Source organism: Bacillus sp. Medicinal_06, from assembly GCF_056711665.1.
In genome coordinates this window covers 1-53,424 of record NZ_JBWYHD010000020.1, presented here as the reverse complement: position 1 = coordinate 53,424, position 53,424 = coordinate 1, and the positions used below count along the sequence as shown (strand labels likewise).

At 35.6% G+C, this 53,424-nt stretch carries 82 protein-coding genes; 13 read left to right on the top strand and 69 right to left on the bottom strand.

The annotated features are described in order from the left end of the window. The 19 genes from AC1M36_RS26170 to AC1M36_RS26080 form a co-directional block, all read right to left on the bottom strand. The coding region (locus AC1M36_RS26170; protein WP_479846400.1) for a hypothetical protein at positions 1-1,459 on the bottom strand (1,459 nt) is incomplete at its 3' end. 15 nt (positions 1,460-1,474) lie between these two features. Then, entirely contained in the window at positions 1,475-2,281 is an 807-nt protein-coding gene (locus tag AC1M36_RS26165) for a distal tail protein Dit (protein WP_479846399.1), read from the bottom strand. After that, complete coding sequence (locus AC1M36_RS26160; protein WP_479846398.1) at positions 2,278-5,511, bottom strand: phage tail protein; 3,234 nt, start codon at positions 5,509-5,511, stop codon at positions 2,278-2,280. The genes AC1M36_RS26165 and AC1M36_RS26160 overlap by 4 nt, the downstream gene beginning before the upstream one ends. A gap of 5 nt (positions 5,512-5,516) precedes the next feature. Further along, positions 5,517-6,164, bottom strand: coding sequence for a Gp15 family bacteriophage protein (locus AC1M36_RS26155; protein WP_431613365.1), 648 nt, complete (start codon positions 6,162-6,164; stop codon positions 5,517-5,519). Further along, a complete protein-coding gene (locus AC1M36_RS26150; RefSeq protein WP_000191450.1) occupies positions 6,164-6,565 on the bottom strand; it encodes a hypothetical protein in 402 nt (133 codons plus the stop codon). The genes AC1M36_RS26155 and AC1M36_RS26150 overlap by 1 nt, the downstream gene beginning before the upstream one ends. A 95-nt stretch (positions 6,566-6,660) precedes the next feature. Then, positions 6,661-7,095, bottom strand: a complete 435-nt coding sequence (locus AC1M36_RS26145) for a phage tail tube protein (RefSeq protein ID WP_074540355.1) — start codon at positions 7,093-7,095, stop codon at positions 6,661-6,663. A gap of 16 nt (positions 7,096-7,111) precedes the next feature. Continuing rightward, positions 7,112-7,534, bottom strand: a complete 423-nt coding sequence (locus tag AC1M36_RS26140; protein WP_479846397.1) for a phage tail terminator protein — start codon at positions 7,532-7,534, stop codon at positions 7,112-7,114. A gap of 10 nt (positions 7,535-7,544) precedes the next feature. Further along, positions 7,545-7,895, bottom strand: a complete 351-nt coding sequence (locus AC1M36_RS26135) for a minor capsid protein (RefSeq protein ID WP_479846396.1) — start codon at positions 7,893-7,895, stop codon at positions 7,545-7,547. Continuing rightward, entirely contained in the window at positions 7,892-8,227 is a 336-nt protein-coding gene (locus AC1M36_RS26130) for a putative minor capsid protein (protein WP_479846395.1), read from the bottom strand. Before AC1M36_RS26130 ends, AC1M36_RS26135 begins: the two co-directional genes overlap by 4 nt. Further along, entirely contained in the window at positions 8,220-8,621 is a 402-nt protein-coding gene (locus tag AC1M36_RS26125; RefSeq protein WP_479846394.1) for a head-tail connector protein, read from the bottom strand. The genes AC1M36_RS26130 and AC1M36_RS26125 overlap by 8 nt, the downstream gene beginning before the upstream one ends. An 8-nt stretch (positions 8,622-8,629) precedes the next feature. Then, positions 8,630-8,923, bottom strand: coding sequence for a hypothetical protein (locus tag AC1M36_RS26120; RefSeq protein ID WP_479846393.1), 294 nt, complete (start codon positions 8,921-8,923; stop codon positions 8,630-8,632). Positions 8,924-8,971: 48 nt separating this feature from the next. After that, positions 8,972-9,871 (bottom strand): capsid protein, encoded by a 900-nt coding sequence (locus AC1M36_RS26115; RefSeq protein ID WP_479846392.1) that lies wholly within the window; start codon positions 9,869-9,871, stop codon positions 8,972-8,974. A 28-nt stretch (positions 9,872-9,899) separates the two neighbouring features. Beyond that, entirely contained in the window at positions 9,900-10,529 is a 630-nt protein-coding gene (locus AC1M36_RS26110; protein ID WP_479846391.1) for a hypothetical protein, read from the bottom strand. Between the two features lie 20 nt (positions 10,530-10,549). Then, positions 10,550-11,695 (bottom strand): phage minor capsid protein, encoded by a 1,146-nt coding sequence (locus AC1M36_RS26105; RefSeq protein WP_479846390.1) that lies wholly within the window; start codon positions 11,693-11,695, stop codon positions 10,550-10,552. Continuing rightward, the gene (locus AC1M36_RS26100) at positions 11,695-13,209 is read right to left on the bottom strand and encodes a phage portal protein (protein ID WP_479846389.1); all 1,515 of its coding nucleotides are present in this window, start codon (positions 13,207-13,209) and stop codon (positions 11,695-11,697) included. The genes AC1M36_RS26105 and AC1M36_RS26100 overlap by 1 nt, the downstream gene beginning before the upstream one ends. A 15-nt stretch (positions 13,210-13,224) precedes the next feature. Then, positions 13,225-14,523 carry a PBSX family phage terminase large subunit gene (locus AC1M36_RS26095; RefSeq protein WP_479846388.1) on the bottom strand — a complete coding sequence of 433 codons (1,299 nt, stop codon included), beginning with the start codon at positions 14,521-14,523 and terminating at the stop codon, positions 13,225-13,227. Continuing rightward, positions 14,507-15,289, bottom strand: a complete 783-nt coding sequence (gene terS / locus AC1M36_RS26090; RefSeq protein WP_479846387.1) for a phage terminase small subunit — start codon at positions 15,287-15,289, stop codon at positions 14,507-14,509. Before terS ends, AC1M36_RS26095 begins: the two co-directional genes overlap by 17 nt. A 237-nt stretch (positions 15,290-15,526) precedes the next feature. Further along, positions 15,527-15,823 carry a hypothetical protein gene (locus AC1M36_RS26085; protein ID WP_479846386.1) on the bottom strand — a complete coding sequence of 99 codons (297 nt, stop codon included), beginning with the start codon at positions 15,821-15,823 and terminating at the stop codon, positions 15,527-15,529. Between the two features lie 268 nt (positions 15,824-16,091). After that, the gene (locus AC1M36_RS26080) at positions 16,092-16,400 is read right to left on the bottom strand and encodes a DUF1653 domain-containing protein (RefSeq protein WP_479846385.1); all 309 of its coding nucleotides are present in this window, start codon (positions 16,398-16,400) and stop codon (positions 16,092-16,094) included. A gap of 147 nt (positions 16,401-16,547) precedes the next feature. On the opposite strand from AC1M36_RS26080, the gene AC1M36_RS26075 reads away from it, so the two are divergent. Then, complete coding sequence (locus AC1M36_RS26075) at positions 16,548-16,685, top strand: DUF3956 family protein (RefSeq protein ID WP_479846384.1); 138 nt, start codon at positions 16,548-16,550, stop codon at positions 16,683-16,685. Between the two features lie 131 nt (positions 16,686-16,816). On the opposite strand, the gene AC1M36_RS26070 is transcribed toward AC1M36_RS26075, so the two are convergent. The 9 genes from AC1M36_RS26070 to AC1M36_RS26030 form a co-directional block, all read right to left on the bottom strand. Beyond that, positions 16,817-17,041, bottom strand: coding sequence for a hypothetical protein (locus AC1M36_RS26070; protein ID WP_479846383.1), 225 nt, complete (start codon positions 17,039-17,041; stop codon positions 16,817-16,819). Between the two features lie 538 nt (positions 17,042-17,579). Further along, complete coding sequence (locus AC1M36_RS26065; RefSeq protein ID WP_479846382.1) at positions 17,580-18,209, bottom strand: CopG family transcriptional regulator; 630 nt, start codon at positions 18,207-18,209, stop codon at positions 17,580-17,582. 1,081 nt (positions 18,210-19,290) lie between these two features. Beyond that, positions 19,291-19,677, bottom strand: coding sequence for an ArpU family phage packaging/lysis transcriptional regulator (locus AC1M36_RS26060; protein ID WP_000441083.1), 387 nt, complete (start codon positions 19,675-19,677; stop codon positions 19,291-19,293). A 139-nt stretch (positions 19,678-19,816) separates the two neighbouring features. Beyond that, positions 19,817-20,446, bottom strand: coding sequence for a Holliday junction resolvase RecU (recU, locus tag AC1M36_RS26055; RefSeq protein ID WP_479846381.1), 630 nt, complete (start codon positions 20,444-20,446; stop codon positions 19,817-19,819). 533 nt (positions 20,447-20,979) lie between these two features. After that, the gene (locus tag AC1M36_RS26050) at positions 20,980-21,216 is read right to left on the bottom strand and encodes a hypothetical protein (RefSeq protein WP_479846380.1); all 237 of its coding nucleotides are present in this window, start codon (positions 21,214-21,216) and stop codon (positions 20,980-20,982) included. Positions 21,217-21,316: 100 nt separating this feature from the next. Then, complete coding sequence (locus tag AC1M36_RS26045) at positions 21,317-21,550, bottom strand: hypothetical protein (protein WP_479846379.1); 234 nt, start codon at positions 21,548-21,550, stop codon at positions 21,317-21,319. A 174-nt stretch (positions 21,551-21,724) separates the two neighbouring features. Next, a complete protein-coding gene (locus AC1M36_RS26040) occupies positions 21,725-21,931 on the bottom strand; it encodes a hypothetical protein (RefSeq protein WP_479846378.1) in 207 nt (68 codons plus the stop codon). A 40-nt stretch (positions 21,932-21,971) separates the two neighbouring features. Continuing rightward, positions 21,972-22,124, bottom strand: coding sequence for a hypothetical protein (locus tag AC1M36_RS26035; protein WP_170955624.1), 153 nt, complete (start codon positions 22,122-22,124; stop codon positions 21,972-21,974). 199 nt (positions 22,125-22,323) lie between these two features. After that, positions 22,324-22,566, bottom strand: coding sequence for a hypothetical protein (locus tag AC1M36_RS26030; RefSeq protein ID WP_479846377.1), 243 nt, complete (start codon positions 22,564-22,566; stop codon positions 22,324-22,326). Positions 22,567-22,798: 232 nt separating this feature from the next. On the opposite strand from AC1M36_RS26030, the gene AC1M36_RS26025 reads away from it, so the two are divergent. Beyond that, on the top strand, positions 22,799-23,398 hold the full coding sequence (locus AC1M36_RS26025; protein WP_479846376.1) for an undecaprenyl-diphosphatase: 600 nt from the start codon (positions 22,799-22,801) through the stop codon (positions 23,396-23,398). Positions 23,399-23,736: 338 nt separating this feature from the next. Here AC1M36_RS26025 and AC1M36_RS26020 read toward each other — a convergent pair whose 3' ends face one another. The 23 genes from AC1M36_RS26020 to AC1M36_RS25910 form a co-directional block, all read right to left on the bottom strand. Next, entirely contained in the window at positions 23,737-24,228 is a 492-nt protein-coding gene (locus AC1M36_RS26020) for a dUTP diphosphatase (RefSeq protein WP_479846375.1), read from the bottom strand. Next, positions 24,191-24,415, bottom strand: coding sequence for a hypothetical protein (locus tag AC1M36_RS26015; RefSeq protein ID WP_479846374.1), 225 nt, complete (start codon positions 24,413-24,415; stop codon positions 24,191-24,193). The genes AC1M36_RS26020 and AC1M36_RS26015 overlap by 38 nt, the downstream gene beginning before the upstream one ends. A gap of 12 nt (positions 24,416-24,427) precedes the next feature. Then, complete coding sequence (locus AC1M36_RS26010; protein WP_479846373.1) at positions 24,428-24,682, bottom strand: glutaredoxin family protein; 255 nt, start codon at positions 24,680-24,682, stop codon at positions 24,428-24,430. A 69-nt stretch (positions 24,683-24,751) separates the two neighbouring features. Beyond that, positions 24,752-24,946 carry a glyoxalase gene (locus AC1M36_RS26005; RefSeq protein WP_479846372.1) on the bottom strand — a complete coding sequence of 65 codons (195 nt, stop codon included), beginning with the start codon at positions 24,944-24,946 and terminating at the stop codon, positions 24,752-24,754. A 41-nt stretch (positions 24,947-24,987) separates the two neighbouring features. Then, positions 24,988-25,734, bottom strand: a complete 747-nt coding sequence (locus AC1M36_RS26000) for a homing endonuclease associated repeat-containing protein (protein WP_479846371.1) — start codon at positions 25,732-25,734, stop codon at positions 24,988-24,990. Then, on the bottom strand, positions 25,727-25,864 hold the full coding sequence (locus AC1M36_RS25995) for a Fur-regulated basic protein FbpA (RefSeq protein ID WP_479846370.1): 138 nt from the start codon (positions 25,862-25,864) through the stop codon (positions 25,727-25,729). Before AC1M36_RS25995 ends, AC1M36_RS26000 begins: the two co-directional genes overlap by 8 nt. Next, entirely contained in the window at positions 25,865-26,062 is a 198-nt protein-coding gene (locus AC1M36_RS25990) for a hypothetical protein (protein ID WP_479846369.1), read from the bottom strand. It abuts the gene before it with no gap. An 11-nt stretch (positions 26,063-26,073) separates the two neighbouring features. Further along, complete coding sequence (locus AC1M36_RS25985; RefSeq protein ID WP_479846368.1) at positions 26,074-26,490, bottom strand: hypothetical protein; 417 nt, start codon at positions 26,488-26,490, stop codon at positions 26,074-26,076. A gap of 19 nt (positions 26,491-26,509) precedes the next feature. Next, the gene (locus AC1M36_RS25980) at positions 26,510-26,779 is read right to left on the bottom strand and encodes a hypothetical protein (protein ID WP_479846367.1); all 270 of its coding nucleotides are present in this window, start codon (positions 26,777-26,779) and stop codon (positions 26,510-26,512) included. Then, positions 26,776-27,063, bottom strand: coding sequence for a helix-turn-helix domain-containing protein (locus AC1M36_RS25975; RefSeq protein WP_479846366.1), 288 nt, complete (start codon positions 27,061-27,063; stop codon positions 26,776-26,778). The genes AC1M36_RS25980 and AC1M36_RS25975 overlap by 4 nt, the downstream gene beginning before the upstream one ends. After that, the gene (locus AC1M36_RS25970) at positions 26,978-27,238 is read right to left on the bottom strand and encodes a hypothetical protein (protein WP_479846365.1); all 261 of its coding nucleotides are present in this window, start codon (positions 27,236-27,238) and stop codon (positions 26,978-26,980) included. The genes AC1M36_RS25975 and AC1M36_RS25970 overlap by 86 nt, the downstream gene beginning before the upstream one ends. A 14-nt stretch (positions 27,239-27,252) precedes the next feature. Then, complete coding sequence (locus AC1M36_RS25965) at positions 27,253-27,516, bottom strand: hypothetical protein (protein ID WP_479846364.1); 264 nt, start codon at positions 27,514-27,516, stop codon at positions 27,253-27,255. A gap of 3 nt (positions 27,517-27,519) precedes the next feature. Then, the gene (locus tag AC1M36_RS25960) at positions 27,520-28,326 is read right to left on the bottom strand and encodes an ATP-binding protein (RefSeq protein ID WP_479846363.1); all 807 of its coding nucleotides are present in this window, start codon (positions 28,324-28,326) and stop codon (positions 27,520-27,522) included. Then, entirely contained in the window at positions 28,262-29,014 is a 753-nt protein-coding gene (locus tag AC1M36_RS25955; protein WP_479846362.1) for a DnaD domain protein, read from the bottom strand. Before AC1M36_RS25955 ends, AC1M36_RS25960 begins: the two co-directional genes overlap by 65 nt. Before the next feature lie 80 nt (positions 29,015-29,094). After that, positions 29,095-29,253: a hypothetical protein gene (locus AC1M36_RS25950; protein ID WP_479846361.1), complete on the bottom strand. Its 159-nt coding sequence runs from the start codon at positions 29,251-29,253 to the stop codon at positions 29,095-29,097. Next, the gene (locus AC1M36_RS25945) at positions 29,253-29,429 is read right to left on the bottom strand and encodes a hypothetical protein (RefSeq protein WP_479846360.1); all 177 of its coding nucleotides are present in this window, start codon (positions 29,427-29,429) and stop codon (positions 29,253-29,255) included. Before AC1M36_RS25945 ends, AC1M36_RS25950 begins: the two co-directional genes overlap by 1 nt. An 11-nt stretch (positions 29,430-29,440) precedes the next feature. Next, positions 29,441-30,232 carry a PD-(D/E)XK nuclease-like domain-containing protein gene (locus tag AC1M36_RS25940; RefSeq protein ID WP_479846359.1) on the bottom strand — a complete coding sequence of 264 codons (792 nt, stop codon included), beginning with the start codon at positions 30,230-30,232 and terminating at the stop codon, positions 29,441-29,443. Then, positions 30,210-31,064, bottom strand: coding sequence for a hypothetical protein (locus tag AC1M36_RS25935; protein ID WP_479846358.1), 855 nt, complete (start codon positions 31,062-31,064; stop codon positions 30,210-30,212). The genes AC1M36_RS25940 and AC1M36_RS25935 overlap by 23 nt, the downstream gene beginning before the upstream one ends. A 17-nt stretch (positions 31,065-31,081) precedes the next feature. Continuing rightward, positions 31,082-31,258 (bottom strand): hypothetical protein, encoded by a 177-nt coding sequence (locus AC1M36_RS25930; RefSeq protein ID WP_479846357.1) that lies wholly within the window; start codon positions 31,256-31,258, stop codon positions 31,082-31,084. A gap of 1 nt (position 31,259) precedes the next feature. Beyond that, complete coding sequence (locus AC1M36_RS25925) at positions 31,260-31,472, bottom strand: YqaI family protein (protein ID WP_479846356.1); 213 nt, start codon at positions 31,470-31,472, stop codon at positions 31,260-31,262. Between the two features lie 440 nt (positions 31,473-31,912). Continuing rightward, complete coding sequence (locus AC1M36_RS25920) at positions 31,913-32,047, bottom strand: hypothetical protein (RefSeq protein ID WP_479846355.1); 135 nt, start codon at positions 32,045-32,047, stop codon at positions 31,913-31,915. Between the two features lie 109 nt (positions 32,048-32,156). Continuing rightward, positions 32,157-32,930, bottom strand: coding sequence for a BRO family protein (locus AC1M36_RS25915; RefSeq protein WP_479846354.1), 774 nt, complete (start codon positions 32,928-32,930; stop codon positions 32,157-32,159). 39 nt (positions 32,931-32,969) lie between these two features. Next, positions 32,970-33,191 (bottom strand): helix-turn-helix transcriptional regulator, encoded by a 222-nt coding sequence (locus AC1M36_RS25910; protein ID WP_479846402.1) that lies wholly within the window; start codon positions 33,189-33,191, stop codon positions 32,970-32,972. 136 nt (positions 33,192-33,327) lie between these two features. Between AC1M36_RS25910 and AC1M36_RS25905 the strand changes: the two genes are divergently transcribed. After that, positions 33,328-33,678, top strand: coding sequence for a helix-turn-helix domain-containing protein (locus AC1M36_RS25905; protein WP_479846353.1), 351 nt, complete (start codon positions 33,328-33,330; stop codon positions 33,676-33,678). A gap of 35 nt (positions 33,679-33,713) precedes the next feature. On the opposite strand, the gene AC1M36_RS25900 is transcribed toward AC1M36_RS25905, so the two are convergent. The 3 genes from AC1M36_RS25900 to AC1M36_RS25890 all read right to left on the bottom strand — a co-directional run bounded on the left by AC1M36_RS25900 (position 33,714) and on the right by AC1M36_RS25890 (position 35,306). Further along, positions 33,714-33,836: a hypothetical protein gene (locus tag AC1M36_RS25900; RefSeq protein WP_479846403.1), complete on the bottom strand. Its 123-nt coding sequence runs from the start codon at positions 33,834-33,836 to the stop codon at positions 33,714-33,716. Positions 33,837-33,986: 150 nt separating this feature from the next. Then, the gene (locus AC1M36_RS25895; RefSeq protein ID WP_479846352.1) at positions 33,987-34,136 is read right to left on the bottom strand and encodes a hypothetical protein; all 150 of its coding nucleotides are present in this window, start codon (positions 34,134-34,136) and stop codon (positions 33,987-33,989) included. A 6-nt stretch (positions 34,137-34,142) separates the two neighbouring features. Continuing rightward, positions 34,143-35,306 (bottom strand): AimR family lysis-lysogeny pheromone receptor, encoded by a 1,164-nt coding sequence (locus AC1M36_RS25890; RefSeq protein ID WP_479846351.1) that lies wholly within the window; start codon positions 35,304-35,306, stop codon positions 34,143-34,145. 514 nt (positions 35,307-35,820) lie between these two features. Between AC1M36_RS25890 and AC1M36_RS25885 the strand changes: the two genes are divergently transcribed. The 4 genes from AC1M36_RS25885 (at position 35,821) to AC1M36_RS25870 (ending at position 39,017) form a co-directional block, all read left to right on the top strand. Beyond that, a complete protein-coding gene (locus AC1M36_RS25885; protein ID WP_479846350.1) occupies positions 35,821-36,138 on the top strand; it encodes a helix-turn-helix domain-containing protein in 318 nt (105 codons plus the stop codon). A gap of 318 nt (positions 36,139-36,456) precedes the next feature. Beyond that, complete coding sequence (locus tag AC1M36_RS25880; protein WP_479846349.1) at positions 36,457-37,155, top strand: DUF4352 domain-containing protein; 699 nt, start codon at positions 36,457-36,459, stop codon at positions 37,153-37,155. 360 nt (positions 37,156-37,515) lie between these two features. Then, a complete protein-coding gene (locus AC1M36_RS25875; RefSeq protein WP_479846348.1) occupies positions 37,516-37,680 on the top strand; it encodes a hypothetical protein in 165 nt (54 codons plus the stop codon). 974 nt (positions 37,681-38,654) lie between these two features. Beyond that, positions 38,655-39,017: a hypothetical protein gene (locus AC1M36_RS25870; protein ID WP_479846347.1), complete on the top strand. Its 363-nt coding sequence runs from the start codon at positions 38,655-38,657 to the stop codon at positions 39,015-39,017. A gap of 317 nt (positions 39,018-39,334) precedes the next feature. Here the strand turns inward: AC1M36_RS25870 and AC1M36_RS25865 are convergent, their stop codons facing one another. Then, entirely contained in the window at positions 39,335-39,730 is a 396-nt protein-coding gene (locus AC1M36_RS25865) for a hypothetical protein (RefSeq protein ID WP_479846346.1), read from the bottom strand. A gap of 1,774 nt (positions 39,731-41,504) precedes the next feature. On the opposite strand from AC1M36_RS25865, the gene AC1M36_RS25860 reads away from it, so the two are divergent. The 3 genes from AC1M36_RS25860 to AC1M36_RS25850 all read left to right on the top strand — a co-directional run bounded on the left by AC1M36_RS25860 (position 41,505) and on the right by AC1M36_RS25850 (position 43,034). Then, entirely contained in the window at positions 41,505-42,332 is an 828-nt protein-coding gene (locus AC1M36_RS25860; protein ID WP_479846345.1) for a ParA family protein, read from the top strand. Beyond that, positions 42,325-42,684 carry a hypothetical protein gene (locus tag AC1M36_RS25855; protein ID WP_000369031.1) on the top strand — a complete coding sequence of 120 codons (360 nt, stop codon included), beginning with the start codon at positions 42,325-42,327 and terminating at the stop codon, positions 42,682-42,684. Before AC1M36_RS25860 ends, AC1M36_RS25855 begins: the two co-directional genes overlap by 8 nt. Before the next feature lie 92 nt (positions 42,685-42,776). Beyond that, complete coding sequence (locus AC1M36_RS25850; protein ID WP_479846344.1) at positions 42,777-43,034, top strand: hypothetical protein; 258 nt, start codon at positions 42,777-42,779, stop codon at positions 43,032-43,034. A gap of 96 nt (positions 43,035-43,130) precedes the next feature. Here the strand turns inward: AC1M36_RS25850 and AC1M36_RS25845 are convergent, their stop codons facing one another. Further along, a complete protein-coding gene (locus tag AC1M36_RS25845) occupies positions 43,131-43,238 on the bottom strand; it encodes a DUF3967 domain-containing protein (RefSeq protein ID WP_479846343.1) in 108 nt (35 codons plus the stop codon). A gap of 140 nt (positions 43,239-43,378) precedes the next feature. Here AC1M36_RS25845 and AC1M36_RS25840 point away from each other — a divergent pair, with 140 nt between their 5' ends. Then, the gene (locus AC1M36_RS25840; RefSeq protein WP_479846342.1) at positions 43,379-43,924 is read left to right on the top strand and encodes a hypothetical protein; all 546 of its coding nucleotides are present in this window, start codon (positions 43,379-43,381) and stop codon (positions 43,922-43,924) included. Positions 43,925-43,981: 57 nt separating this feature from the next. Here the strand turns inward: AC1M36_RS25840 and AC1M36_RS25835 are convergent, their stop codons facing one another. The 5 genes from AC1M36_RS25835 to AC1M36_RS25815 form a co-directional block, all read right to left on the bottom strand. After that, the gene (locus AC1M36_RS25835) at positions 43,982-44,425 is read right to left on the bottom strand and encodes a GNAT family N-acetyltransferase (protein ID WP_479846341.1); all 444 of its coding nucleotides are present in this window, start codon (positions 44,423-44,425) and stop codon (positions 43,982-43,984) included. A gap of 72 nt (positions 44,426-44,497) precedes the next feature. Then, a complete protein-coding gene (locus AC1M36_RS25830; RefSeq protein WP_479846340.1) occupies positions 44,498-45,088 on the bottom strand; it encodes a DUF3967 domain-containing protein in 591 nt (196 codons plus the stop codon). A gap of 81 nt (positions 45,089-45,169) precedes the next feature. Beyond that, the gene (locus AC1M36_RS25825) at positions 45,170-45,658 is read right to left on the bottom strand and encodes a hypothetical protein (RefSeq protein WP_479846339.1); all 489 of its coding nucleotides are present in this window, start codon (positions 45,656-45,658) and stop codon (positions 45,170-45,172) included. Between the two features lie 19 nt (positions 45,659-45,677). Then, complete coding sequence (locus AC1M36_RS25820; RefSeq protein WP_479846401.1) at positions 45,678-46,253, bottom strand: replication-relaxation family protein; 576 nt, start codon at positions 46,251-46,253, stop codon at positions 45,678-45,680. Continuing rightward, entirely contained in the window at positions 46,192-47,490 is a 1,299-nt protein-coding gene (locus AC1M36_RS25815; protein ID WP_479846338.1) for an FtsK/SpoIIIE domain-containing protein, read from the bottom strand. Before AC1M36_RS25815 ends, AC1M36_RS25820 begins: the two co-directional genes overlap by 62 nt. A gap of 299 nt (positions 47,491-47,789) precedes the next feature. Here AC1M36_RS25815 and AC1M36_RS25810 point away from each other — a divergent pair, with 299 nt between their 5' ends. After that, positions 47,790-48,023, top strand: coding sequence for a helix-turn-helix domain-containing protein (locus AC1M36_RS25810; RefSeq protein ID WP_479846337.1), 234 nt, complete (start codon positions 47,790-47,792; stop codon positions 48,021-48,023). Positions 48,024-48,086: 63 nt separating this feature from the next. Here the strand turns inward: AC1M36_RS25810 and AC1M36_RS25805 are convergent, their stop codons facing one another. Further along, positions 48,087-48,512 carry a hypothetical protein gene (locus AC1M36_RS25805; RefSeq protein ID WP_479846336.1) on the bottom strand — a complete coding sequence of 142 codons (426 nt, stop codon included), beginning with the start codon at positions 48,510-48,512 and terminating at the stop codon, positions 48,087-48,089. Positions 48,513-48,765: 253 nt separating this feature from the next. Here AC1M36_RS25805 and AC1M36_RS25800 point away from each other — a divergent pair, with 253 nt between their 5' ends. Then, complete coding sequence (locus AC1M36_RS25800; RefSeq protein ID WP_479846335.1) at positions 48,766-49,113, top strand: YolD-like family protein; 348 nt, start codon at positions 48,766-48,768, stop codon at positions 49,111-49,113. A 34-nt stretch (positions 49,114-49,147) separates the two neighbouring features. On the opposite strand, the gene AC1M36_RS25795 is transcribed toward AC1M36_RS25800, so the two are convergent. From AC1M36_RS25795 to AC1M36_RS25765, 7 genes are all read right to left on the bottom strand, one after another. Beyond that, a complete protein-coding gene (locus AC1M36_RS25795) occupies positions 49,148-50,212 on the bottom strand; it encodes an N-acetylmuramoyl-L-alanine amidase (RefSeq protein WP_479846334.1) in 1,065 nt (354 codons plus the stop codon). Then, positions 50,209-50,448, bottom strand: a complete 240-nt coding sequence (locus tag AC1M36_RS25790) for a holin (RefSeq protein ID WP_479846333.1) — start codon at positions 50,446-50,448, stop codon at positions 50,209-50,211. The genes AC1M36_RS25795 and AC1M36_RS25790 overlap by 4 nt, the downstream gene beginning before the upstream one ends. Continuing rightward, on the bottom strand, positions 50,448-50,684 hold the full coding sequence (locus AC1M36_RS25785; protein ID WP_479846332.1) for a hemolysin XhlA family protein: 237 nt from the start codon (positions 50,682-50,684) through the stop codon (positions 50,448-50,450). Before AC1M36_RS25785 ends, AC1M36_RS25790 begins: the two co-directional genes overlap by 1 nt. 67 nt (positions 50,685-50,751) lie before the next feature. Then, positions 50,752-50,946, bottom strand: coding sequence for a hypothetical protein (locus tag AC1M36_RS25780; protein WP_479846331.1), 195 nt, complete (start codon positions 50,944-50,946; stop codon positions 50,752-50,754). A gap of 157 nt (positions 50,947-51,103) precedes the next feature. Next, complete coding sequence (locus tag AC1M36_RS25775; RefSeq protein ID WP_479846330.1) at positions 51,104-51,289, bottom strand: hypothetical protein; 186 nt, start codon at positions 51,287-51,289, stop codon at positions 51,104-51,106. A gap of 35 nt (positions 51,290-51,324) precedes the next feature. Then, positions 51,325-51,840 carry a hypothetical protein gene (locus AC1M36_RS25770; RefSeq protein ID WP_479846329.1) on the bottom strand — a complete coding sequence of 172 codons (516 nt, stop codon included), beginning with the start codon at positions 51,838-51,840 and terminating at the stop codon, positions 51,325-51,327. A gap of 37 nt (positions 51,841-51,877) precedes the next feature. Next, positions 51,878-53,424: phage tail spike protein (locus AC1M36_RS25765; protein WP_479846328.1), on the bottom strand; the 1,547-nt coding region annotated here is incomplete at its 5' end.

Genomic DNA, 53,424 nt, shown 5'->3' with positions numbered 1-53,424 from the left:
CAGCATTCTTTCGGTTTGTTTCTCGAATTTCAACTAAATGATCTCCTAGTGTCAAACCAGTAATTTTCTTTTCCACATTGTCGGCATATGTTCCGTAAGTGTCTAATTCTCCCCATTTCACGCCATCCACATAAATATCCATTATACCGCCACCGCCAACAGTAGCATGGTAAATGCTGAAGTGATCACCATAGAAAGTGAACTGGATACCGTTATTTGTTGTTGTATTTGAGAAGAAAGCTTGCCATTTAAACGTGGCAGCGTTATTTTCTACAATTTGATGTGTTGCAGCTAAGAAAGAAATATTCGGATCATTTACAGAAACATCAAACTCGCGATTATATTCAGCTAAAACATGATCTCTCAACATATTTGCCCAACAAATTGCGGTTGTAACGTTTGTTTTATATCCCGTGTTTCCAATCGGTTTATCCGTTGCACTATATCCAGTACCACATAATCCAGCAGTTATAGAATCACCGATAAGCTTAATAATTGTTCGAACAAATGGATTATTCAAGTGTTTATGAATGATTTCCTTAATTGTTAGAACTTCATCCGCTGCCCCAATTATCTTTATAAAATTCGTATTTTTTCCTAAGGGAATACCGTTGTAATAGTAAAACAGTAATCTCTTATTTTTAAACTTAAGCTTATCGTTATATACTTCAAACGAAACTGTAAAAGGCGATTTTGTTATATCTACAACAAATGCATATAACTTTGTATCGGCAGGGAGATCGATATAAAGGTTTGTTCCTGTCTGATTCAAATTAAAAATATCGTTACCCATAGTAGAAAATGTATTTGGTTTAATGATGGCTTTCTTTCTTTTTAAATCAACAATAACCTTATCTTTTTCTATGATTGTTGCTTCATACATATTGATACGAGTGTAATCTAATGTATCAGAGAGAATATTTGTATTAGATACAGTAATTTTCCTATCAGCTAGATAGCTGTAATTATCATCATCACTAATAAAGGTAATAAATTCAAAGTTTTGTCCATACACTTTCTTTCCGTAAAAACGAGCGATTGATAGTTCATTATCTCCTGCTGAAGTATACGGCTTACAACTCAATTCGCTTGTTTTATGGTTATAAACTAATAAATGTAATACACCATCACCACTTGAATCTGGTAATGATAATTCAATTTGTGAAGGTGATATATTAAATGCGTATTTTTCAATAGATATATAACAGTTCTTTAAAACTGTAATTTTTCGAGTTTTATAGTTAACTTCAATATAGTTCCTGTTAATCACTTGAGCTTCAGGAACATACATTTTTTCGAAGTTTACTGCATTATCAGCAATTCGCCCTCTGGTTGCAGGTTGCATTGATTCATTAGAATTACGAATCGCTTGATTTATTTTCGGATAACCTTCCCTTAATTTATCTGTAGGTAATAATTCTTGCGCTGGTGTAAAAGTTAATTCAGTCATATCAGCCATAGCGCCACCACCTTCTTACATGTATTTTGCGTGAAACTCAAATGAAATTTGTAAATTTAAGTTTGTACCAGTGATACTCACCGAGTTTTTACCTGGCATTAGTTCCAAAAAATCACCTGTCATTTTGGATAGGTAATTTTGCCCATCCCTTGTGACAACATAATGTTGACTATCAATTAGAAGAACGGCACCTTCAGGGAAACCGCCTACAGAAAAACTCTTACCATTCACGGTAAGAGTCATAGAGCTTGCACTTCCTATTATGTTGATGATGGGACGAACTACAAGTGAACCTACATTTTCAATTTGTACTGTTGTTGGTGTAGTGACCTCATAACTAAAATCACCAATACCAAATGGTATATCTGACATGAAAGGGATATCATCTCCCCATAAAACATCATCAGAGGTATCAAATACTGAATAAGCATGTGGATCATATGCAGTTAAAGGTAATTCGAATTTACCCATACTAAAATAACGGTCAATTGGTATCGAACCGCTATAACGGGCCAAATAATATTTATCAGGTTCATAATCAAATATTAGTTTTACGGTTTTAGGCTTACCGTATGGATCAATAAAAACATCCATCACTTTTCTGATGGCCGCTGATAATGTTTCGTATTCATTTTTTAACTTTAGATGAAAAGGTAAACTAAATTCTCTTACCCCTAATGAAGCTCCAAAATCATAAGCTCCATGCATTCCTGGTATCGTCATGACGTTATCACGTGTAGATGGAGCGGCAGGGTTCTGGTGATCTCTTAAAAGCTGTAAGTTTAGTTCGCTAATATGTTTACCGTCTATTGTCAAACTCACACTTCTCCCACCCTTCTGCTTGATGCTTTGACGTATTTTCCTAATTCTACTGCTAGTTTCTTAATATCAGCTTCTTCACGAATACTGAATGTAGCACCTTCAAACATGCGGTCGAAGTTGTATGTGTTCCCGCCACCATTTGAAGGAGCGTTAACGATTTTACCTAGCATCGTTTCAACTGACTGTGTTTGAATATCTGGTGTAGTAAGTAAGTTTCCTAAGAGTCCTTTAACTTGTGGGAAGGCTAGTTTAATACTGTCAGAGATTGGACCACCAAAATCAAGATGGTCTAAGTCACTTAATGGGCCAGTTTTTGCAGGAGAGAAAGGAAGAAAATCACGAACTTTCCCTGCAATATCAGACATTGTACCTAAAACCTTGTCTTTCATACTGTTCAATCCATCTTTAAGCATATCCATTAAACCTTGACCAGCTTTAAAGAATGTGTCTTTAGCATCATTTAACTTATCAGTCATACTTTTAACTACACTATCTTTAATTGTGCTTCCTAACTTACCTACAAGGGCTATAATACCTTTGATAAGTTCTAATATAATCTTTCCACCTGCTTCGAGTATCTTTGGCAAGTTATCTATAATCGCTTTAGCTATTTCGACGATTAATTTTAATCCCGTCTCGATTAATTTTGGCAAGATTTTAATAATCCCCTCAATTAATGCTGTAAGTATTTTTACACCAGCCTCAATTATTTTAGGAAGGTTTTGTATTAAAACTTCAACTAATTTAATGATTATCTTAATTGCTGCATCGATTAATTGAGGTAACACTTGGATAATCCCGTCAATCAATGCCATTAGGATTTTTATACCTGCATCAATTAATTTTGGGAGGTTTTGAATAAGCATGTCGCAAATTTTAGTAATCAACATGATAGCTGTTTCGATTAATTGAGGGAGGATTTGAATAATCCCATCAATTAGCGCCATTAAGATCTTAATACCTGCATCAATGATTTGTGGTAACAATGTAACTATTGTATTAACAAGTGTTTGAATCACTTGTAAAATCGCAGTTATAATTTGTGGCAAACATTGAATAATTCCATTTATCAGAGCCATTAAGATTTGTATTCCTGCATCAAGCAATTGAGGAATTAAAGGGATAATAGCTTGAATCAATGTTGTGATAATTTGTATAGCTGCATTCACAATCATTGGAAGAACTTGAACAATCCCTTGTACTAAAGCATTTATGATTTGTACAGCTGCTAAAATTATTTGTGGGAGTGCTTGCGTGATAGCTGTAACTAAAGTCTGTATCAAGTTAATACCTACAGTAACAAGTTGAGGTAATAGTGTAACAAGTCCAGTGATAAACGTTGTGATAACTTGTGTGACCGCTGTTACAAGTTGTGGAAGTGATTGTGAAATACCTTGAATTATACTTACTATTATTTTTACACCTTGCTCTACGATAGTTGGCAATTGTGTTGATATGAATGTAGTAAATGCGGTAACGATGTTGTTTACTATTTCTCCAAACTTAGTTACCAATTGAGCGCCACCAGTGTTTACTCCATCTGACATTCTTGCAAACATTGTGGTAATGCCAATAATTAGACCCGGTATCCCTCCGATAATTAGTGCGATAATATTAGGTATTAAAGTGACAAAAAATTGAATCAACGGGTCGAAATTACCTTGAAATGCAGATTTTACAGCATCTACTAACTGAACGATTACTTCTCTTATTTTTGCTACAGCCATACCGATAGCCTGCGCAGCATTTTGAAAACCTTCCGGTAAGTGAGTAATCCAATCATTTAAGTAATCCCCATCTACCGCTGCCCAGAATAAGTATTTTCCTAGGTTTACAATATGTTGCCCAAATCGAGCAACTGAACCTATAGCAATTGAAACTGCGTCATGGATTTTTGCTACTGCACGACCTATCTTCTCTGCAGCGGGTTGAAAGCTTTCTGGCAAATGTGTAATCCAGTCGTTCAGATAATCCCCATCAACAGCAGTCCAAAACAGATACTTCCCTAAGACTGCGATAGCTTGTCCAAATTGTTTAACAGCGCCTAGAGATTTCATAACCCCTGCTCTAAATTGTTCATTTGTTTTCCATAAATGAGTGAGATACATCACTAAACCCACTACCGCCGCTGCTACAACCCATACCGTTGCACTCATAGCTGCTAAACCTGTAATTAGTGGTCCGATAAGCATCCAAATAGAAGACCACGCAGCTAACATACCGTTCCATAGTCCGATACCTATAGCTAAAGGAGAGAGTATCAATGTTAATAATGGTATTAACATCATCGTGCCCTGGATGAATTTAGCTAGCACTGGATGTGCTTCATTAAATTTGATAACAAGATCTGCTATTGCGCTAATAAAGTTATAAATAGGAATCATCATTGCAGCAAAAGCATCTTTCATAGGTTGAAATGCTTTTGAAAGTTTCTCTAACATTTTAGTGTAGGCTTCCGCATACTTTGGATTCATTTCCATATTAGATTTGTGTAACGCTCCATAAAGCAATACGGATGATGCCGCTGCCGCTAAAGCTACCATTTGAAATCTCATTAACCCTTGTGTAATCATCATAGTCATATTCTGCAAATCTTTCATACTCGCAGTAGGTCCTAACATTTTTAGAGCCAGAACTGAAGCGTTCCCTGCATTAGCCATCCTGTTCAATGCATCCGCTGCACGTAACCCTGCACTGTTGATTGTATATAGAGGGTTTGCCATTCTTGCATAATTTTCACGTATACGAGTTGCTTGCGTCGTCATATTCTGCATATAACCTATGGTCTGTAACATTCCCATCATAGCTAATCTATTTGAGTTTATAGCTGCGTCTGCTGCTGCTTTTTGAGCTTTTCCTACTCTTTGAACTTCCGCTAAGAATTCTCTAGTTGTACCTGTGTAATTTTGAGACGCTTGTGCTAACTTAAAATATTGATATTGAGCTCCGATCATTTGATCTTTAACACCGCGCATTGCAATAGCTTGTTGTCGGTGAGCGCTCGCCATTTCACTATACATTTGTCTAGCTTCTTCAGAAGTACCTCGATATACATAGCGAATACGTCTTCCTAAGCTATCATAACGTGCTCCTACTTCATCAGTTAAACCACGAGTAGCTTGTGCAACCCCATCACCAATATGATTTAACTCATCATTTACTCGTTGTACATCCCTTCGAATGTTCCCAGTATCTAACCTGGTATCTATCTCAACACGTCCATCCGCCATTCATTTCACCTACCTTCAAGCTGTGACTTTTGTGCTTCCATTCTCTTTTGGAATGCTATAAATTCCTGATACTCTCTAATTTCTTTTGCTCTCGGGAGTTCGTACATTTCTTTCATTTTCTTGATACGTTTTCTCTCGTCAGCGTTGTGTTTCTCCTTTGGCGGAATCTCACAAGTTCGATAATAAAGCGCTTGTCCCATTGGAGATTTGCTAGAAAGATTGCGGAAGAGAGCAATAAACTTATTCCATTGCATTTTCCCTTGTTGTTCAATTAGATCGATATTATAGTCAAACAAAAAAGAGGAAAAAATCCGTTCTGCATCTACTACAAAATCTACAGTAGGGATGGTCGGCGCCTTTTCCTCTTCTTTCTCCTCTATTTTCTTTTTCATTAATAATTTCAAATCAATATCTAACCTATCTTTTAAAATGTCCAGTAACAACATTGATTTACGTTCCATATCCAACTGATTCATGGACACTTTATCTACAACCAACATATTCAATGCAATGTCAGTTTTAAGGTGCTCATTAATACTTTCATCTTCAAACAAATCGAACAGCAAAAGGATATTATCAAAGGCTAAATTCAATTCTAAACGAACGCCATTCCATGTATAGAAATCATAATCACGTTCGGTTAATTTAAGCATTATTTCTTCACGTTGCTTAGATATTTATTACGAGTTTCATCTGTTTTCTTCTGACTTTCTTCCACATAAATTTCATTTAAATACTGAACTAGCCCCATTAAATTCGCAGAAGATCTTCCCGCTTTTTCATAAAGAGAAGCAAATGTTCCTTCGCCTAAGAAAGTTTCAACGATGTCTTTCACTAATTCTTTTTGGTGAACTGATAACTGTTCAATCTCCTCATCAGTAGCAGTTTCGAAGTTTTGAATTAATCCCGTAATCTTTTTGGAATCCTCATCAAACTTCTTGAAAGCTTTACCGTATTTCAAAATTGAATCATCATTAAAATCCACTCTATGAATTTCTCCTGCAATATCTACCTCTTTATACGTTTTTTCAAATTCAAACTTAAATTGTGTCATTTTCGTCCTCTTCTCCTTTTTCCTTTTGGATTATTGTTTGGTTTAATGTTTGAACTAAATTAAAAAGAGCCGCGTTAACGACTCTTTGTTCTTCATTAAGCTGAAGGGGTACTGGGTGCTGGTGTGAATGTTGGTACACCATCGAAACTGATTGTGAACTCAATTTCACCTTTCGAATTAGCGTCACCACCAGGATTTTTAATTTCTGAGATAGTACAACGTCCTTCCCACTTATCTCCATTAGGTTCTGTCACACGGAAATCACTTTTACGAGCATTACCTACTTGGTTAACACGCTTAAAAATAAAATCTTGTGCTTCGTCACCGTAGTATCGATGCCCTTCAAACCCATAAGACATCATGAAACCAGTAATATCACGTTCTGCAGCTCCGCCACCATCGTAATAATACGTTTCTTCTGATTCTTCATTGTTGTCTGGATCTACTGAAGTAATCCCTTTTGCAATAACAGCATACTTAGCTGTACTCGTTTCCGATACATTCAACTCAAATTTATATCCGTGGTTCATTAAAAATCCGCCCAAATTAATTACCTCCTACTTCTAATTCCGCCGAAAAAAGTGCGGTGTATATCCATTCGTTTGCTGCTGTTTTCTCAACAAAATTAGGCTCCACATACACATTCAATCGTCTTAGTGTATAGGAGCCGTCAATCGCATTAAAAACACGCCTATGAACGTTATTTAATTCCCTTGTAATAAATTCCATTGTATTGTTTACTTCCAATTGGTTACTGCTTTTCGCGAGAATTTGAATTTGTTTATTGATGATTTCACCATCGTAATATTGCTCGCCTGGTGCTGATGGAATCATTCGGATAGCAATACTTTTTCGTGGTGCATCGTTTACTCCTATATCCAATAAATCAGCTTTTATAGGAGCAAATAGGATACCTGGTGGCAAAGTAGCAAATAAATGCTTCTTGACCGATTCAATTAGCCATATCATATTTGTCCCCCTATAAGTTTCGTTTAATCTCGTTTTCTACGATTCTCGCCCAATCCATTACGTTTTTTGCTTTTGCGTGGTAAAACCACATTCCTGATGCGTTAGGATTAACATCTTGAGAGAACGAGTACTGTGGGTTCCAAAATAAGCGACGTGCATAAGGAGTTGACCATTCTATATGACCTTCTCCCGGTCTACTAAATCGAAGTGATGAGCGTTCTAACTCACCTGTATCTTTAGGTATATAGAAGTTGCTATCCTTAAGCACCTGCTGATCTAGCGCAAATTGTGCTTTCTCAGTTGCTTCTAGCACCTTACTTTCAATCGCTTGTGTATCCAATTGAATATTTACTCTTATCAAGATAGCAACACCTCCACATGGTGAAGACTGCTTCTATCATAAAAGTCACTGACTTTACTAACAGTCATTTCTTTACCATTAAATATAACTTTGGATTTCTCTTTGAAAGTAACAGGCGTTGAATGCACTGCATCGTGAAATAATAATGTTTGCATAACAACACTATCCCCATTACCGCCCAATACAACTGATTTTTTTGGTTCAATTCGAACCCTTTCAATTGTTATTGCAGGTTCATAATTATCATTTCCGCCCCAAGTATCGTCTTCACCCTTATACTCCAAATACTCGACTGTATGGATTAATAATGAACGTCTGATTGGTTTAGCCATGTACACACACGCCCGCATATAATAGCCCTGTAGGTCTAAGGTATTTCGGAACTGTAATTGCATACTGTTCGTAAAAACTAGGCCCGTCTTCTGCCCCTGCACTCATACCATTCTCAGAATAGGAACCCACAGAAAAACCTCCGCCGCCTTCACTTACAGTTGCAGAAGTTTCTCCATTGATTGCTAAAAATTCGACTTGAGCAGCAGTAGCTTTCTGAACCTGCTTTTTAATAAAAGGTGCTAACGTATCAAAGTTAACACCTTCTAATTTATAATTTGTGATGTGGTCGATTTGGTCACTAGCACGATTTATTAACCTATCTAATAACGTTGCATCCGATACAGGAGTACCTTTGTATTCGTTATTGTAGTAATCAGCATTTATATATGCCATACGATCACCTACTTAGTGGCTGCTTCTTTATTATCTGTTGTTTCTTTTTTAAGGTTTTTGTTTTCTGTTTTTAATTTGCTGTTTTCTGCTTTTAATTTCTCATTTTCAGCAGTTAAACCATCTAATTCATCTAGCGCCTTATTGTACTCAGCCAACGAAACATTTCGTCCACCTGTGGCACGAGTTACGATATTACCCTCTTCATCAATTTGGTCGTAGCCATCGAGCAGATAACTAGCTAAGCGGTCCTTATCGATATTCAGTGTTTTATTTAGTCGTTTTACTTTTACAACATTACTCATTTACATTCTCCTCTCATTAAGAAAAGAGAGAACTATTTAAGTCCTCTCTTATGCTCCTGCACCTTCGATATTGAATTTGATACCTTCTACTTTCTTTTGGATAGCGAATACATCCCAATATTTACGCTCGTAATAAAGGAACTTACCACCTGTAGTTGCGCTTGGTGAATCTAAGCTGACGAAATCATATTGTTGTGGCGAAATTAAAGCTAATGGATGAACTAACATCATATTAATTTGTTTTGCAGTTGCATCCGGAACAGCTCCATTAGTGAAGTTATAAGCAGTCTTCATACGCGTTGAAGGAACTGGTTTAATTTTCACATCATCAAGAGAATACACGTTACGATTCGCTGTCCCATTGTTAGAATTAAGAACTAACATACGTTGAATTTCTTTTGCTTGTTTTAACAGCTTGTTTACTTGAGGAGTTACGTATAAAATACGTCCGTCTTGCGGAACCTCAGCATCATCCATTTCCATCATGAAGTCATCAAACATACCTAATACATTATCTACAGTTAATACAGTAGTATTTGCAGTTTTACCATTAGAAGTGAATTCAGAGTATAGTTTTGATGCCATGTATTTATCCATTTCAGGAATCTTTTGCTCATCATTAAATACACGAGTAATGTTGGCGATAGATAAAGCCATATTTGTTTCATCGATATCTTTTGGATCTACTAAAGTTCTAAATTCACGATCATGTGCAAGTGTTTTTGTTTCCCAGTCGTTATCTGCTCGGCGTGTAAAGTTCCCTACTACATCACGGTCAACATCTGTATATCCTCCAACAGTAATTCGTGGGATTTGGATAGTTTTTGAATTAATCCATTTAATATTTTGGTTATTTGGCGTGTTATATAAATCAAAGAAGTATAATCCTTGTGAAAACTTTTGTTGTAATGCTTGTTGGTAATTTTGTGCATAATTCGGTTTAGCCATTAATAAATCACTCCTATTTTGTTTTTAATTATTGTTTAAATGCTAAATTCCATTGCTCTGCATCAGTAAGTGTTTTCTTTTGATGCTGACCAGTTGTAAATGTAGGTTTTGGAGTTCCTTGCGGTTCTTCCACTACACCTTTAAAATGTGGAAACTCTTCAACTACCATTTCGATAGCTTTTGTAATGTCTATATCATCGCTAACCTTTGTTTTCGCTAGAGTAATAACTGCATTTAAGTTCTTTTCTTCTGTAATACCAGACTTAATCGCAGCGTTTTCTGCTTGCAAATTAAAAAGAGACTCGTTCTTTTCTTGCAACTGAGTCTCAAAGGCTGTTAATTTTTCATTTGTCTTTTCTTGCTCTGTTTTCTGTGATTCCTGGTACTCATTCCAACCTTTTACCGTTTGTTTTAGCTGATCTAAGTTCTCTACACCAAGTTTCTTTAGTAACGCTGCTTCTTGTTGCTGTTTAGCTTCATCTAATTGTTCTTGTGTAAAAGTGACAGGCGGCTGTGCAGGTGGTTCTTGATTTGCTGGCGGTGTAGTTTCTGGATTCGTTACACTTGGATCACCTCCTTCCGGTGCAGCTGGTGGGTTTTCTCCTCCTTCAGAGAAAAACTGCATTCCTTTTACTCGTAATCTAAATGGTTTTAACATTATGATTCCTCCTAATCTTATTAATTAGCTTGTTTCTTCTTCACATCTACAATGTTTTCTCTGTATCTTCTTCTAGTTCGTTTCGCCTTAGTTAAGAAATTCACTAAGTCTCCTTCTAGTGCCCTTATCTTACCTTCTGACTCAGCCATACCTTCTTTACTATCAATCTCTCGCATCATTTTTAGCTTTAGCTTCTCTTTTCTTATAGCTCGCTCAAATGCTCGTTGCTTTTGGCTATCTTTGTACGCCTTATCAGTTTCTTCTAAGTCATAAGGTTGATACGTTTGTCTGCTTGTACCTTCAATGAACGGATAGATTACATGCCTACAGTTAATCCCTAAAATCCCATCTGGTTCACCGTAACTAGTAGATGACCAAGCGGGATACTTAGTACTTTTCCCACTTCTATCAAATATACGGCCTTGCACTAAAGCACACTTTGGACGTGCATCTTTATGACTGCTAACTTCAATCAAGTCAACTTTATAGTCATCCATTCTTTTGAATTGCATTTCATTCGAAACTTTTTGGCTCGTCGTTCTTGTTATCATGTTAACGTATGCGGTTGTACTCCATTTACGACCAGCTGAATCAGTTAGGGATGGAATTCCCTTTTCTGCCCATTCTGTAACGGTTCTTTTCAACACTTCCTGATGTGTAATAGTACCGGTAAGCAATTTCCCGACATTCTTGTTAATAACATCCCTATACATTTGCTGTGATTGTTTCAACATGGTTGTATTAACAAGATTAAATGTAGTTACTGCTTGTTCTTGATACGCTTGTAAAATATCAAAAACAGCCAAACTTTCCATTGTTGGTACAGATACAGCTGCAACAGTTCCTACTAACGCCTCTTTCAATATTTCATCAGTTTTTTCTAATGCTGTATATCCTGCATCCTCAATCATCTTCTTTATTTCAGTTGCCGTTTTTCCCGAGTGTTTCGCAATGACTGCGATTTGCTCTTGATTGAGATTGCCTAGCTTTCTTAACTGAACTAATCGCCAATGCTGGTATGCAGTACCATCTTCCGCTGTTAAAGGGAGTTCATTACCTTCTTTTAGTGTTCTTGCCATATTAAGCAGTAACTCTTCTTCGATTGTATTATAAATATCAACCAAAGGAGCAGATAACATTTGTAATTGTTCAGGTGTAAGTGCCATTACTCTTCATTGCCTTCATTAGTAGATTTCGATTGAGTATCTGAACCAAATAAATCAACCATTTCGGGTAACATTATTTTATTTTCTTCCGTTATCTCTTCTAAGATTGTCGCTGCTTCCTCTTCGGAAACGCCATGTATCTTCATGATGGCTTTCTTCTTACTAGTTAAGCCATTTAGAACTAACGTTACCTGCTTATTAATCTCTGCTGTTTGATCTTCTGCAATAGAATCATCAAAAGTAACAGTTACTTCATATTCATCAGTGCTCTCGAATTCATCATACAAAGAAGCTATTTCAATAATGATATCAACTAAATCACGAATGCCATCTTCAATAATAGTTTCATGAGACTGCTTCGTTCTGAATGTCTTAGAGTTTTCACTTACAACCTCTGTTGCAGTTTTAACTCCTTGTCCGTCAAAACTAAATGCCCCTGCAGAGAAACCAACTTGCATCGCTACATAATTTAATAACGAGTTAATAGCCGCTGTATGCTCTTCTATACGAAGCTCTACTGATACGTCTTGAATCGGCTTAGCACCATCTTCAAAATTCATAGCTTCATAAGCTTCATCCGTTGCATCAAAATACCTTCGTACTGTGCCTGTCTCCGGGTCTAATACTGTTCTAATCGCCGAAGCCGGGACCATAATACGCTTCTTACCGAGAATAAATTCACGTTGGAAGCTATCAAATGCAATATCTAGTGATTTTAGTGTGTCTAATGCATTTGCATAAATTGAAATTCCGAGAGGTGAATATAAATCTAAATTATTGGCCGTATTAGGCTTAAAATATACAAATATAGGCCTTGATATATCTTTAATCCATACTTGTTCTTCCAGATTAGGATATAGAGTATCTAACGGAACCTTTACCCCTAAGTCTCCTTGGTTCTTACTCTCGTACAACTCATTCTTAATTACATATCTTTGTCCTTCTTCTCCAACTTCAATAAGATGCCACTCAAGTAACGTGTACTTCTTATCACCCTTAGAGATTTCGTTAACAAATACACCTTCAGTAATATGCTTGTTATCCCATGTAATAGGAATGAAGCAGTCTGCTGTGACATAGGAAAGTTTAATCCCTTCATCCCAGTAAACTTTAATCACCATTCCGCCTAGTGCAAAAGTGTACTCAAGGTACCTTTGAAATTCCCTAATGAAGTTGTTCTCGTCTAAAACATTTTTGATATTATCTGAAAGTGTTTTATCTGAGATATTGATTGAGCACTTCTCATTAAATATAAGAGCAGCCATTTCCTGCGATATAACCTTCGCCATATTTAGCGAAGCCATCTTCCTACTCTTTTGCCCCTCAATCGTATGATACTTAACGTTATGCCACTCGTCATAATGACCGCTGTATAACGCCTTCCACATATCAATTTGCTTGTAGGATTCTTCATTAACAGGTAGCTCTTTCTTATCAGATATCTTCTTAATCCCACGAATTAGGCCCATTTTATATAACACCTGCCTTATGCCGGAGATGAGTCTTTTAAACAACGCATCACCCCCTTACTAATATTTGAGGTTTAACTTCTGTAGATTATCATTCACATAATACTGGAACGCATCACATGTATGATCGTCTACCTTGATTACTTCAGGATTCGGAGTCTTTAGAGTCTTCGCATCCCACTGATATTTCTTGTGCTCTTCGTAAAATATCTTATTGTTCTCAGTATCTAAAATAAAAAAACGTCCTTGCGACAATAAGTCATAGACGTTTTCAATCATTTCAACTTTTCTCTTTTTCGCTATAGGGTGCAGTCGAATGCCATAATCTTTGAAGTATTGGTTTCGCAGTCCACCCTCCGCAGAATCGATAGTTTGCTTATCAATGTATCTGCTAAACTCCTTTGTCACACCAGTAACAAACTTATTTAGGTCTGTTGAGAACTCACTTGGTGCTCGCTTAACAACTTTATTCTCAGGCGAATAGTAATACGTATCTAGCAGTATGACGTTGCCTTTCTTCGTTAATCCAAAGGCTAAATAAGTCGTAGCAGACACTTGATGCCCTGTATCTATTGCAATATCAATTAGAATCAAATCATCGTCTTCAGGTAATTGATTAATCTTCTTGAAGTTATTCATATTGTAAACCATATCACCTAAGCCAATGACTTCTCCGCCATACATCCACCGCCAATAATCCAAGTCATGTATCTTATACTTCTCAATCTTCCTAATCATCTGCTGAGATAAGAATCCTTTTTTATCGTCCATGTACGTTGAGTGATGGATGAAATAGTCCTCATCTCCTGCTTTACTATCCAACCATTCGTTAATCCAACTGTAGGGATTGCGTGGTGGATTGTATGAGAAGTACACCTTTACTTCTTTACCTTCGATTTCTTGGCGAATGAACGTATCTTCAACAATATCAATGTCTTCTACACCAGCAAATTCCGCTGCTTCCTCGAACCATAGCGCCATAACGTAGCCTTTGGCGATTTTAGCAGACTTAAGTTTTAAGGGGTCGTCGCAGCCATAGAAATAAAATGCAGTGTTGGTCTTCTTATGCCTAATGATTAAAGGTGATTTACCGAAGTAAAACTCGCTCTCTACACCAAGCATATAAATGGCCCATTTGATTTGCTCATATATAGAAGTAGAAAGGTATTTTCCGACTTTCCTCAAACAAACCACATTACCTTGCTCATCTTCAAGGAAGTCCGTTATAAGCTTCATTGAGATAACCGATGACTTCATGGAAGAACGTCCGCCTTTTGCAACGATATGCGACTGCTCTGCAAGCCATAACGAATAGAAATTGGTATTCATCAAGTCCATAATATTAACTGTCTTGGTCATTTTCCATCGCCTTCCTCATGGCTTCCTTATCGTTTACAATGATGACTTTCCCACCACTGCCATTGTCATCTGTTAGTTCTTTTATTTCAGCTTTAGTCTTCTCAATTCCAAGCTTCATCTGTTCTAATTTCATTCTTCTCTCGTCATTTATATTAGCTAACTTATCAAAGTCCCTAATAAGAGAAGATAACGTGCTCATCGCCCTTGACTGAGCATTTAAGAAAGTAGCATGTTTGTCCCAAGCGAATTGAATCTCATATTCGACTTCTTCACCACTATCAGAAGACTTCTCTTTCTTAACTTCCTTCGTCATGTCTTCTTGGCTTTCAACAAACATCAATCGTTGCGCTCTGATAATTGCAGTGTATTGAATCGTTATGTTTTCCCATAACATATCAATTGGGTCTTTCTCTGCAATCTCAGCAACGAGATCTGCTACTTCTTCAGGAAAGTGTTTACGGAAGAACCCATGCGTCATAGCGTTATGGTTCCCTTTTGGCGAGCCATGCCCAACGGCATGCTTATTACCTTTCGGCGCTCCATTCCCACCCTTATTGCCGAGTGCATTCTGATTCCCAAAGGGTGCACCTGTTTTCTTTTGTTTGCGTACTTTTTCATCTTTTGTATGCACACCTTTTCTATCCCATTTGTACCTGGTCTTCCATGACTTAACCGTATTCACACTAACATCATGTTTCTCAGCTATTTCCTTGTACTTCATACCTTGCATATAATCTTCTTGAGCTAACTCGTGTTTTTGTTTCACGTCACATCACCACACCTACCTTCTATATAATAGGAAGTAACTTGTCATAACTCCTCCTTCTGGTAATTCCTAAATTAATTATTGTAATTCTAAATATTCAAATGTATAATGAATTGAGTCTGCTTTATATGTGTTTTTAGCTAGATCACTCATTTGTCGGAAAAGAGCCCATCCTCTAGTGGGTTCTTTTTTCTTTATAAAATAAAAAAGCAGCGGATTCGCTACTTTAAATTCGTTTTATCCCCAAGAGAAATAATATGTATATTCTCCCGTTACGCTTTCATTAATTCTAATAACCTGAGCAAATCTCATATATTCCGCACCCTGAAGGAAATGCATTACGATCATCACCGGTACTTGTGATCGCATAAATTGATAAAGTTCCTCCACTCTCTGTTTACTCGAAACAATTAAATCATCCACAGGTCCAATATACCATCTAGAAGTTCGAACTGAAGTGAACGGGAGGTCTTTCCCATTAACCACTATTCTTGCCATACTTTTAGTTATGTCCACATCAATCTCCTCCATCATTACAAAAAATCAGACCTGTTTCCATACTCATATTCACATAAGTATGCTTCGCTATAACAAATGTTTAAAGTGAATTTTTATTTTATAAAATAAAAAAGCAGCGGATTCACCACTCATAATAATACACTTTAAATCAGCATCGATATCATAATAAATTAATAAAAATGTAAGCATAAGTAAATAGAGAAGAATATCAAATTCTTACCTAACGACCTATTTTTATATTCGATTGTAATTCATTATAAAACAATGTATTTATAACTATTTGTTACCATGATACATGATTATCGCCCTCAACTGAATGAGATTCTTCCTCTACCGTTAAGTTAACCTTTATCTCTAAAGGACTAGACTCTCTACCTATAAATTCGAAACGATGGCACTTATGTTCATCCAGATATCCAAAGAACATAGCAGCAGGACGAGCGTAGACTCTGTTTTCACTGTCTCTGTAAATCACTACTTCCTCCCATGTTTCGGTATGTCTTGCTGTAGTGAGGATGGTATATATTCCACCTTTATAGTGTTTTGCTATAACACCAGAAAATGGTCTGAACGCATGAGCATGATCCATCATCTTCCCTCCTCATTTTTGTTCGTTGAGTTTGTTTGTTTTGTTAGCATAGGACAAATCTATCACCTCCATTAAATTCATCAATTTAACTATTACATATTATAAATACATTCATATACTGAAGTAGATTACTAGAAAGGAGGCGTAAACATGGAAAGTTGTGTTTTATTCGTAAATGGCCAACCGTTTTTAGTGGTCAAAGTTGCTGGAATCGAAATTGCTAGAGCAGAGATTTCTCTTGATGTAGCATTATCTTTAATAGTATTAGGAATTCCGATTTGTGCTTAATGAATTGAACTTGTTTTTAAAAGAGGGCTTCGGCTCTCTTTTTTACATTATAAATCCACTCTTTATCTTTCCTTAACAACAAATAAGACACCACCCAGATCACGGCAGCGCCTAAAAAAGTAAATATATAATTAATCATTAACAAGTATATCTGGCCCCTCTTTTAACATATATACGAAACCCGAAATGAATACGATGCTAAATATAATAATAGAAGGCCACATATTAAAATGAAATTCTTTACCTACAACTAAATAATAGATATTATGGAACAAGAAATTAGCACCTACGATAATCCCTCCTAATATTGAACTGACCGCAAGGCTGATTAAATAAAATTTGAATTTCTGAAACATTTTCCCTCTACCCCTTTTCTAAAATCAACTTTATTTAGTCCTTTTTAGAAAATTATACCATCTATATTTTTTCGTATTCTTAAATCCAAATATATTTAAGGTTATTTTAAAGAAAAAGAAGAGATCATCTATTTAAATGTCCATTTTGTCCAAAATAAAAGAGCACCCGTTTCCGCGAGCGCTCTTTAAGGGATTGCGAGAGTCCTCATTAACACAAGATAAAGCAGTTAAAGTTAATGAGGTACAAGCAGTATATGCTTGTACAATTTAATAAGTGAATCAGAGTACCCAACTCAATGGATGCTCTCAACGTGATAGGAGGGTGAATATTGAGTGAAAAAGAAGTTAGCCTGTCCTATACTTCAATATATGCTTGTCCTTTCAACAATGTGAAAAAGAGCACCTTCCTGGTAAGCGCCCTCCTTCAAATAGGGGTAACTTGTTGGAACAACAACAGTACAATTACAATATATGACTCTATGCTCGTATGTATCCCTATTATTATGTAATTTCTATATAACAAAGAAAACAGCACCTGTTATGGATGCTGTTTAATGCCTTTTTCTATAATATCTCGTAAAACTTTAGATTGTTTAAGGTTACCTTTTTCACATAATTCTTCAATCATTGCCCATGTTTCAGGAGTTAATGTTAATGACACTTTTCTAGTTTCGCCAAATCCTTTACGCCCAGCACCCACTCGTTTACCACCACGTTTACTTTGATTTTGGTTACTTGTTTCATTATCAGTTTGAATTAAGTTACTCTTTTCTTCAGGAGAATCATTATCCGTATGATTATAGTTACCTTTTTCATTATTGTCAATTTGATTAAGGTTACTTTCTTCTTCATCAATAGTAGATGTTTCTTCCGATTGATTAAAGTAACCCTTTTCATACATATCTTTCAAATCTTCAAGTTGATTTATTAGTTCTTGTAATTTCTGAACACTATATAAATAATTTTCCCTCTTCATGAACTTGTGCGAGTAGTCATTTGGATTAATAAGAGCCCGATTTTCTAAGTAATTAGAATCAATAATTAAAGAACCGAATAATCCTGGCACTTTATTATCTTCTGCCCATTGAATTAAATCTTTAATAATCTTTAATTGTTCAATAAATAATCTCTTTAATTCGTCTTTTTTCATCTTAGCAATATCCCTCATATTACTATCCCCTTTATGATTAAAGTTACCTTATTCATAATATAACACTTTAAAATGCATTTATCAATGATTAAAGTTACTTTATTCAAAACAAAAAGCCATCACCGAAAGGTGACAGCTCTAGAGGGGAAAAGAGAGATAACAAATGGCAATAAGTATCTCTTTCAAGAACAAGATTACTCTCATTCTTTTCTCGATCACCGCAATCATCATCTAAGCTACACGCTTTGTGTCAGTGACCGAGAAAAGAGCGAAAGCTCTTTATATCCTTTAATTTGTATCAAGACGTATCATTTCTTCCGACGCCTTGCGTGAACCGACACAGTTTCAGGGGGGCAGAGGGGATGGTCTCTGCTGTATCGGCTCAAACAAAGAGCCGGCTACTCTTTGCCCTCGTTTTGGTCATTAGTAAGAATCGTGAGTAATTACTAATGCGAGATACGTATACAAAGTTTTGAAATGTGCGATTCATCCAATCATGGACCATCACCCATTTCCATTTTCAAATGTAGAAATCATAGACATGGCATCTAGTATTATGTTTACTTTCAACCCAAGCGACGACTCTTGAGCTGAATGATAAACACAATAGAAACAGTATGACGAATGCAAGCTATCTCACACCCGCCACACTGGAATATGTCATTAATAGTTTTAATCATTTTTATTGGTCTTTTCGTCTATTTGCGGATTCTTACCGCCCATGCCCGCCCTTTATGCGGTATACGTTACCGTGACATTCTCGCATAAGAACGTTTCACTGATAGGTGTACTAATCCTTTTCGATATGCGGTTGTCAAAGGGCTTGTACATTAAGAATACCGTTGATTTCACTATCAAAATTCCCCCTTTTTATCCCCTATTTTCTCGGGATTTTCTCGGTGTTTTCAGATTACAAAAACGTTTTTGTTTAGTTTCCGGTTATCTTATCAAACAATTTAACTGCAAATCCAATAGGAAGTAAAACGAATGTACACATAAACATTCCTATTAGGAAATACCAGAAGTTCTCATAATTTTCCCTTTGATAAAAATCACGTATTTTTAGATTGACCATCACTTGTACCCCATCTCTTATTTTTTAAATCATCCCTAATGCCGTTGCAATTAATCGGATAGCATTCTTTTTCTTCTCATAAAACGCATCTTTCTTAATAAGCAACTCATTATATATAAAATCATCTCTTAACTTCTTATTGCTCAAATACTTCATTTCGATGATTTTTACTTCATCTTCATCCAAACTATGCATTAGCGCTTTTTCAACCTGTCTTAATTTAATCTGATTAGCACGCTTTGTATCACGAATCTCAGGGAATAGACTAATTCCTTCTTGACGTTGTTCTGCTTCATTTTCAAAACAGACCTTTAATGCTCTGTATTCTTTTAAGATGCTTACTACTTCCTTCTGCACCTTCTTTTCTGTTTCTTTATCGATAGCTGGTAATAAAGTTAATTGTCTCTCCATGCCTAAATCCCCCTATTGTAATTTTGTTATTTTCAATTCACATCAGGTATGTGAAATTTTAATATCTATCTTCTGAATAAGGGAACATTGCGCATTAACATAGCCCCCACCACACTATTGCGCATTGTTCCGCTATTCATTAAGCCTTTAAGATTTTGCGTTTCTTGCTATTCATCTTTTCTTTTGCTACTTCGATATTATTTACTACTTTCTTATGGTCCTGATCAAATTGGATCATTCCATCAAACATAACTGGAGATACTGCCTCATCAATGTATTGTAAGTAATCAACCGGCGCTCTTTCCGTCTGTTCCACTAAGTAACCATAAATATCGAAGTCTGCTCTCGGTATAGACTTCTTCCCATTCGGTTGATGAGACATCCTTACATAGGATTGGATCACTGATGCCGGCACTAAGAATACCGTCTTATCCTTACTAAACTCAATCAGGAAGAAACACACAGCTCCCATCTTCTCCGCTTTCTCCAAATAATCTAACTGGTGCTGTGCAATGTTCTTTAAATCAAATCGTGTAAGGCTCTCTGTAGACTTCGCTTCAAACGCTACTGCTCGTCCTTTATACACGCCGTCATAATCCACTGTGCTCTTAGATTCATAGAATCCATTTACTACTTTTCCATTCTTACTTTTTATCACCTTCACAGGAGTCGGACGCTTGTTTATAAGCGCCACTCCCTCGCGTTGATACATTTCATTTGATAGATTGATAAGCTTCTCAAATGCCATTCCTCGGTTTCCTAAGCTCATTGTTATTCCTCGCTTTCTATTAAAGGATTATTTTGTTCAAATTTCCTCTACAGTTAATTTGATACTCACTTTATTGTCGGTATCACCAAATAAATCATTTGGATATATACGCAACGGAGAGTTTTCGTCAGGGATATACTCGCCATCTACCCATTCTTGTTTTGAGTAATCATATGGATCTATTTCATCACCCTTTATTTTCTTATAAGTATCCTCATCTACTTCAAAGCAAAATGACTCACCATCACCAGAATTAATTGCAACAAACTCAAATTCTCTTATTTCCCTCTACCTCCCTATTCCCAACTTTCAACACATTCCCAACAAATAACTTGGTTATCATTCAATAAACCTGAAGAGACTTCTTTGCCACATTCACAACATGTTTCTTTTTTCATTTTTCCTCCCCTGAATAAAACTCAATATTCCGTCAATACTGTAGATAGGCTCTAATAGCCACTTTCCATGGAATGTGGCCTCCATTTTGTCATTTTCTATTGGGGCCAAGCAGTTAGCTTTTGCTAGCTGCTCTTTTATTGTTTAATTACATATCTTGGAGAAACGCGTAATGTATAAGGTAATTCTCCTGTTTCAGACAATCCAAAATCCCCTAACCTTGATACCATTACAACTGTATATTGATTATCTTTGTAGATAACCTTTTCGTCTTTAAGAATACCGTTATAACCAACTATCCTTCCCTCAAGCATTGCAAGAGTTTCAATGCCATCATTATTTTCATTTGCTTCAAACCAAACTACGTTTTCCATCTCAATCACCCCTTGAATAAATTCAATATCTTAGCATATAATATCTATGCATCGAATCATCATTTTTGGAGAGAGCAGTTAGGCTGGGCTAGCTGCTCTTTTATTGCGTATTCTCAACCCGAACCCATTCACTACGTTTCATTTCCCAACCTTGGTAATATAATTGTGTAACTTGCTTATCAACTTCAGCTATTTTTCTTTCCCTATGCTTTTCAAGATCTTGCAACTCTTCCCGCAAAGTCTTTATTCTACTTTCATAACCTTTAAGAACTTCAATATCCGTTTTTACATAATGCTTATAAGCTTCAATTCTTTCTTCTGGCCACTTCTCCATATCCATTCTCCTTTTCTATAATCACCTTTTCCTATCTACTTACTTTTTTGGTAACAATTACTGTTGTATCCACATCCGTTACAGGATATCATGTAATAGCTCGATAGAAACGAGCGTTATACCCATTACCCTAGGAGACTAGGGTTTTGTTTTGTACAAAATGAAATTTTTATATTAATCTTCCTCAAGTTCCGTAACAGTTATATAATTCCTAGCCTTCTTCCGCTTCGCTAACTTCCTCTGATAAGCTGGTGTCATATAATAGCGAACCGTTTCAGGAAGTACGCCCATATGTTGAGCGCATTCCAGCATGGTCCCGATACATATGAGCGATTCTCCTTTATAGACCGCATATTCTTTTGAACTTGTTATAACACTCATTACTCAACTCCCCTTTTTTCTACTAAAATAGCGTTTTTGTTTAGTTTTCCTCATCGTGCATATATTCTAAATAACACTCATCTTTTTCTTCAGCATCCATTACCATCTGAAAGCATCCCTTTGAACGTTTCTTTTCTACTATGTCATCATGTTTCTCCTGACACTCTTTGCAAATCCTGGCGTAGATCCCCATTCATCTTCCCTCCTTTTTCTCAAATAACGATTTTGTTCAAAATAATAGCCCCTTATCAATTGGACACATTTACCAGTATTATTTTCTGAAAACTCATGCTACGGTTAATTAGTCTAGTACGTCATTACTTGACAAGTACCCTTAGAAGCCCCGTAAATAAACGGGGTTTCTTTTATTTAAATAAGGATTTTGTTTAGTTTTACTCCTCGTCCCAACGCTCCACTCTTCCACGTGACCAAGACCAAATACCACTCTTCTGCAATGATTCTAATTCAATTTCTACTGGAACATAATCATTATCTAACTGCTGACTAATAAAATCTTCAGCTACATCTTTTGTAGGTAAGAAGCAAGCTTCGTTTAAATCCATCGTGTCCTCTTCTTTTGCGAAATCATAAAATACATCTTCCTGATATTGATAAGCAAGTGCCCAAAATTTCATATCCGTTTTCCTCCCAAATAACTATTTTATTAAAAATCTTTAATGAGCTAACCCTTACAGTTTTGTAATACTAATGTCACTAAAATCAATTTTTTCACTATAAACTCTTTACTATAATTTTCCTTATACACAAACAAGAATTGTTAAGAATTAATTAAGAAACCGTTAAACCTCAGTTTAAAAATTTTTCCCATAATAAAGTTATAGACACACAATAAGGAGAGATTTAAAAATGTCTTTTTCTCAATTAAATATTGATACTTTTCGGGCTATCAATGATTTAGGGAAGCAATATTCATCCCTAAACTCAACTATGGTATTTTTAGCGGAATATATGGTGTATTTTTTAGGTTTAATCATTATAGCTTATTGGTTTACTCAATCTAGAAAAAACAAAATGATGATTATTCAAGCGATGGTTGCTTTCGTAACTGCTGAAATAATTGGAAAGTTAGCAGGGAAATTTCATTTGAACTATCAACCATTTGCAGTATTACCTGATGTTAATAAACTTGTCGATCATGCAGTAGATAACTCATTTCCTAGTGACCATACGATTCTATTTTTTTCAATATGTTTTTCATTTTGGCTTGTTCGTAAAAAGACTGGATCGTTATTACTTACGCTTGCATTCTGTGTAGCTATCTCTCGTATCTGGGTAGGAGTTCATTACCCTTTCGATGTCGTAACAGGAGCTCTAATAGGAATTATTTCAGCATTATTTTCGTATTGGTTAACACCGAAAATTACATTTATCAAACAATTACTTAATCTTTACGAAAAAATAGAGCAAAATGTAATACCATCCAAAAACAAGTCGAAAAACTTTTGATTAATCTCACAAAGCTAAAAAGATTACATATATTACCGAGTATTTTTCAATATTGTCTTGATCGAAGAGCGCTCCCTTGGGCGCTCTTTAATTTTAAAATAACGCTTTTGTTATAAATCAATCATTTTGAAAAGTCTTTTATTTTACTATCATTAGAAAATCAGGAAGCATTTCCCCTTTGTTTTTTCTGAATAATCATGATACTATTCGGTTGCTGGCGTTCATCATCTCACGAACTCAGTAACTTCATCCAAAGACCCTGCTCTCATTATTGAGAGCAGGGTCTTTATTTATAGAATTATCCCACTCCCTTACTTTTCTATAAAATTCAAATTTGATTAATATCCGCTTGCTAAACGATCATAGTTGACCTGGTTTTTATCGAAATACGACTTCTCCATATCTTCAGGAGTCATACCTAGTTTTAAACCAATAGATACCAATGAGGATAACGATTTTACATATTCGTTATAAATTGATAAATCATTATGGTATAGTTGTTCAAACGAATAATGATATGATTTTTCTGCTGTTTTCTTAATCAACAATCTTGGTAAGAAAGATAATTCGTCACTATGCCCATACTTGTTACCCAAACTAGCTACAAAGTGCATGCAATCCGCCCACTCATCATACTGACGTGCCTTATCATCCTTCTTGTTCTTTTTCCAGTACTTGAAGAATCCAATTTCATTCGAAAGCTCACCTAACTCTGTATATAACGCCTGTGTCACGTCTCCAGTTAAGTTCTGACCTTGTAACCCGTGAACCTCAACAACCTTACGATCCAATTTATCTTGCGCTTCGAATATCTTCTGAATGTTTAACATTTCCTTGCCCCTTCCATCTCATAACCAAAGTTTGTAGTCGTTCGCTTTCTTCCGTATGGTGCTTGTAATGTGACTTCGCTATTTGTAATTGCGCTTCTAAATTATTAATCTCGCAAAACCACTTATTAGCTTGTCCTTGCTCATGATTCAGTGCTTGTTCATACAGATCAATATGTTCAGCCTTCATCCAAACACCCCTTTACAGTCCTAAATACCCCATAATCTTTCCAATATTTTCATCGAAACCGCGGTATACCTCATCATCAATAACAAACGTTGGTAATGTATTAGAATTATATTTCTTGGTTAGAACTTCCATATGATCTTCATCCTCGTCCACGTTTCTTTCAATCAGAGTCACATAAATTTCCGAAGGTAGACTTGCAAACATTTCTTTCGCTCTTTTGCACTTCCCGCAATTTTCACCTGTGTACATAACGATCTTAGTTGCCATTCTCTTCATTCTCCTTTGCTTCTGCTAGTAATTGAGTAATTTCATAAACGTTATTTTCGATTGGTTTCATTATTTTTCATCCTCCTCGTAATCTGCTAAGATATCTTCCAAACCAATTGCCGTTCCTTCTAACGTGTGCCATTGTCCGCGGTGGAATCCCGCCAATCCTAAATCACCACTTTCAAACGCTTCATCCGCTTGTTTCCTGCTCTCAATTGCTGATTCGTGCAAACCCTTTATATACTCCTCAATCGCTTTTCTCATTCCCTTTTCCCCCTTTTAATAGCCCTGGATTCTCGTAGATATTATTGGTATTTATCAAATTTACCGTTCTTCCTAGGCTGTTTTTTCGCAATTTTGCTTAACTTAGCTTTCGTTTCTTCAGATTGCACTCTTTTAATCTTCGAAAAATCATGAAGATCATTTATCAATCCATTTTGAATCCTTTGCCATTGGACTTTATAGTGTTTATTGCATAACTTGTACTCGCTCATTGTTTCTTTATCACAACTAGGATATTTACATGGTTTTCTGTTATTTTGAAAGTACTGTTCTTTGTTATCCGTATGCTTTTTTGTGTGCTCAGACTTAGTTAAAAGTTCTAAGTTTTCAATTCTGTTATCATCTTTAATGTGGTTAATATGATGAACATCTTCGTAATCATATATAGGTCTTCCGATGCTTTCCGCCATAGCATATCTATGTTCTAACACATAGCCATTTTTTCGAGCATTCGGATGTTCCGGTATCCATAACTCAATATACCCCTGACTATTCTTTATTCTTCCACCTTTAGAATTTGGTGAAGGCTTACCTTTTCTTGCTTTAATCGAGTTTTCTTGGGCTAATTCTGATATTGTAGGCTTTAATGGCTCATAACCACATGCCTTAATAGCATTCCCCCAGCTCCCAAACGCTTTTCTATATGGCATATCACTTGGAGTTTCTTTATCACTGCAAAATTCACGTTTACTAGGAATTTTTCCATGTGTTTCAATCCAGTTCTTTAAAATCTTCAACAACTCTTCATTAGACATCTTTTTGCTACTCATTCTCCCCGTCTCCTTTTATCAACTCGAACAGCTCCTGCTCCGACATCTCATAAAGCTGCCGCCCTGTATCTTCTTCCTTATAAATCCCTTTATGTAGTAGAACGTCGATGTAGATTTGTTTCCTGTCCAATTACCTCATGCCTTTCTCATAGTCTTCCTTTAAATCTCTAAGCAACATAATTTCCTTCGGCCCCACTTCATGCCCTAGCGAATCCACTGTTCTCACATGAACTTCGCTATACATTGTCACACGCGTTACAGCGATATGCTGCCCTGTTTGTTTATGTGTCCAAAATCCATGAAGCTGCGCACGTTCCTTGTGTGTCATGGCTTGTCCTCCTAGCTGGTTTGTTTCTTCTTATATTTTCTTGGCGGTTTCATAGTCGCTTTTAACGGATCCATTTTCCTCTCCACTCTTTTATAAAATGTTTGAGGGTCTATTCCATTTCTCTTGGCAATAATTAGATATTTTCTGTATCTATATACCTTTGGTATTGTTGCCGCTTCATAAGGCGTCATACCCTCTTCTCTTCTTCGTCGATAGAAAGTCGACTCACTAATTCCGTTTTTAGTAGCAAGTTTCAACAACTTTACATTCTTTTCTTGCCCTTCATAACTTGTACCAACAGGAGAAGTTATTGCACGTTCCATGGTCCACCCTTGGCGCAATCTTTGATTCAATAACTTACTACCGACTCCAATCGACATTGCTTGTTGGATTTCTTTAATTGTAGGTACTTGGTAATTCATTTTCATTTCCTGGTTATGCTCCTTTCTAATCCAATGCCATAATCTCCGCTAACGTCCGCGCACTCGTAACTATTTTTATAATGCGAATCCTGCCATGCTCCGCTATTGCCGCGCCCTTCGCATCAACTTCAGTTTTCCCTTCAAACCAATCGATACGCTGCTTTTCTTCCTTGTCGTAGAAATGAACCTCGTATGTCGTTATGACGCTTGTGTCACGATTCAAGAATTTCTCGGCTATGCTCTTTGCTGCATAATCAAAACTCCCAACAACATCTTCAAGTGTTAGTTGTTTCATGCTCCTAACCCCATTGGTCTTGATCGGATTTTATTTTTATCTGCTTGATCCAGGATGAGAACCGCAATTTCTAATTGATGCCTTCCAAGTTCCTTTGCTATTTCAACAATGCTTTGTCCATCTTTCCACATCTCTTTAAACCGAATGACTTCACTCTCATCAAATACCAAGTTCGCTTCCTCTAATGCCACATACAGGTTACGACGCGATTTCTTCATGTACTTCCGCTGTTGTGCTGCTATTGTGTAATCTTCCATTTGTAAGTCTGTTGTAAGCTTCGCCATTCCATTTCCCCTCCTGATTTAGCTTGTAAGCTTCGTTAAACATCGCTAGCCATTCCTTGCGATTCCTTGCGTGTTCCTCGCGGCTTCGCTCCGCTTCTTGGCAAGAACATGGAACTACCTGATACCTTCCGTCTCCCATATCGTTTGTGATTACTCCGTTCACACATGCACACATCTTAATTCCCCCTTTTATTCGAATTCCGGTCTTTCTGCAATGAAGATGTCTCCGTTAAACCATTCAGCGTATTCCCAGCAAAACAGCGTTAAATCAAATAACTCACCTTTATCATCCAATCCATCTTTAAAATCTACACCTTTAGGTAGCAAGCTTTTAATTACTTTTTCACTATCTTCATTTAACTTAATTAAGGCGTAATACAATATTTCTCCATCAGCATCCTCATCATGTATTTCTAGACTATTTAATAAATCAAGTGCCTTTTGCTTGTCCATCTCTTATTCCCCCTTCTTGAAGTTTCGTAATCTATAATTCTCACCGTACATCCCTAACAAATCTGCATTTTCCATCATTCTGCTAAACTCACGTTCGCCGTACATATCATGTAATTCCTTAACACTAAAATTCGTTGTAAATAAAGTACTCTTTCCTACCCGACTATCAATGATTTCGTTTGTCTTCGTAACCTTCCACGTAACACCTTCACGATCTTTCTCAGTGAATTCCGCCCCAAAGTCATCAAGTACTAATACATCTACATTCGCTAAGGCTGTCATTAGCTTGTCCTCTGTTAACTCACTGTTTTTATTCCAAGTACCTTTAATTTTGGTGAAAAGCTTATTCATTTGAATAAACATAGCGCTATAACCTTTTTTCATGAGTTCCTTTGTAGCTGCTACACATAAATGACTTTTACCAACTCCATAATTCCCAGTAATAAGCAGACTTGTTGGTTCATCTTTGTTGTATGTAGAAACGAAATTCATAATTGTTTCTTTTGCATCCAGTAAATCTTTTGTAGGTGGTGTATAGTTATCAAATGTCGCTTTCTTTAATTTGTCATTGATTAAGCTGTTATCAGCGAATGAATCATACAAGTTAATGATTTGACTTCTCTTCTGTATTACTAGCGTTTCCTGAGCCAACTGAACGTCTTGGGGAGCGATTTCTTTGCAATGCCAGCAGTAGGCTTTCCCGCTATCATCTAAAAACTTCTTTCTTCTACATAATTCACATCGTTCACTTGCGACCTTTGGTAAAGTCATATTTTTCAAAGAAGGTATCATTTTTGCTACTGCTTGCATTGTCCTTCGCTCCTTTTTTATCTTTGTTTTTAAACTCAGCTTCTAGAGCTTCCACATCGTTTAAAGTCTTCACATTATTGTTAGCCCACTGCTTTAAGATTCCCTCAGCATAATTCCATTTCTTTTGTTGTTTTAATGCGCGTTCCATAGCTGCTATAACCAGTTCTTCGCTTGTATCTTTAATCCACTGATCTATGCTATCTGCCATGAATGGATTTAAAAATCCAATGTTACTTTCATAGAATGAGAAAGGGTTCTTACTACTACTACTTTTTGTTAAATTAGTATTGTTAAGATTAGTATTGTTACAGTTTCCCTCAGACACTACCCCTAGTTTCTCTGGGACACTACCCTGGTTTCCCTCAGACACTACTAGTTTCTGTGAGACACTAGGGGTAGGAAGTACATAGTAAATGTTGGATAAATTATTACCTTGATCATCTTTCCTATTTACCTTTTGGATATATCCTTTTTCCTCTAAGGACTTAATACACTGGACTATTTTCTTTCTTCCGCAACCAACTTTTTCAGTTAATGTTGTTAGTGAGGGAAATGCAGACTGTGTATCCCGATTCGCATGTCGTACAATCACTGCATAAGTCTTAAATTCATACACATCCAAATCACAGTTGTCTATTGCATCATTCTCTATCATGAAAAATCCACGTCGTTTATCGATAAAGTTCATTTAGTTCACCTTCCGCATTTCCGTTTCGTAAAAGCAATCTGATTCATTAATTTCACCTGTTCTATGAACACTTTCTGTATTTACAACTCTTCTTGCTGGATAAACACATTCGTAACCTTTTTTTGACCATTCATATATCTTGTATCCGATCTCTGTTTTTGTGTTACCTCGTATATATTTGTTTTCTTCTTGCTCGGAATAATGAAACTAAAACGTTTTGATCTGTACACTGTTTCCATCACACTATCTCCCTTTCACATATTGCTATACCATCTTTAACACTAGATATTTTGTAACCTGGATAGCGATCAGGAGTGATGTACTCAATCGCCTTCATTTTTACTTCTTGTTCATTTTGTGCGCCCTTCCATACCCATGAAGGAAGGACGACTTTTGTTTCTGTTTTATCTAACATGGTTTCATCTCCTAACTAAGTATTTGAGAGTAATGAATTACTTTTGTTAATCGCTTTGTTTGTCTGCAATAAGCGCATTTTTCACATCTATTAGGCTTGTCCACTCCGTTTTTTACTGCTAATACACGAGGCAAGTTTTCTTCAACCTCATCTAATTCCAGCTGAATGATTTCATCATCAAAGTTAATCACTGCTTTATCTGGATGTTTTTCCTTTGATACAGCTACAATGAACGGTTCTAACCAGTTTTCTCTACCGGACCATCGCTTTTCTAACTCGGCATATACTGCCATTTGAATTGTGTATCCATACGCTTCGACGAATGAACAATATCCGTATTCATCCGTCCAAACCTTGTCGTAAATCGATTTGACTGTCTTTAAATCAACGAATCTACCATTGAGAGGGTTATATACATCTAGTTTTGATTTCCAATGCGTTCCGAATAATTCTGCTGTTATAATGACCTCTTTTTCCCCTTCAAGAGCAAACATGCACAATCCATCATCTTTTAAAGTTTCAATCATGAAATCAGCATGTTTATATTGCGAGTAAAGGTCACCACTTCTTGTGAAGAGAGAAGGAGTCTTCTCTTTAAACTGATCAAGCGCTCCTTCTAACCAAGCATGAACATATGAGCCTAATAACAAACTGTCGCTATGTTCTTCTTTCCAATCACCTTTTAACTTTGCTAGTGCTGCTGCTTCACATTTGCGGAAGTCTTTGTATTGGCTAACCGACATGTATTGCATATTCGCTTCTTGTGAGTAGTAATTTTCATCATTCAGCTGTAGTAGGTTCATCTTTCGCACCCTCTACTTGTTGAAATTGTTCTTCTAAATTTGATTTAACAGGGCTTGTCTTTTTTGTATCGAAGAAATCTTCTTTTTTACCTACACCATCACGAATTGAAGTGTAAATGCGTCCTAACTTCACGAAATCGTGTTCTGTAAATGAATCAATGTTAATTTGGAAGGAATTCTCAATCATTTCTTTAGTTACCCCAAAGTCTTTTTTGAAAGCATCTAAGGCATTTCGCAAACGATCTTCTAAAGGTTCTTTCTGTCCGTTAACCAAAGTGTCATTACATTTCTGTACTGCTGCATCAACAATGTCTCCTGGAATAATCCCTAAAATACAAGCGCGCATTCTACGAGTACCCATATTCGCTGTTAATTCGTAGACATCTCGGCTATCGGTTAATTTATTGGTCTTCCCTTTTGCTTTACGTTCATGTTTAACAGTGAAGATTTTGGTTTGACGTGTGTTTGTTTCAAGGTCCCATGCATAAGCCATCATGGAAGACTCACCATCTTTTTGATCTAACTCAATAATTCCGTAATCAATGTTTCCCCAGTTTCGAGCAATTACTTCAGCAAGTCTGATTGATGGTCCTTGAACCTTCTGGCCTCCTTTCGGATACTGGTATACTGCATTTTCGGCAACTAATTTTCGTTCGCATTCTTTCATAATTCGCTGAAATGCATTGTATGTGTCCCTAGGGAAGTTTTTTGCTACATACATAGCCATTTGCACCTCTTGTGCTTGGCGGCTCACCATAGCTTCTGTAGCTGTGTTTTTCGCTTCTGGTTTTGGCATATAATCTGAGTAATCAATATTTGATAATCCGTTCATTTTTATCTCTCCTTTTATTAAAATGGTACCGATTCAGTTTGTTTACTTGCTTCATATACTTCTTTCAATACTTGTAATCCGTATTCATAAGCTACAACTAAAGATGCAGCATTAGGTTCATTACTTTGCTTGTATCTCTCTACTAAACTCATAAGAATTTGAATTTCCATTTCGATTTTGTTTTGTAGGCCCATCTCACTCGCCTGCCTTTCTCGGCATAAATCCTAGTACATCAATTAAGTATTCCAAGGCGTTCTCTCGTAAAATCACACTTCCATCTGGACCGACTAAAATATCATCACCTTGTAAGATTTCTACTCCACAATCATCTTCAACCGGAGTAGGTTCATACTCTTGTGGATCACTAATTCCGTAGCCATTGTGCATAAACATCGGATTTTCAATCATTTTCCATTCCTCCTTATTTACTCAGAAGAAACAACTGTGTTATAATAGAGGTAACAATTTATTGAGTTGTTTCTCCCAAAGAGCTGATTAGGGGTAATCGGCTCTTTTTATTTTGTTTTTGATAGTAACTAATCTACAAATCTGTTAGAATTTAGTTACCGATATGTGTTACAATGAGCCTGCGCTTCTGTGCAGGTTTTTTGATGCTAGTTTTTAGCTAGCGGATACATTGTCCTCACTCCTTTCTGATGACCCTTGACCATCGAAATATCCAGGAACCTTTTTATTAGGTGGGGGGATACCATTAAATTCCTGAATATTTCGACAATCAAAAGCCTGTCAATTTTGTAAGATTGTGGTATAATCAATTTGTAAAGTTGATAATCCGACTTTATCCTTATAAAATGAGCCTTGAACCTTCATAATCAAGGCTCGTCCCTTTATTTAGCTAGAGTGATATACTTGTATATTTCCTCGACTTTATCTGCGCTGTTATGTACTCTTCTAGCTCTTAAATCTCGTATCATTGCGATGATCTTCTTCTTTTCATCTTCATCTCGCTGCTCTTTATTCATCCTGTGACCATCCTGTTTTTTTATCCCAAACATCGATTCTATAAATTAGATAGAATATACTCACGACTATTATTGCGAAGATTGCCAATGACGTTGAGTGTTCCACTGTTTACATCGCCTCCTGTTCCATTTCTTTCTTCAGTCGGTCTATGATGTAGGCTTGTCCTTTTTGTGTTACATATGTTGTTGTCCATGTGAATGCTTCGCCATTCGGCTTTTTCTTAACGCCTTGTGTAACCTCGAATAGTTCCTTTTCAACTGCTCTTTGTGTTGGTTCAGTAGAACGTTTGAACATTAACTCCCATTCTCGAAGTTTTGCGAATAACTGACGCTGACCAATTTTCACCCCTTGCTTAGTTGCCAGTTTTGCAACTTCACTAACTTTCAGCGTTTGTTCTGACTGCATGCAAGATTCAGCGAATGTTACCAGTGGTTGTTGTTGCAACACTTTTCGTTCAGCTTCAATTCGTTTTTGTTTTTCTTCTTTTAAGCTAGTAAGAAGGCCGATCATAAAGTCTGGATCAGTTACTACTTTTTCTAGTACTTGATCTGTCATATATGCTCCGTGTTTGCGGATTGTTGGAAGTACTTCTTCAAATACCCACTTTTCAAATTGTTCCGCTTGTGGAAGTTTTGATTTTACGATTAAGCGATATAGGTTGGGTTCGTTGATGAATTTTTTATCGTATCGATTACCCTCTGTCGTGTTTTGCGACACAGCTACAATCCCATTTGTTTTACAATGTCTTGAGATGGCATCCCTTGGGTTGGAATATCCTAATACTGTTGCAACCTCTGTTGCTGGGAAGTACTCTTTTCCTTCTTTAATGAGAATTTCTAGATTACCAAACACATTGTGTGAAAAATTTTTAAGTTCATTCATTTGGTTTACTCCTTTCATTTTGTAAATCACAGGTTTACTTTAATTGTTAAAAAAAAGTTCTTTCGGATCTTCCTCAAGAGCAATTGCAATTTTTTGTGCTAAATCTATTTTTAATGTTCTTTTGTTGTTCTCAATATACCAGTAGTGCATTTTCGTGATTCCGACTTTATCGGCAACGTCTTGGCAAGACATCCCTTTTTCTAGTCGTTTTTGTTTTAACTGTTGCAAGTTATTTCCTCCCTTCGTTGCCTGTGATTTTATTATAAGTAAACCTAAAGTTTATTTCAAGTGCTTTTTTAAAAAAAATATAAATAAATTTTATCTTGTAGTAAACACTATGTTTACTTTATACTTTATTGTATAAATGACAAGACTTTTCACAAAGGGGACGTTAATCGTGATCGGGGAAAAAATAAAAGAACTTAGGAAAAGCAGCAAGATAACACAAGAGCAATTAGGTAATGCTATCGGTGTTTCTAAAATGGCTGTTTCTTACTTCGAAAAAGGAAAGAAATCACCTGGGCGTGAAACTTTAGAGAAAATAGCTGACTATTTTAATGTGACTACAGACTATTTATTGGGTAGATCGGAAGACCCTGAATTAAATGAAGAAGAAAATAAGATTGTTACTGAAGAAGGAAAAAACATTATGGCATTAATTGAAAGTCTTCCAGAGGATGAGCGGAAGAAAGCTTGGGAGCAACTAGAAATGTATATTACTTATATGCAAAACAAAAAGAATAGCTAACCAAAGAAGACTACCTTATGCGGCAGTCTTCTTTTTTATGCGTTTATTTTTTTATATGATTCATCAAGGCAAATTTTCAAGATGTCTTCAGCCTTAATCGCTTCCCCTTGCTTTAGTCCTAATTTCACAGCTTCTCTTACTAATTGTTCCTTTGTCATCCCCAGCATCCTCCAATATCTCTATAGTAGTTTGTGAATTTTTCACAAGTATTGAACTTTCTCTTGTTTTTTCAAAAAGTTCAATACCCCGTGAAATGACGAATGACGCCTTCTGCAAGAGAAGACGTCATCCTTTATATAAATATTATATTAAATTCCTGTCCCAGGATCAGACATAAGCATTACATTATTTTGAACACCCTTAACTACTTGGTTCGGTTGTTCTTTACTGTCAGCAGGAGCGAATAAAAATCCGCCAGCTAACGCTACGCTTGTGATTAGCGATAGTACTTTTTTCATTCAGCATCACCCAACTAAATTATAGCATTTTTGGGGTATTATTCCTAGGTATTTTTTGGGTAAATATGAATAAAAAATGTTCGAATTTCGCTCAAATAAATCAAGAGCTTTGCATAAAATTTCTTGATCGTTCCCTTTCGCAATACCCAGGTATGTTAGCCCAAAAGCACTAAGATATCCCTGCTCATTCAAAATTTCATTTAATATTTGTATTGCCTTTTCATTATTACCTTTTTGTATTTCTAAGTAAGCTGATTCGACTTTCTCAACAGGATTAATATTGTGTAAATCGACTTTCCAATGGATTTTTAAAAAATCTATTGTATTCAAAATCATATTTCTTCTCATATTCATTTGCTCTTTTGGTCCTTTATCTATAATTCGTATAGCCTCTTGCAAACAAGCTAATGACTTTGAGTAGTTCGTAAAAACGTATGACTCTCCTAAAACGCCATATGCTGTAGCTCTGAAGATAGGAAAATATTTTTCCGAATACTCATCATTAATAATTTCATAGCATACTCTTCTTAATTCTTCGATTTCCGAACATGTTAAGAGTCCATAAATAATAGCTTCTTGAATTTTGAATTTCAAAAAGTCCTTTGTATATCCATCCTTTAAGTCTTCTGACTTTTGATGAAGTTCTTTAGATAAACGTACCATCGATTTATAATTCTTTTGATCATATCTTATATGAAGCAATACTATTCCTCTCAATATATCCATTTCAAGAGTGTTCGTTTTAAAGCTTTCCGTTTTTTCTTGATATTCCTTCAATAACTCATCACCAGATAATTCACCCTGGTATCTCAAACAAATCAATTCACATATAGTCGCCCATTCATGATGCTTACTTTTCTTTTCTGATTCAATAAGCTCGTTTAAAATATTCAATTCTCCATGAGATAACAAATAATACATAGTCATACGTTTGTTTCCTGGTCTAGTGATACACTTTGAGTATCGAGAACAAAACTCTCTTCTGATATAAATTTCATCAGGATACACTTCTTTTAACATCTCACCATACTTATGAAACGATAATTGATGTTTCCCTTTTAAAAACCTTGAGAGTGTAGCACTATCGATATCTAATTTTTTTACCATTTTGCTACGGTTGATATTTTTACTATCCATATCATTTGAAAGTTTAGCTAGTACCTTTTGCACTTTATTTTGTCCCCCTTTTTGGAACAAAAAAGACACGTTTCCCTAGTATTTTTTACATTTTAAGGAAAACGTGTCATTGTATCTAGGTTGTATGATATAATGTGTATGAAGACTTATGACTAGTGTTTTCCCTACCGTGATTAGGGAGGACCGTGTAAGGGTGTTGCGAGCACCACTTGCACAGTTATGAGTCTTTTTTGCGTCCGATTTAATTATTTTCATAATATCACAAAAATTAGGAATTTCAGTCATACGATTATCAGATAATTTTTGAGAAAATAAAAAAACGCTATATTACAACATTTATCAAACGAAAAAAATCTTACACAAAAGACCTCACATGTAGATTTTACCACATAATCGAACTTTCGTTCCTATTATTTTTACAATGATTAAAAATGAATCATTTTTAAATAAAAAAGTTACAAAATTAATCGTTTTATCCAAATATATACCATCCACTTCCCTTATTCGCTTATAATTGTCAAAGATTAAAAAGGGCGGTGAAATATCATTGCTTGGAGAACGATTAGTATACTTTCGTAAAAAACATAAATTAACTCAAAATGAAGTTGCTTACCGTTTAAATGTTGTTCGCTCAACATATACCAATTGGGAAGCAGGACGTTCTGAACCAGATGTTTCAATGCTAATAAAGATTAGTAATCTTTACAATGTTTCATTGGATAACCTTGTAGGAAGGGAATACCGTATACCTCCACAAGTTGAAGTTATCATGAAACAGCTCTCAGATCTCGATACAGAACCACAAAAGAAAGCTTGGAATCTGTTAGTGGAATACACTTACTTGATTAAGAAATATTTTATGTAGTCATCACGTCCTTCATTTCTTCACATAAGCGTTTTTAATTAGGTTATACATACAAAACTACTTAAAGTAATCATAAGCGAAATATACAGCGTTGCAGCGCCTTATATTTCATATTGTAATGTTACGTTTGATTTGATTGTAGGGGAAAACTTTTCCAATATCCAGTGGTAAAATATTACCAAATGTGGTAAGAGAGCAAAATGCTCTCTTTTTTTATTTCGTTCGACAGAATCTGACAAAATAGTTGTAACCGTTTCTGTTATGATAGTTTCGGAAATCTTACATTTTAATCTATTATTTTAAAAAGGTGGCAGAGACATGCAAACATTAGCAGTGTTGTTTTTCCTTGTATCAATCGTATTTCTCGCTTTATTTATCATTGCTATTTTTCGAAGAAAACCTAAAGCGAAGTTATTCATTGGGGCGATCGTGTGTTTTATCTTGGCGTTAGTTATCATTCCTACTTCAAATAAGGAGGAGCAAGCCCAAACTAAAGAAAAGAGTCAAACAGCCTCTTCTGAAGTAAAAAATGAAACTAAGAAGGAAGAACCGAAGAAAGATGACGCAAAACCAGCACCTAAAAAAGAGGAACCAAAGAAAGAAGAGCCTAAAAAGGAACTTTCTAAAGAAGGGGAATCTTCTAAAGTCAAAATTGCTGTGGGGTCTGTTGAAACTTTAGAATCAGTTGGAAATGAAATTACAAACGAAAAAGCACAAGGTGTTTTCAAAGTAGTTGAAATTTCTATTACAAATAACCAAAAAGATGCTATTACTGTTGATGCTAACAGCTTTAAATTAGTAGACAATCAAGATCGCGAATTTAAATATTCTACTCAAGCACAAACGACTTATGATATCGCAAATGGTGGTAAATTAGACTTTTTCTTAAAACAACTTAATCCTGGTCTAACGCAAACAGGAAAAGTTATCTTTGATGTACCAGCTGACGCACAAGGTTTAGTTTTAAAAGCTCGCGGCGGTATGATGGGTAAAGAGATTAAGTTAAAAGTGGAATAGTATTAAGGCACTCGAAAGAGTGCTTTTGTTTTTGATCTTAACAACAAAAAAAGCACATGGAATGGGGATAACATGTGCAAAAGAAATATCAATTTAGGTAACTTAACCATAACATGAAAGCTCATATATGTGGGACTTTTTGTTTTTTTCTCAATAACAAATGTGTATAAATATGGTAAAATATTAATTGGATGGGAATTCAATTTATATTATTAAAAGTAGAGTGGTTCAAGTCGGAGGAAGGCACCTTAGGGTGTCTTTTCTTTATTTTGCTAATGAATAGCTTGTCCTCTTCTATATAACTCTTTAAAATATAAAATGTGCCATCTTTGCCCTTCCCTTATGAAGGGAGGGACAGGAATGAAAAAACGTAAAAAAAAGGCGACCAAAAAGACAGAATCCCAGTCTTTCGTAAGTAATCTAGCATCGTGGACGACAGTACTGAGAAATATTCATTACTTCTTCACGCAAAGCCAGTTTGTAAAAAATATAATTCAATTCATCAAAGAACAAATTGGAATGTAAAAAAGTGCTGCTATGATTAGCAACACTCAACTCAAAAACTAAAGTAGATGGAACACTGAGCTGAAAGTACTGACCATACTTTCTTCGCACAAGACCAAAGTGATTTAGAAGCGGCAAAGATGTCAGTGTTCTATCTTCTACTAAGATTATATTTTATTTTGTCCATAATAGACCTATATATACGTTAATACAAAAGAAATACCCCGGCGACCAACCGAGGTATCTCATGACCGATAGGAATGAAAAAACTCGGCGACCAAACCTAGCTTTTGTGTTATTCCCATGAAATTTAAAAACTAAACAACATCTTGTTGCACTTTTATTTTATCATTATCTTTCTCTTATTGGAATACATTAGATTATTTTTTAGATAAGAGTCCAATACATATTATTAAAATTAAAGTGGTTCAAGTCGGAGAAAGGCACCTTAGGGTGTCTTTTCTTTATATTCAAAATTGCATAAAAACACTAAAGCATATATAATAGATTAGCACTATTATTTCATGTAGTATGTCAAAACCCTAGAGAAATATGAATAACCAACTAAAGAAAGGCACTCAATGAGTGTCTTTTCTTTATGAAAAAAATCCCCACACCATGTGCATTAATTCTATTTTTTAATATAGTAATAGTGAAAAATATCTATACTAAACTTTGGGAATGTTTTGCATAAATATTATCAATTTACTGTATATTCTGTCAGTGTTAAGCTTTAAGTGTAATATTTATCTGTTTGAACCATGTCCCCTAACACAAGGTTTGAATAGTCATCTCAATACGCAAGAACAAAGAGAGAAAAGGCACCAGAAGGTGTCTTTTCTCTCTTTATGGTAACCTTTTAGTATTTCGAGGAAAATCACTAAATAAGTACATTCTTTTCTTTTTACGACAGACACATTGCAACAAAATTAATATAACTCTTTTGCTATTGTAATGTGGTGACTAATTGGATACTGAATGGAGTGAATTATTTAATGTTTAAAAAGCTTACTTTGCTTTTTATTTCTGTGTCATTGCTCATGTCTCTAACAGCTTGTACACCAAGTTATCAAAAAGCCTCAGCAAAGAATGAAAATTCAACTTCCATGTATACCACCAAAGACTTACAAAATGAATTCCCCATTGGGATGCCGATTGATGAATATATTGCTAAGAAAAATAAGATGAATATTAAACATCCTACTAGCATTCCACTTCTAAATGGAAATGTGGGAAGAGTACTACAAACAACTGATGGATTTATAGTTATTTGTGGTAATGAAAAAGAGATTTTTAATGTATTAGTGTTTAGAACGATGAATGAAGTAAAAGAGTATGAAATGAGTTTAAGAAAATAACAAACAAAATGCTGGTTTGAGTTCGCTTTCTTAACAACCAATATAGATAAATGTAATAAAACAGAAATTTAATAGAAGTCCAATATATTATTAAAAGTAGATTGGTTCAAGTCGGAGGAAGGCACCTTAGGGTGTCTTTTCTTTATATGCAGAATTGCATGAAAACACTAAAGCATATAATGTTATTATCTAATAGATTAGCGCTATTACTTCATTACTAAAACCCTACAGAAAAATAAAGATAGGCACTCATTGAGTGTCTTTTCTTTATGAAAAAATCCCCACACAATGTGCAGGGATCGTTGTTCAACCCTTCACTATCTACAAATCCATTGCCACCCTCCCCAATCAGTCCACACCCATCTACAAATTGGAGGTGGCGGTGTAGTTGAAGTTGGACATTGTATCCCTAAATAGGTAAGCCCAACTATATCTGAATGATGAACAGAACTTGGCGTGTTATTTTCGATTATTGAAACCATCCCTGACAAAGAATCTATACCAGAAAGAATAAAAGTGTGTTCCCTTCCTGCCCAATAGCCTTTAAAACAATGATTTTGTCTACCCAAATCCAATTGTTTTTGAATTTCTGATATCGGGACCATATGAGGTTGTAGTATTACCTCACCCTCTTGAGGTTGCGGAATAACATCCTCTGGTCTGTTATAAAAGTAACAAGGTACATAATTATAATAACCATCATAATAATACATTAATATTACCTCCCTTAAGTCAATACAAGATATGACATGTAACCATCAATTGACTTAAAGGACAAAATAAAAAGGGCAGCCTAAAAACATGCTGGCCTTTTTATTTATTAAAAAATCCCCACACAAGGTGCAGGGCCAAGTGTAAACCAATACTTTTAAAGGTGAACAACCTCATATTAATATATTCGTCCCCCACTGACAAAATAGTAAAAACACATTTCTCCCCTAATAAAATCAAGTTTTCTTATATAATTTCACGTACTTTATCTGTTGTGTAAAACCAAATTCCACAATAAGGCATATTCTAACCATCCGTCCCCTTATCCTCTAAACAAGTAAGTAGTAAGTACCTTATTTATTCCTCTATCTTAGTAAGTCATTCCCCCAGGTCTTATACAAACTCATATTTTTCATCTTTTCTTCGAGATTGGTCTTGACTGGAGGTTTTGAGGGTTTTTATCATGTGGGAACGATTATGGAACACGGCTGGAAGGCAGATTTATCCCCTACTTTGAAAGATCACAAAAAAAGTAATCAATCAAAATAGATGGATAAGCGTCTTGTTTTTGCCATGCGGTCACTTATAAGGTATCCGTATGTATAGACCCTGTTCACTCAGCGATTTTCACCGCATACACCCTTTTTCTATGGCTTGTCCTTGTAATATCGTCCCTACACGACAAACTGAATGTACTCCCTAGCACCGTAATGCTAACGATAACCACCCGAACCTTTTAGAGAATCGTCCCTAGGTAAGTTCTCACCTTCCCTAACTAGATGAACAGGAATCCAGTTAGGGGTGCTGTTTTTGTAGGCGCATACTCTGTACCCCCTGCACGACCAACAGCTAGCCACGCACGTAACACGTTCCTCCTATATGTATAGCAGCACGGAATTACGGCTTATCAGTTTTTATTTACGTGGTATCAGGCAATTCCACGCGAACAAAAAACAAAAAGACATCTCAATTCCTAAATGACCTGTACATTCACAAGACTTCTAGGTTTAGAGATGCCCTATATATCTTTTTGACTACAAAAAATACAATTCTAGCATTTACTAGTTGAATTTTAGTCAAATCATAGATAAAATGGGTATATCAAATAAGCCTCGGAGAAAGGCATAATTGTTTAAGGATAGTGGTGGTACACTACTTAAACGAAGTCCTGCTTGGTTACAGGTTATGTCTAGTAAGTGTTGGTAGCAATTACTAGAACTGAGTCATTCCCGCTAAAGGTTGGTAGCCGTTAGCATATGGGAGTGGCTTTTTGTTTTGTGTTCATATTCAATTTTTTTAATTTATCTCGTTCGATCTTCATGATCATTGTTTATGTAAAATATCAAATCATGTTTTGTTTTGTAGAATGTTGCTTGTTGTTTATTACGTTACAACAAGCTTTTTTGTTTGTAAATACCTCTATAAGCCTGTTACATTTCCCTCTATATAAAAATCCAATTTCATTTTTATACTTTTATAAATTTATACTTTTATAAAAAACTAGTTTTTCAAAAATAGAATGATATACTTTTTATAAATTTATACTTTTATAAAAATATAAATTTATACTTTTATAAAATAAACGTTGGTAAACCTTGATATTACAGTATTTTTAAAATACATCTTATAAACTATCATCTGTTTATAGATTAATAATCAACTTTTTATAAAAGTATAAAAGTATAAATTTATACTTTACCGCAGATATGTTGTGTTATAAAATCAAATTATAAATTTATAAAAGTATAAAAAAACTTTTTTACGAGGTGACGGAAAATGTGCAAGGTTATCACAACTGGTAACTTCAAAGGTGGGGTTGGAAAGACTACCAACGCGGTAATGTTAGCTTATACATTCGCAAAACAAGGGAAGAAAACTTTATTAGTAGATTTAGATCCACAAGCAAATGCGACTGATTTACTATTCAACACAATGAAAAAAGTCCATTTAATTGAACCGGAATTCAAAAGAACATTAGCTATGGCTCTTATAGACGCGAACTTACAAAGTGCGCTGATTAATGTACTACCTAACTTAGACTTACTTCCTTCTTACGAGGATTTACAAACATATGAGAAATTCCTATTCAGAAATTTTGAGGATGACTTCTCACAAGATACATATTTTGCAAAACAGTTAAGTGCAATCAAAGAAAATTATGATTACATTTTTATTGATGTGCCACCACAATTAAATAAATTTGCAGACAGTGCCTTAGTCGCTAGTGACTATGTAATGGTTATTTTACAAACACAAGAAAGATCATTAAAAGGTGCTCAAAAATACGTTGAACATGTATTCTCGTTAGCAGATGATTACAATTTACCATTAGAAATTATTGGGGCATTACCTGTACTGATGCAAAACGGAAATGAAATCGACAAAGATATCCTTCAAGAAGCTGAAGAGATTTTTGGTAAAGCCAATGTATTCAATAACATCATTAAACAGATGGCACGTTTAAAGAGATTTGATAGAACGGGAATCACTTATAATCTGAAAGATGTTCATGATAAAAACGTTCATACTGTCTACCAAAATATTGCAGGAGAAGTTGAAAAAAGAATCGAGATTTTGGAAGGAATGACAACAGTAAATGGATAACAAATTGAATATAGATAAAGAACAACTTGGGATGAGAAGAAAGAAAACGGAAGGATCAGTAACCTTTACACCCGAAAGTAAAGAAAATCAAGAACGTAGTTTTCCTGACGATGATAAGCTCTTTGAAAAACCGAAGAGAAAACTCACTACGAAAGAGTTACCAAAATCTTTCCGTGTCTCATTAGAAACGCACACAGCGATATCCACACTTGCTACAATTGAAGATATGAAAATTTATGAAGTAATAAATATGTTGATCGAAGAGAAAGTTGCTTCGTTACCCGCACCAAAACAAAAGTTAGTAAAAAATGCTGTAAAACAAGTGCTTGAAGTTAAGAAAAGTCGAGAATAGGTATAAAAGTAAATTTTATACCTATCTTAATTTATAAATTTATACTTTTATAAATTTATATTTTTATAAAAGTATAAAAAGGGGTGCTTATTTTGGATAAAAAATACTTAGTGACTGTAACACCTGTTCAAGATAATTCTAAATCTCAGAAAAAGAATTCATTGTCAGCATCAGACAGGAAGAATATAAAAGTAGTACCTGAATCATTTAATAAAATAAAAGCCATTTGTACAATGAAAGGCATGAAAAATTATGAATTTATTGATGAAATTCTAGATTACTACATCGCTAATAAATTAAATGAACGTGAACAGCATACCCTAAACGACATAATTTCCGACAGTAAATAATTTTAACTTGCTAATAGAAAATCAGCCCTACATATGTAGGGCTTTTTATATACTTACTCACAAGTAGAAAAGTGTATTTTTCTACTCTTGCGTAGTTTACCAAAACTTCCACCAAAGCTTTTCCTTCTCTTTTACAGCTGCAACCTCAGAATGATATTCCTCTATTACTTTCTTCGTCTCCTGAATTTCTTGTAACGTTTCCATAGGACTTTCATCATCATACTCTGAAAGAATTGCTGAATATGCCTTATATTGAATTCATATAGACAGACATCCAAGAAAAAATGACCTATTTTGCATTATATATAACACTAAATATAAAACGTAAAGGAGTTTGATTATCCTTGAACCCAAATAACAATTGTAATTGCAATCCTCGTGCAATTTCTTGTCCTATCCCTAACACTGTTAGTATTCCTATTCAAAATATCCCAAGTCCTCCAGCGCCACCAGAACCACCTGCACCAGCTGGATTGTTACAAGAGTTTGTAGTAGGTACTAATGTACCCCTTTTACCTGATTTACCAACTGGAGGACCGCTTGTTCTTCTTTCAACAGTAGTTATTACTACTGATAATCCTGGTGATCGTGTTAGATTATCTGCATCAATACGTTCATCTAATCTCAACGGAAGTGTAAATTCTGTACCACTCGACGCGATTCTCGCGATATATGTAATTAGGAGGGTTTTTCCTACTAGTGAGACAGTCAGAATTACATTTGATACAGATATCGATAATGCAACTACTACTTTTGACGCTATTGATCAGCCTGGAACAGGGACTTTTGTCTATGTGTTAGAAGGAAGAGCAGACACTAGTACTAGTGGTGCTAGTATTTTACGAATGCGTAATATTGTCTTTACTGCTGAGGAAATTGGACCTAATTAATTACCAAAACTTCCACCACGGCTTTTTCTTCTCTTTCGCAGCTGTAAATTTGATTTCCTATAGTTTTTTCTTGAAGAAAAACTGCTTTATGTCTTCTGGGTAATCTTCAATAACACCAAAAACCTCATAACCCATGTTCTTATAAAAATGAGGAGATTGATAACTAAAGGTCGAAGTATGTGCAAAAGTACATCCTGCCTTTTTTCCAATACGCTCCGCTTCATTAATTAACAACTTACCATAGCCTTTGTTTCTATATTTTTCTGATACCCAAAACATATCAATATATAAACAATAAGAGTATGTTTCGCAACAGATCCCGCCTACAACATCTCCTGATTTATCTTTTAAAAACAAATGAATATCTGACTCTGGCTTTGTTATTAATCCTTTCGTTGCATCTACGTTATATGCATATAAATTTTCACCTACAGTATCATAATCCTCATCATTAAAATCATCAGTTATACTTATATTCTTATCTACAAAAAATCCCCCCATAAATTCTCCCTCCTTTTCTTCATTTACATGTTTTAATATCATTCTACTTGCCTGTAGTTTGCGTAAGTATACTCACCAAAATTTCCACCAAGGCTTTTTCTTTTCTTTCGCAGCAGCAGCCTCATCCCGAAACTCCTGCATCATTCTCTTCGTTTCCTGCATCTCACGTAGTGTCTTCATAAGCGTTTCATCTCTTGCTTCTAATCGTTTTTCCACTCGTTCATTATGCGCTTCTACACTCGCTTTAATTTCTTCATTATTCTGCTTCGCCTGTTCACTCAATCGCTTTTCCATCGCTAACATACTCTGATTCATTTCTTTCGCCATAACGCTATATTGTTGCTGAAGTTGTTGTTGAATGTGGAATGGGACTAAATCCGTTTCCTCAGGCTCTTCTTTAATCAGATCCGGATTAACTTTTTCTATTTGCTGCGCAATCATCTTCGCAGCCTTTTCTAACGTCATACCGTCATGCTTACTAAGTTCAATTAATTTTTCAATCACCATAATGTCATTGTCTGTGTACTGGCGTCTGCCGCGATTATCTTTCTTTACTGTAAACCCCTCTCGTTGTAACACTTCCATGTACTTTCTGAGCGTACTATCACTTATCCCTAGCCTTTTATACACTTCACTAGCGGAATAAACAATCTCGTCCGTCATAGCGTCACAACACCTCCTGAAAACAGTATTCAATAATGTTGTATAAATTCCTGCAAATAAAAAAGCCCTACAAGTGTAGGACTAAATTGCTTTTGCAATCTCAACTAGCAATCTCATAAACAGTGGTATCATTTGGACTACAATATAGCCGATTCCAGCACGAGAAATCAGCGAGAATCCCCGTTCTTGGCTACCGACCATGATGAATAACCCACCGCATAACGCCACAACGGATGCAATAGGATATGACACTGCTTTAATTAAAAAGATAACTGGCTCAAATGCATTTACAATACGGTTATACAGTTGACCATCTATATAATTCTTTATCTTCCCATCATTTGATTGAACATCTTTAAATACTTCGTTTACATCTGTATCCGGACCCGCAGCAAAACCATGAGGAATATCTATAATATTGCTGAATATAATAGCACTACCAACCACAATGCCAACTCGCACCGCCACAGGTGCGTATTTTTTTGCTTTCTTTTTGAACAAGCTCCATTTTTTCTTTGCTCCATAGTTACCATCCATAAAATCCTTGATGCTCATTGTCTCAGTTGCCATATGGACCATCTCCCTGTTTTTAATGGAAATCAGTAACTGTAAATATGTTGCAGTCTAATCCCTCACACAGCTTCTTTAATTGATTCCTGCGATATTCGGTTGTTGTATACCAAGTAAATTTAGGCGGCTTATCAAATACATTGCAGTCAATTAATTTTCTGTACTTCTGCATCTTCACACGGTTTGCACTCATCTTCTGCTCATGATCTATCTCTACAATGTGATAACATCCTTCATCATTGAATAAAGCATCTGCAATTATGGAAACAACACCTTTTACATTCATTTTCACTTCTTGTTTCCATGAAGCAGGACAATTATAAGCGATATAGATGTCATTTCTCATGATATAGTGTCGGAATTGATTAGAACGTTTGAGAACTTTCTTACTTCCGATACGTTCACGACCTTCTTTATTGAGGTAATATACTTTTTCCATATCTCTGAAGCTAGATACATATTCTTCGAGGTCTTTCATGATACGTGAAGCATTTCTGTCCCCGCCAAGATTGTGCAACACTTGTATTTGTTTTCTAGTCAAGAATCCCAATTTCCTCAAGCTGTAAAGTATGTTGTCTGTTCTTGTTTCCTTCATCGCTAACTTTTGCATTCTCATGCTCCTTTCTTGCTCTAATGTTGATGTGTGGTTTTATGATGTTATCTATTTGCTTGTTCTCAATATAAATCGTTTGTAAGACCTTCTTCTCATTCGTTTGATATATAGCCCTTCCTTTTATGTTGGGAAGACCCTCTGCGCCGCCATCGTCTAGCACAGCACGGCTCCCTGCCTCTGTCTGTAATCTGAAACAAACACGAGCGCCAATATTTTGTCTTAGTTGTGATGGCAGTGCTTCATTTGTTGGGTACTGAGTCGCATATACCAAGCGAAACCCTGCTGCCCGGCCACGTCTTCCTATGTCTACAATGATGTCCTTGCATTCCTGATATGGCGCTATGTCGGCAGCTTCATCGACAATTACAAAGTATCGAGTTGGATCACCAGCTTCTTTTATATCTTCGTACCCGTTTTCTAGTAAGTATTCGTTTCTATCATTCAGTTTGGTTTGCAAAGCTCTTAGAGTCTGTAGAGCTTCCTCTGGATTTTTCGCAATTGATTCGACTTGGTTTAGGAATCGGTATCTGTTAAAAGATAGACCACCCTTTAAATCGATGAGGAATAGCTTTGTATTTTCAGATTGATTGCGTACAAGGGATGTAATAATAAGCTTTAATACATTCGATTTCCCCATGTCTGTCATTCCCGCTGAGATCATGTGTGCAATCTTATCGAAGTCATGTTTTATTAATCCGTCTCGTGTGTATCCTATTGGTACTTCCCATCCTCTACACTGCTTCATCATCTCTTCCTCGAATTTCACGAAATCCGGTATTCCTTTTTCGTAAACTCGTATTTTTAATAAACCATCATAAGACAGCTCTATTTCCTTTCTAACGCATTTTTTCTTGTTAAGGATGTTTTGTATTTGTTTTAGGATATCTTTTCTCAAACGAAGAGATTTGAAGTCTGATAGCTTAAAATCATAAACTTTGCTTTTGTGGTTCAATCCGTCCTCTAAATGCTGCATCTTTTGTTCAAAATCGGAGAAGCTAAGACCAAGAGGGATTCTATATGCATACTCCATGCCCCACTCATTTCTTGTCTTACGAAGCAGTTGTATTGTTTTAATATCTTTACCCTCTTTCACTTTCAAACCGCAGTTAGCGCAAATTCTTTGGATTTTAGCAGCATCATTAGTCGCTCCTTTTTGATGCATTTTTGAGAAAAGAATTGCACCACCGACTGCAGCAGAACTTACTAACTCAAATATCAAAGTGAACACCACCCTTCTTTATGTATTCTGTAAGAATAGTCCCTGAAGATTAGAAGAGTTAAAAATGGCTATGAATCATTGAAAATAGTAACCTCTCAATTTCTGAAGTATCATTCTGTGAAAGAATTCTATTCGGAATAGGTGAAACGAAGTTTTAAGTAGCTATCAAATTAGCAACGAGATTCGTAATTTATTTGGTATGGTAAAAGGTATTTCATACTGTTTGTTTGATATGCATCTTTTTTTGCACTCGTATAAAAAAGTTAACTCGTGTACATGCTGTTATTGAGGTGACAGTAATGTTCAATTGGTTTAATCTAGGGAAAACGAATCGTACTAAATTCGGAAAATGGTTGGATAAACAGGGGATTACACAGGCGGAATTGGAAAGTAAATCTAAATTGAGCAGAGCAACAATTTCTAAAATATGTAACAATCATTCATATAGACCGAAGTTTTCAACAGTTGTTCAAATTACAAAAGGATTGAAAAAGTTAGGAAAGAACATAAAAGAAGATGATTTTTGGATGTAGCTTCGTTATAAAACGAGGCTATTTTTAATGCAAAAAACCATCCCGAAGGATGGCAAGGTCTACTTAATAATAACTGCTTGCTGTATTTTCACCTCTGAAAAAGTAGTTGCTCCATGAATCGGAGAAATAAACATAATAATTACCTTTCCTCATGTTGGTAAATGTTACCGTTCCATCTGTCCCAATAACCTTGGGAGATGTATAATTTCCAGTACTAGTATTATATAGTTTTACAGAGAGCGCGGGTCCACATCGATATACTGGCATTGCGGTTGCATGATAGTTACTCCAGTTCACATTAGCACACCAGTTAATTCTGACTTTTATAGTCTGCCCTGATGAAGCATAAATAATGTTATCTTCGTTTCTAGCAGGTCCATCTGTTTCAAATGGATGACGAGAAACTGCCGCACTTACTGATTCACTGAATCCAAACAATACCACTAGCGACAACACCAACGATCCCATAACAGATAATAATTTCTTCATGAGACTACCCCCTTTAGGTATTAACATACTTAATTATTCTATAAACCAATGAATGAAATTATAATTTTTTTCTATAATTCTAATAAATGAAATATTAAAGTGAACAATCCATTAAGATTTTTCATTTTCCTTGTTTTTTGGATCTAGCTTCGTTGAAATGGACGGAGCTTTTTATTTTTTTATAAAAACCTCTTCATAAAAGAACGTACGTTCGTGTATAATAAGAACAAACAACACGAATCGAGGGATAAATATGGAGAGTTGGGGAGTTCCAAGTGTAAGAGGACGCGGTATGGTAAAGTGGCAACCATTCAAAAGTATACCGGAGCAATATGAAGAGATAAATCGAATACTTGAGGAGCAATATAAGGTCCCAAAGCCATTTTTAACAGAAGATACAAAAGAACGAATTGAAAGAGCACTCAACGAATCTCTACAGGAAAACAGCGAAGTACTTGTTTCTTACTACAGAGATGGATATATACATGATGAATACATAACAGTATTAGATATTGATACCCAAAACAAAATAGTACACTGTACAGATGCATTTGGATTAAATACAAAATTTAAAATTGATGAATTTGTGGATGTAAAATAAAAAAAGAGCTGACTCGAAAGAGCCAGCTTTCTTATTACTTCACATATACATAGGCTGCATTTGCAGTAACATAGTATGTTTTTCCCTTGCTATTGTGTACCTTGTATTGTGTTGATCCATTTACAGTTACTTTTGCATCAACTATAAATCCTAATCCTACATCTACAGAACCAGCAACATCTTTATCCTGCCAAGATGGAGAATCATAGAAACGTAGGTTGTCCACTTTAGAAACAACCCGTTTGCCTACAATAGATGAATCTACTGTACTTTTCTTATCGAATTTCACATAAGACGGATTGTATTTAATCCACTGTTCTCCCCCTAAATTTAACCAACCATCTTTTTCAGCCCATACAACATAAGCTTCTGGTTTGTTTAACTGACGAATTTTTGAGTAACTTGTATCTGGTCCTTTACGTAAATTCACGTTGTAACCATTAATATGCGCAACTCCATCTGTTACTGCTGTTGGTACTTCTTCTGGTTTAGATGGTTGTTCTGGAACAGAAACATCAACATTAGAATTATTGTATGCACGATTCACATCAGCGCGGAATTGTGCTTCTGATACGCCATGACTACGTAAGTAATCAAGTGGATCTTCGTGGTCAGTACCGCCAAGATGATGCGTCACATCGCTATGCGTCCATAATCCTTTTTCTACACTAATACCACGATCACGTAGGATTTTAGCAAGTAGCTTCACATACTTATCATAACTACGTTTAAATTTCTCGTAATCTTTTGTTTCGCAAAGCTCCACATGTACAAAACGTTTATTAGCAGCAGGGCCACCGCCATACGCAATATACTTTGTATCTGCAATTTGAATGGTTTCGTTCCAATCAACTGCATAATGAACGAAAGCATTACGCCATGTACGAGTTTCATATTTTTGAATATTAATAGCTGGCGCTTCTAGAGTTGCTGTAGAATGTGCTACAACGCCCTCGTAAGCACCTACGCCATAACGATATGGTTGTTTAGGTAAATCCGGAATAATTAAAACTCTGTCAGCAAAAGCGCTTGTTACAATGGATAATACTAATACAATAGCTAATAAAACCGATGAGATCCCTTTAAATGTTTTTCTCATTTCACATCAGCATCCTTTTTTAAAATTTTTGTGTGGTCAAATAATCCACTTGCTGACAGTCCGATGATGATTCCTTGAAATACATTTGTTTTAATGTCTCCGCCCAAAAATAAAACGCCTAGCACAATGCCAAGCGTTAAATTTAATAACGGAATGTATTTTGTTTGTAATCCGATTGTTTTTGCAATCTGTGAAAGACCTACTACAACGGCAATCATTACGCTTATTTCAATCATTACATACCACCTCCTTTTATTAACAAGCCGATTAATCCAGTTGCAATTGCACCAATAATGATTCGAAGAATCCAGGTAGTATTTGCGCTGATTTTATCTAACTGTTTGTTAATATTGATAATGTCTTTTTCGTTGCCTAAAGTACGATTTTCTAGGTGCCGTATATTTTCTTTCATATCTTTTTGTTCTGTTTTGATTTGTTGGATCTCTAACTTTAAATCTTGAATCTCTTGCATCGTTTCACTCCTTTCAAAATAAAAAGAGAGACAATTGTCTCTCTTCTCTTTAAAAATCATATTATATTTAAATTTTCTGTTCTTGTTTTGTCCATACATCTTGCAAAATCCCCTTGCAACTGATGGCTACTTTATCATCGCACCAAATCAAACTTCCTTTTCTTAATATTGCCTTCATTTGAGGATTATTTCGATATAGAAATACATCTTCCTCTTTAAATTGACCGTTACTATATCCCTCTAAAATTTCGTATAACATCATATTAAATCCCCCTTTTCCAAAACTTCCCCTTGATTATATGTTTATATACTATTCATTGTAATGATTTCCATATTTTCCTCAACCTGTATATTCAACTTTTTTATATAACTACGACCTTCTTTCAAGATGAAAAGAGGAATATTTGCCCCTCTTTTGTTTAACATGAATATTTTTCATACTCTAAGCTGTTACCACATTCACAATCAATATCTACAGAAGCATTACTGGATCCATAACTGGGAGAAACAGTGTAAAGGGATATTTTAATTTTTCCTTTTTCAAATTCGTTATTTTCAAACTCTTGTTCTTCTCCACATTTAGGGCATTTAATAATAAAACTCATAAAATCACTCCTTTATGCAAAATAAAAAGACCAGCTTATTGCTGCTCTGTAGTGCCTGTTTGATTTTCAGTTGGTGTTTCTGGTGTTCCTTCTTCTTCCGTTGGTGGTGTAGTTGGCTCAGTAGTTGTGCCGCCTTCACCTGTTTCTCTTGGCAATGTAACTGGTGGCGTTTCCGGTTCTGTTGGTTCTTCTTTCACAGGAACAACTTGTTTCACATCGATTCGAGAAAAGATGTAGTCGCCAATTACAACTGTAACTGTATTGTTATTATTTAATTGTTCATTTAAGAAGATTGGATCATAATCGTTTGTTACGATTTCAATTGTTTTTCCGCCATTTGTATGAACTTCAACTTTTGTAGTGCCTTCCACAGTTTGATGATCAAGTGGAAGAATACGTTTTACATCAATTCGCTGAATAATAAAATCACCGATAAGCACGGTGATTAAGTCATTGCTATTCAATTGATCGTTTAGCACCTGTGCATTGTATGTTTCAGTCTGTACTGTATGTTTTAAACCGCTTTGTGTATGGATTTCAATTGTTTGCATGTTGGTCCATCTCCTTCTCTATTTTTAATCATTTATCTTAAAACGTGCCGCCACTTCTTGACTGGATAAAAAGTCTCCCTGTAACAGTAGCATTAATTCTAGCTAATTTATTAGGGGTAAGTTTAATCTCAACATAACGGCCACGTTGAAGTTTGCCACCAGTATCTTTCGCTAAATATGGAATTAAATTAATATCTTGTCCACTCGTTGAATCAAAAGGTAATACATTACCATCCACAGTTATTGTTACTTTTGATGGTGTTTCATTTAATTCGAAAATACCAAACTCAATTTCATGGGTGTGGTTAGGCAATGTAATTTCGTGGCTATGCGGATCGAGATGTATATCGTGCTGATGATTTGGCAAACTGATAGAATGCTGGTGGCTCGGTATAGAAATGGAATGCTGATGATTTGGTATGGACAGACTATGTGTGTGATCGCCACTAGAACCATGTGTGTATAGGCTTGCCCCAGTTCCTTTTGCGTAAAATGAAGCCGCTGTATTCCTACCAGGATCAGAAAAAGCTGTATACAATCCTATTGTTGTAGGTTCAGTAGGAACAATACCACCACCATGAAACATCTTATGAACATGATCTCCGCCGCCGCTAGACGTTTGCACACTACCTCCACCGCTAGTTGATGTTTGTGTACTACTACCACCACTAGACGTGGATTGTACAATAGACCCACCAGCGGATGTGGAAGATACTGTACCACCGCCAGCCGCTGTTGAACCGACAACAGCTCCTCCGCCTTTAATCGCTCGCTCATACGCTCTAAATCTTAATGTTTCAAATGTAAGTAATAGCTCGTTTACATTCATAACATCATTTGGTATTTGAAACCTTATAATTGCTGGATGTTCAGGATCACAGTTATCTTGGAAATCACGGCTATCAATATTAGTTGAACCTTGTGAATAAGTATCATTTACTAATTGCTTCTTTTGTAAATCAGCAATTGTTGTTCCGATATCATCACGAACATTCCCGATTTCAAACTGTATATTAGATGGATCTCCATAGATATCTGGCTTAGTAATTTTCATGATTCTTAAATCATCATTTGTATCAGTATCCTGGTCATACACACCGACTATTTTTGCTATATCATATCTAACAAGTTTATATGGATCAATGAGTTCGTAATCTATACAATCCACAGAAACAGTAGTTTGTGGCTTCTTATACTTATCTAACAAGGCTTGGGCTGATGCTTTTAATGATTTTGCATCTTCAAAACGTCTATCAACCCATATTTGTTTATGAATACCATGTTCATCAATAATAGGGAATTCTGCTTCTAAATAAGGTACACCACCATTTACTTTCTCAATTCCTAACTGGTTTACCCCTTCACCATATCCAAGAGGAAATATTCTAGTTATCAACCCAGTTGGATCTTCTTCCTTCTCAATACCTTTTAAATTCTTTCCGTATCGAATAACATCTACTTTTTCATTAGTTACACGAACTAGATTAAGGGTAAAGGGATATGTTGTATCATCCCAAGTCCACAAATAGGACTCATTGAAAGGCTTAGGAACACTTACAAGTGCATTTAAAAGTGAATTTTCAT

Bases quoted from the DNA above. Each gene is read 5' to 3' on its own strand.
- AC1M36_RS26160 (WP_479846398.1), bottom strand. From the start codon at position 5,511: ATGGCGGATGGACGTGTTGAGATAGATACCAGGTTAGATACTGGGAAC.
- AC1M36_RS26155 (WP_431613365.1), bottom strand. From the start codon at position 6,164: ATGCTTAAATTAACCGAACGTGATTATGATTTCTATACATGGAATGGC.
- AC1M36_RS26150 (WP_000191450.1), bottom strand. From the start codon at position 6,565: ATGACACAATTTAAGTTTGAATTTGAAAAAACGTATAAAGAGGTAGAT.
- AC1M36_RS26145 (WP_074540355.1), bottom strand. From the start codon at position 7,095: ATGAACCACGGATATAAATTTGAGTTGAATGTATCGGAAACGAGTACA.
- AC1M36_RS26140 (WP_479846397.1), bottom strand. From the start codon at position 7,534: ATGATATGGCTAATTGAATCGGTCAAGAAGCATTTATTTGCTACTTTG.
- AC1M36_RS26130 (WP_479846395.1), bottom strand. From the start codon at position 8,227: ATGGCTAAACCAATCAGACGTTCATTATTAATCCATACAGTCGAGTAT.
- AC1M36_RS26125 (WP_479846394.1), bottom strand. From the start codon at position 8,621: ATGGCATATATAAATGCTGATTACTACAATAACGAATACAAAGGTACT.
- AC1M36_RS26120 (WP_479846393.1), bottom strand. From the start codon at position 8,923: ATGAGTAATGTTGTAAAAGTAAAACGACTAAATAAAACACTGAATATC.
- AC1M36_RS26115 (WP_479846392.1), bottom strand. From the start codon at position 9,871: ATGGCTAAACCGAATTATGCACAAAATTACCAACAAGCATTACAACAA.
- AC1M36_RS26110 (WP_479846391.1), bottom strand. From the start codon at position 10,529: ATGTTAAAACCATTTAGATTACGAGTAAAAGGAATGCAGTTTTTCTCT.
- AC1M36_RS26105 (WP_479846390.1), bottom strand. From the start codon at position 11,695: ATGGCACTTACACCTGAACAATTACAAATGTTATCTGCTCCTTTGGTT.
- AC1M36_RS26095 (WP_479846388.1), bottom strand. From the start codon at position 14,523: ATGACCAAGACAGTTAATATTATGGACTTGATGAATACCAATTTCTAT.
- AC1M36_RS26085 (WP_479846386.1), bottom strand. From the start codon at position 15,823: ATGATGGAGGAGATTGATGTGGACATAACTAAAAGTATGGCAAGAATA.
- AC1M36_RS26080 (WP_479846385.1), bottom strand. From the start codon at position 16,400: ATGATGGATCATGCTCATGCGTTCAGACCATTTTCTGGTGTTATAGCA.
- AC1M36_RS26075 (WP_479846384.1), top strand. From the start codon at position 16,548: ATGGAAAGTTGTGTTTTATTCGTAAATGGCCAACCGTTTTTAGTGGTC.
- AC1M36_RS26070 (WP_479846383.1), bottom strand. From the start codon at position 17,041: ATGTTTCAGAAATTCAAATTTTATTTAATCAGCCTTGCGGTCAGTTCA.
- AC1M36_RS26065 (WP_479846382.1), bottom strand. From the start codon at position 18,209: ATGAGGGATATTGCTAAGATGAAAAAAGACGAATTAAAGAGATTATTT.
- AC1M36_RS26060 (WP_000441083.1), bottom strand. From the start codon at position 19,677: ATGGAGAGACAATTAACTTTATTACCAGCTATCGATAAAGAAACAGAA.
- recU (WP_479846381.1), bottom strand. From the start codon at position 20,446: ATGAGCTTAGGAAACCGAGGAATGGCATTTGAGAAGCTTATCAATCTA.
- AC1M36_RS26050 (WP_479846380.1), bottom strand. From the start codon at position 21,216: ATGGAAAACGTAGTTTGGTTTGAAGCAAATGAAAATAATGATGGCATT.
- AC1M36_RS26045 (WP_479846379.1), bottom strand. From the start codon at position 21,550: ATGGAGAAGTGGCCAGAAGAAAGAATTGAAGCTTATAAGCATTATGTA.
- AC1M36_RS26040 (WP_479846378.1), bottom strand. From the start codon at position 21,931: ATGAGTGTTATAACAAGTTCAAAAGAATATGCGGTCTATAAAGGAGAA.
- AC1M36_RS26035 (WP_170955624.1), bottom strand. From the start codon at position 22,124: ATGGGGATCTACGCCAGGATTTGCAAAGAGTGTCAGGAGAAACATGAT.
- AC1M36_RS26030 (WP_479846377.1), bottom strand. From the start codon at position 22,566: ATGAAATTTTGGGCACTTGCTTATCAATATCAGGAAGATGTATTTTAT.
- AC1M36_RS26025 (WP_479846376.1), top strand. From the start codon at position 22,799: ATGTCTTTTTCTCAATTAAATATTGATACTTTTCGGGCTATCAATGAT.
- AC1M36_RS26020 (WP_479846375.1), bottom strand. From the start codon at position 24,228: ATGTTAAACATTCAGAAGATATTCGAAGCGCAAGATAAATTGGATCGT.
- AC1M36_RS26015 (WP_479846374.1), bottom strand. From the start codon at position 24,415: ATGAAGGCTGAACATATTGATCTGTATGAACAAGCACTGAATCATGAG.
- AC1M36_RS26010 (WP_479846373.1), bottom strand. From the start codon at position 24,682: ATGGCAACTAAGATCGTTATGTACACAGGTGAAAATTGCGGGAAGTGC.
- AC1M36_RS26005 (WP_479846372.1), bottom strand. From the start codon at position 24,946: ATGAGAAAAGCGATTGAGGAGTATATAAAGGGTTTGCACGAATCAGCA.
- AC1M36_RS26000 (WP_479846371.1), bottom strand. From the start codon at position 25,734: ATGAGTAGCAAAAAGATGTCTAATGAAGAGTTGTTGAAGATTTTAAAG.
- AC1M36_RS25990 (WP_479846369.1), bottom strand. From the start codon at position 26,062: ATGACACACAAGGAACGTGCGCAGCTTCATGGATTTTGGACACATAAA.
- AC1M36_RS25985 (WP_479846368.1), bottom strand. From the start codon at position 26,490: ATGAAAATGAATTACCAAGTACCTACAATTAAAGAAATCCAACAAGCA.
- AC1M36_RS25980 (WP_479846367.1), bottom strand. From the start codon at position 26,779: ATGAAACAACTAACACTTGAAGATGTTGTTGGGAGTTTTGATTATGCA.
- AC1M36_RS25975 (WP_479846366.1), bottom strand. From the start codon at position 27,063: ATGGCGAAGCTTACAACAGACTTACAAATGGAAGATTACACAATAGCA.
- AC1M36_RS25970 (WP_479846365.1), bottom strand. From the start codon at position 27,238: ATGTGTGCATGTGTGAACGGAGTAATCACAAACGATATGGGAGACGGA.
- AC1M36_RS25965 (WP_479846364.1), bottom strand. From the start codon at position 27,516: ATGGACAAGCAAAAGGCACTTGATTTATTAAATAGTCTAGAAATACAT.
- AC1M36_RS25960 (WP_479846363.1), bottom strand. From the start codon at position 28,326: ATGCAAGCAGTAGCAAAAATGATACCTTCTTTGAAAAATATGACTTTA.
- AC1M36_RS25955 (WP_479846362.1), bottom strand. From the start codon at position 29,014: ATGAACTTTATCGATAAACGACGTGGATTTTTCATGATAGAGAATGAT.
- AC1M36_RS25950 (WP_479846361.1), bottom strand. From the start codon at position 29,253: ATGGAAACAGTGTACAGATCAAAACGTTTTAGTTTCATTATTCCGAGC.
- AC1M36_RS25945 (WP_479846360.1), bottom strand. From the start codon at position 29,429: ATGTTAGATAAAACAGAAACAAAAGTCGTCCTTCCTTCATGGGTATGG.
- AC1M36_RS25940 (WP_479846359.1), bottom strand. From the start codon at position 30,232: ATGAACCTACTACAGCTGAATGATGAAAATTACTACTCACAAGAAGCG.
- AC1M36_RS25935 (WP_479846358.1), bottom strand. From the start codon at position 31,064: ATGAACGGATTATCAAATATTGATTACTCAGATTATATGCCAAAACCA.
- AC1M36_RS25930 (WP_479846357.1), bottom strand. From the start codon at position 31,258: ATGGGCCTACAAAACAAAATCGAAATGGAAATTCAAATTCTTATGAGT.
- AC1M36_RS25925 (WP_479846356.1), bottom strand. From the start codon at position 31,472: ATGATTGAAAATCCGATGTTTATGCACAATGGCTACGGAATTAGTGAT.
- AC1M36_RS25920 (WP_479846355.1), bottom strand. From the start codon at position 32,047: ATGAATAAAGAGCAGCGAGATGAAGATGAAAAGAAGAAGATCATCGCA.
- AC1M36_RS25915 (WP_479846354.1), bottom strand. From the start codon at position 32,930: ATGAATGAACTTAAAAATTTTTCACACAATGTGTTTGGTAATCTAGAA.
- AC1M36_RS25900 (WP_479846403.1), bottom strand. From the start codon at position 33,836: ATGACAAAGGAACAATTAGTAAGAGAAGCTGTGAAATTAGGACTAAAG.
- AC1M36_RS25895 (WP_479846352.1), bottom strand. From the start codon at position 34,136: ATGAAAAAAGTACTATCGCTAATCACAAGCGTAGCGTTAGCTGGCGGA.
- AC1M36_RS25880 (WP_479846349.1), top strand. From the start codon at position 36,457: ATGCAAACATTAGCAGTGTTGTTTTTCCTTGTATCAATCGTATTTCTC.
- AC1M36_RS25875 (WP_479846348.1), top strand. From the start codon at position 37,516: ATGAAAAAACGTAAAAAAAAGGCGACCAAAAAGACAGAATCCCAGTCT.
- AC1M36_RS25870 (WP_479846347.1), top strand. From the start codon at position 38,655: ATGTTTAAAAAGCTTACTTTGCTTTTTATTTCTGTGTCATTGCTCATG.
- AC1M36_RS25865 (WP_479846346.1), bottom strand. From the start codon at position 39,730: ATGTATTATTATGATGGTTATTATAATTATGTACCTTGTTACTTTTAT.
- AC1M36_RS25860 (WP_479846345.1), top strand. From the start codon at position 41,505: ATGTGCAAGGTTATCACAACTGGTAACTTCAAAGGTGGGGTTGGAAAG.
- AC1M36_RS25855 (WP_000369031.1), top strand. From the start codon at position 42,325: ATGGATAACAAATTGAATATAGATAAAGAACAACTTGGGATGAGAAGA.
- AC1M36_RS25845 (WP_479846343.1), bottom strand. From the start codon at position 43,238: ATGGAAACGTTACAAGAAATTCAGGAGACGAAGAAAGTAATAGAGGAA.
- AC1M36_RS25835 (WP_479846341.1), bottom strand. From the start codon at position 44,425: ATGGGGGGATTTTTTGTAGATAAGAATATAAGTATAACTGATGATTTT.
- AC1M36_RS25830 (WP_479846340.1), bottom strand. From the start codon at position 45,088: ATGACGGACGAGATTGTTTATTCCGCTAGTGAAGTGTATAAAAGGCTA.
- AC1M36_RS25825 (WP_479846339.1), bottom strand. From the start codon at position 45,658: ATGGCAACTGAGACAATGAGCATCAAGGATTTTATGGATGGTAACTAT.
- AC1M36_RS25820 (WP_479846401.1), bottom strand. From the start codon at position 46,253: ATGAAGGAAACAAGAACAGACAACATACTTTACAGCTTGAGGAAATTG.
- AC1M36_RS25810 (WP_479846337.1), top strand. From the start codon at position 47,790: ATGTTCAATTGGTTTAATCTAGGGAAAACGAATCGTACTAAATTCGGA.
- AC1M36_RS25805 (WP_479846336.1), bottom strand. From the start codon at position 48,512: ATGAAGAAATTATTATCTGTTATGGGATCGTTGGTGTTGTCGCTAGTG.
- AC1M36_RS25800 (WP_479846335.1), top strand. From the start codon at position 48,766: ATGGAGAGTTGGGGAGTTCCAAGTGTAAGAGGACGCGGTATGGTAAAG.
- AC1M36_RS25795 (WP_479846334.1), bottom strand. From the start codon at position 50,212: ATGAGAAAAACATTTAAAGGGATCTCATCGGTTTTATTAGCTATTGTA.
- AC1M36_RS25790 (WP_479846333.1), bottom strand. From the start codon at position 50,448: ATGATTGAAATAAGCGTAATGATTGCCGTTGTAGTAGGTCTTTCACAG.
- AC1M36_RS25785 (WP_479846332.1), bottom strand. From the start codon at position 50,684: ATGCAAGAGATTCAAGATTTAAAGTTAGAGATCCAACAAATCAAAACA.
- AC1M36_RS25780 (WP_479846331.1), bottom strand. From the start codon at position 50,946: ATGATGTTATACGAAATTTTAGAGGGATATAGTAACGGTCAATTTAAA.
- AC1M36_RS25775 (WP_479846330.1), bottom strand. From the start codon at position 51,289: ATGAGTTTTATTATTAAATGCCCTAAATGTGGAGAAGAACAAGAGTTT.
- AC1M36_RS25770 (WP_479846329.1), bottom strand. From the start codon at position 51,840: ATGCAAACAATTGAAATCCATACACAAAGCGGTTTAAAACATACAGTA.